At 47.9% G+C, this 57671-nt stretch carries 47 protein-coding genes (1 of these 47 cut by a window edge); 10 read left to right on the top strand and 37 right to left on the bottom strand.

Annotated elements, in window-relative coordinates; all coding sequences use genetic code 11:
• Positions 1-143: 143 nt before the first annotated feature.
• The 8 genes from ACFORK_RS20420 to ACFORK_RS20385 all read right to left on the bottom strand — a co-directional run bounded on the left by ACFORK_RS20420 (position 144) and on the right by ACFORK_RS20385 (position 11040).
• Positions 144-968, bottom strand: coding sequence for a carbohydrate ABC transporter permease (locus ACFORK_RS20420; protein ID WP_379202381.1), 825 nt, complete (start codon positions 966-968; stop codon positions 144-146).
• Positions 965-1858, bottom strand: coding sequence for a carbohydrate ABC transporter permease (locus tag ACFORK_RS20415; protein WP_379202379.1), 894 nt, complete (start codon positions 1856-1858; stop codon positions 965-967). Before ACFORK_RS20415 ends, ACFORK_RS20420 begins: the two co-directional genes overlap by 4 nt.
• Before the next feature lie 113 nt (positions 1859-1971).
• A complete protein-coding gene (locus ACFORK_RS20410) occupies positions 1972-3258 on the bottom strand; it encodes an ABC transporter substrate-binding protein (protein WP_379202377.1) in 1287 nt (428 codons plus the stop codon).
• 232 nt (positions 3259-3490) lie between these two features.
• A complete protein-coding gene (locus ACFORK_RS20405) occupies positions 3491-5287 on the bottom strand; it encodes a cache domain-containing sensor histidine kinase (RefSeq protein WP_379202375.1) in 1797 nt (598 codons plus the stop codon).
• Between the two features lie 2 nt (positions 5288-5289).
• Positions 5290-6870 carry a response regulator transcription factor gene (locus tag ACFORK_RS20400; RefSeq protein WP_379202373.1) on the bottom strand — a complete coding sequence of 527 codons (1581 nt, stop codon included), beginning with the start codon at positions 6868-6870 and terminating at the stop codon, positions 5290-5292.
• Between the two features lie 159 nt (positions 6871-7029).
• Positions 7030-7254 (bottom strand): hypothetical protein, encoded by a 225-nt coding sequence (locus ACFORK_RS20395; RefSeq protein ID WP_379202371.1) that lies wholly within the window; start codon positions 7252-7254, stop codon positions 7030-7032.
• Entirely contained in the window at positions 7251-8264 is a 1014-nt protein-coding gene (locus ACFORK_RS20390) for a TIR domain-containing protein (RefSeq protein ID WP_379202369.1), read from the bottom strand. The genes ACFORK_RS20395 and ACFORK_RS20390 overlap by 4 nt, the downstream gene beginning before the upstream one ends.
• A 799-nt stretch (positions 8265-9063) precedes the next feature.
• Positions 9064-11040 carry a GTP-binding protein gene (locus tag ACFORK_RS20385; RefSeq protein WP_379202366.1) on the bottom strand — a complete coding sequence of 659 codons (1977 nt, stop codon included), beginning with the start codon at positions 11038-11040 and terminating at the stop codon, positions 9064-9066.
• A 104-nt stretch (positions 11041-11144) separates the two neighbouring features.
• On the opposite strand from ACFORK_RS20385, the gene ACFORK_RS20380 reads away from it, so the two are divergent.
• The gene (locus ACFORK_RS20380; RefSeq protein ID WP_379202364.1) at positions 11145-12107 is read left to right on the top strand and encodes an S-layer homology domain-containing protein; all 963 of its coding nucleotides are present in this window, start codon (positions 11145-11147) and stop codon (positions 12105-12107) included.
• Positions 12108-12706: 599 nt separating this feature from the next.
• A complete protein-coding gene (locus tag ACFORK_RS20375) occupies positions 12707-13066 on the top strand; it encodes an MmcQ/YjbR family DNA-binding protein (protein ID WP_379202362.1) in 360 nt (119 codons plus the stop codon).
• A gap of 139 nt (positions 13067-13205) precedes the next feature.
• On the opposite strand, the gene ACFORK_RS20370 is transcribed toward ACFORK_RS20375, so the two are convergent.
• The 4 genes from ACFORK_RS20370 to ACFORK_RS20355 all read right to left on the bottom strand — a co-directional run bounded on the left by ACFORK_RS20370 (position 13206) and on the right by ACFORK_RS20355 (position 15815).
• A complete protein-coding gene (locus ACFORK_RS20370) occupies positions 13206-13979 on the bottom strand; it encodes a Cof-type HAD-IIB family hydrolase (RefSeq protein ID WP_379202360.1) in 774 nt (257 codons plus the stop codon).
• A gap of 192 nt (positions 13980-14171) precedes the next feature.
• The gene (locus ACFORK_RS20365; protein ID WP_379202358.1) at positions 14172-14636 is read right to left on the bottom strand and encodes a GNAT family N-acetyltransferase; all 465 of its coding nucleotides are present in this window, start codon (positions 14634-14636) and stop codon (positions 14172-14174) included.
• Positions 14637-14672: 36 nt separating this feature from the next.
• Positions 14673-15128: a MarR family winged helix-turn-helix transcriptional regulator gene (locus tag ACFORK_RS20360; RefSeq protein WP_379202356.1), complete on the bottom strand. Its 456-nt coding sequence runs from the start codon at positions 15126-15128 to the stop codon at positions 14673-14675.
• 99 nt (positions 15129-15227) lie between these two features.
• A complete protein-coding gene (locus ACFORK_RS20355) occupies positions 15228-15815 on the bottom strand; it encodes an NAD(P)H-dependent oxidoreductase (RefSeq protein WP_379202354.1) in 588 nt (195 codons plus the stop codon).
• A 133-nt stretch (positions 15816-15948) separates the two neighbouring features.
• On the opposite strand from ACFORK_RS20355, the gene ACFORK_RS20350 reads away from it, so the two are divergent.
• Positions 15949-16371 carry a MarR family winged helix-turn-helix transcriptional regulator gene (locus ACFORK_RS20350; RefSeq protein ID WP_379202351.1) on the top strand — a complete coding sequence of 141 codons (423 nt, stop codon included), beginning with the start codon at positions 15949-15951 and terminating at the stop codon, positions 16369-16371.
• Between the two features lie 123 nt (positions 16372-16494).
• Here ACFORK_RS20350 and ACFORK_RS20345 read toward each other — a convergent pair whose 3' ends face one another.
• From ACFORK_RS20345 to ACFORK_RS20255, 19 genes are all read right to left on the bottom strand, one after another.
• Entirely contained in the window at positions 16495-17091 is a 597-nt protein-coding gene (locus tag ACFORK_RS20345; protein ID WP_379202349.1) for a histidine phosphatase family protein, read from the bottom strand.
• A gap of 87 nt (positions 17092-17178) precedes the next feature.
• A complete protein-coding gene (locus ACFORK_RS20340; protein ID WP_379202347.1) occupies positions 17179-17754 on the bottom strand; it encodes a VanZ family protein in 576 nt (191 codons plus the stop codon).
• Between the two features lie 32 nt (positions 17755-17786).
• Positions 17787-18632, bottom strand: coding sequence for a M15 family metallopeptidase (locus ACFORK_RS20335; protein ID WP_379202345.1), 846 nt, complete (start codon positions 18630-18632; stop codon positions 17787-17789).
• Between the two features lie 124 nt (positions 18633-18756).
• On the bottom strand, positions 18757-19857 hold the full coding sequence (locus tag ACFORK_RS20330) for a HAMP domain-containing sensor histidine kinase (RefSeq protein ID WP_379202343.1): 1101 nt from the start codon (positions 19855-19857) through the stop codon (positions 18757-18759).
• Positions 19850-20545, bottom strand: coding sequence for a response regulator transcription factor (locus ACFORK_RS20325; RefSeq protein WP_379202341.1), 696 nt, complete (start codon positions 20543-20545; stop codon positions 19850-19852). The genes ACFORK_RS20330 and ACFORK_RS20325 overlap by 8 nt, the downstream gene beginning before the upstream one ends.
• A gap of 144 nt (positions 20546-20689) precedes the next feature.
• Positions 20690-22891, bottom strand: coding sequence for a Tex family protein (locus ACFORK_RS20320; protein ID WP_379202432.1), 2202 nt, complete (start codon positions 22889-22891; stop codon positions 20690-20692).
• 165 nt (positions 22892-23056) lie between these two features.
• On the bottom strand, positions 23057-24256 hold the full coding sequence (locus tag ACFORK_RS20315; RefSeq protein ID WP_379202339.1) for an MFS transporter: 1200 nt from the start codon (positions 24254-24256) through the stop codon (positions 23057-23059).
• A gap of 184 nt (positions 24257-24440) precedes the next feature.
• Positions 24441-25043, bottom strand: coding sequence for a TetR/AcrR family transcriptional regulator (locus ACFORK_RS20310; protein ID WP_379202337.1), 603 nt, complete (start codon positions 25041-25043; stop codon positions 24441-24443).
• Positions 25044-25233: 190 nt separating this feature from the next.
• On the bottom strand, positions 25234-25584 hold the full coding sequence (locus ACFORK_RS20305) for a type II toxin-antitoxin system PemK/MazF family toxin (protein WP_066367250.1): 351 nt from the start codon (positions 25582-25584) through the stop codon (positions 25234-25236).
• A gap of 3 nt (positions 25585-25587) precedes the next feature.
• Positions 25588-25869 carry a CopG family ribbon-helix-helix protein gene (locus ACFORK_RS20300; RefSeq protein ID WP_066367449.1) on the bottom strand — a complete coding sequence of 94 codons (282 nt, stop codon included), beginning with the start codon at positions 25867-25869 and terminating at the stop codon, positions 25588-25590.
• A gap of 214 nt (positions 25870-26083) precedes the next feature.
• Positions 26084-27265 (bottom strand): alanine racemase, encoded by a 1182-nt coding sequence (alr, locus tag ACFORK_RS20295; RefSeq protein ID WP_379202334.1) that lies wholly within the window; start codon positions 27263-27265, stop codon positions 26084-26086.
• 215 nt (positions 27266-27480) lie between these two features.
• Positions 27481-28566, bottom strand: coding sequence for a LolA family protein (locus ACFORK_RS20290; protein ID WP_379202332.1), 1086 nt, complete (start codon positions 28564-28566; stop codon positions 27481-27483).
• A gap of 789 nt (positions 28567-29355) precedes the next feature.
• Complete coding sequence (locus ACFORK_RS20285; RefSeq protein WP_379202330.1) at positions 29356-30318, bottom strand: DUF4367 domain-containing protein; 963 nt, start codon at positions 30316-30318, stop codon at positions 29356-29358.
• Entirely contained in the window at positions 30315-30887 is a 573-nt protein-coding gene (locus tag ACFORK_RS20280; RefSeq protein ID WP_379202328.1) for a sigma-70 family RNA polymerase sigma factor, read from the bottom strand. The genes ACFORK_RS20285 and ACFORK_RS20280 overlap by 4 nt, the downstream gene beginning before the upstream one ends.
• A 268-nt stretch (positions 30888-31155) precedes the next feature.
• Positions 31156-31608, bottom strand: a complete 453-nt coding sequence (locus ACFORK_RS20275) for a hypothetical protein (RefSeq protein ID WP_379202326.1) — start codon at positions 31606-31608, stop codon at positions 31156-31158.
• A gap of 138 nt (positions 31609-31746) precedes the next feature.
• Entirely contained in the window at positions 31747-32100 is a 354-nt protein-coding gene (locus ACFORK_RS20270) for a hypothetical protein (RefSeq protein WP_379202324.1), read from the bottom strand.
• Between the two features lie 318 nt (positions 32101-32418).
• The gene (locus ACFORK_RS20265) at positions 32419-32964 is read right to left on the bottom strand and encodes a hypothetical protein (protein ID WP_379202322.1); all 546 of its coding nucleotides are present in this window, start codon (positions 32962-32964) and stop codon (positions 32419-32421) included.
• A gap of 176 nt (positions 32965-33140) precedes the next feature.
• Positions 33141-33983, bottom strand: a complete 843-nt coding sequence (locus tag ACFORK_RS20260) for a protease complex subunit PrcB family protein (protein ID WP_379202320.1) — start codon at positions 33981-33983, stop codon at positions 33141-33143.
• Positions 33984-34145: 162 nt separating this feature from the next.
• Entirely contained in the window at positions 34146-34562 is a 417-nt protein-coding gene (locus ACFORK_RS20255) for a MarR family winged helix-turn-helix transcriptional regulator (protein ID WP_379202318.1), read from the bottom strand.
• A gap of 246 nt (positions 34563-34808) precedes the next feature.
• Here ACFORK_RS20255 and ACFORK_RS20250 point away from each other — a divergent pair, with 246 nt between their 5' ends.
• Entirely contained in the window at positions 34809-35342 is a 534-nt protein-coding gene (locus tag ACFORK_RS20250) for a DoxX family protein (RefSeq protein WP_379202316.1), read from the top strand.
• A gap of 88 nt (positions 35343-35430) precedes the next feature.
• Here ACFORK_RS20250 and ACFORK_RS20245 read toward each other — a convergent pair whose 3' ends face one another.
• The gene (locus ACFORK_RS20245; RefSeq protein ID WP_379202314.1) at positions 35431-36801 is read right to left on the bottom strand and encodes an aromatic amino acid lyase; all 1371 of its coding nucleotides are present in this window, start codon (positions 36799-36801) and stop codon (positions 35431-35433) included.
• 11 nt (positions 36802-36812) lie between these two features.
• Positions 36813-38273 (bottom strand): aromatic amino acid lyase, encoded by a 1461-nt coding sequence (locus ACFORK_RS20240; protein WP_379202312.1) that lies wholly within the window; start codon positions 38271-38273, stop codon positions 36813-36815.
• A 297-nt stretch (positions 38274-38570) separates the two neighbouring features.
• Between ACFORK_RS20240 and ACFORK_RS20235 the strand changes: the two genes are divergently transcribed.
• Positions 38571-39470 (top strand): ABC transporter substrate-binding protein, encoded by a 900-nt coding sequence (locus ACFORK_RS20235; RefSeq protein WP_379202309.1) that lies wholly within the window; start codon positions 38571-38573, stop codon positions 39468-39470.
• 954 nt (positions 39471-40424) lie between these two features.
• On the opposite strand, the gene ACFORK_RS20230 is transcribed toward ACFORK_RS20235, so the two are convergent.
• Positions 40425-41096 carry an O-methyltransferase gene (locus ACFORK_RS20230; RefSeq protein ID WP_379202306.1) on the bottom strand — a complete coding sequence of 224 codons (672 nt, stop codon included), beginning with the start codon at positions 41094-41096 and terminating at the stop codon, positions 40425-40427.
• Positions 41097-41235: 139 nt separating this feature from the next.
• Between ACFORK_RS20230 and ACFORK_RS20225 the strand changes: the two genes are divergently transcribed.
• The 4 genes from ACFORK_RS20225 to ACFORK_RS20210 all read left to right on the top strand — a co-directional run bounded on the left by ACFORK_RS20225 (position 41236) and on the right by ACFORK_RS20210 (position 43856).
• Entirely contained in the window at positions 41236-42132 is an 897-nt protein-coding gene (locus ACFORK_RS20225; protein WP_379202304.1) for a LysR family transcriptional regulator, read from the top strand.
• An 81-nt stretch (positions 42133-42213) separates the two neighbouring features.
• Positions 42214-42633, top strand: coding sequence for a MarR family winged helix-turn-helix transcriptional regulator (locus ACFORK_RS20220; RefSeq protein WP_379202302.1), 420 nt, complete (start codon positions 42214-42216; stop codon positions 42631-42633).
• A 261-nt stretch (positions 42634-42894) separates the two neighbouring features.
• Entirely contained in the window at positions 42895-43548 is a 654-nt protein-coding gene (locus tag ACFORK_RS20215) for a hypothetical protein (protein WP_379202300.1), read from the top strand.
• Entirely contained in the window at positions 43548-43856 is a 309-nt protein-coding gene (locus tag ACFORK_RS20210; RefSeq protein WP_379202298.1) for a hypothetical protein, read from the top strand. Before ACFORK_RS20215 ends, ACFORK_RS20210 begins: the two co-directional genes overlap by 1 nt.
• Before the next feature lie 74 nt (positions 43857-43930).
• Here ACFORK_RS20210 and ACFORK_RS20205 read toward each other — a convergent pair whose 3' ends face one another.
• Positions 43931-53485: a hemoblobin-interacting domain-containing protein gene (locus ACFORK_RS20205; protein ID WP_379202295.1), complete on the bottom strand. Its 9555-nt coding sequence runs from the start codon at positions 53483-53485 to the stop codon at positions 43931-43933.
• A 260-nt stretch (positions 53486-53745) separates the two neighbouring features.
• On the bottom strand, positions 53746-54510 hold the full coding sequence (locus tag ACFORK_RS20200; protein ID WP_379202293.1) for a helix-turn-helix transcriptional regulator: 765 nt from the start codon (positions 54508-54510) through the stop codon (positions 53746-53748).
• A 111-nt stretch (positions 54511-54621) separates the two neighbouring features.
• Here ACFORK_RS20200 and ACFORK_RS20195 point away from each other — a divergent pair, with 111 nt between their 5' ends.
• A complete protein-coding gene (locus tag ACFORK_RS20195) occupies positions 54622-56910 on the top strand; it encodes a glycoside hydrolase family 65 protein (RefSeq protein ID WP_379202290.1) in 2289 nt (762 codons plus the stop codon).
• A 666-nt stretch (positions 56911-57576) separates the two neighbouring features.
• On the opposite strand, the gene ACFORK_RS20190 is transcribed toward ACFORK_RS20195, so the two are convergent.
• On the bottom strand, positions 57577-57671 hold the end of the coding sequence (locus tag ACFORK_RS20190; RefSeq protein WP_379202288.1) for a winged helix-turn-helix transcriptional regulator. The gene runs 280 nt beyond the window's last position; only the last 95 of its 375 coding nucleotides appear in the window; the start codon falls outside the window, past its right edge — the gene reads right to left on this strand; it ends in the stop codon at positions 57577-57579.

Genomic DNA, 57671 nt, shown 5'->3' with positions numbered 1-57671 from the left:
TAACAAGAGTTATTTCCTTTATACTATTTCTTTTTCAATCTATAGATTTCCTCTTTCTACCTAAAAACTCCCAACACAAAAACAGCCCCCCACTCCCGTGGGGGGCCGTCCTCATCACTTCACTTGCTCTAATCGCAAACTACTTATTTCACCGATCCCGTCATTCCCGCTACGAAATGCTTCTGCATCACGAAGAATACGATGGCTGTTGGCAAGGTGGCGATGACGATTGCCACCATGATCAAGCCGTAGTCCGGCGCATAACCTGATCCCAGGGTGGAGATCAGCAGTGGAATGGTCTTTTGGTTCGGTGATTGCAAGACAATCAACGGCCACAGGTAACTGTTCCAGCTCGACATGAAGGTGATAATACCTGCTGCCGCATAGGTTGTTTTCATGGTAGGCATGAAGATTTTGAAGAAGATACCCAGCTCCGTCAGACCATCAATACGTCCGGCCTCCAGCATGTCCTTAGGGAACATCTTGGAGTTCTGGCGGAAGAAGAAGATCAGGAATGCCGTCGTAATGGTCGGTAGCATTACAGACGCCACAGTATCGATACCAATCCCAGGGATGGTATTAGAGATGCCCGCGAACATCTGGTACAGTGGAATCATCAGGGCGGCAAATGGAATCATCATCGACAGCAGCAAGATGTTAAATACGACATCCTTCGCTTTACTACGGAACATTTCGAAGCCGTAACCAGCGAGTGATGCAATGATAATCGACAGGACTGTAGTCAAGACAGAGATTCTCGCCGAGTTCCAGAGTGCTGTCCAGAGATCGGTCGTTTCGATCAGCTTCGATAAGTTCTCGAATAGATAGTTACCCGGCAGAAGTCTGCCTTTGGTCACATCTACGGATTTATTCGTTGCACTGATGATCATCCACAGGAACGGAAATACCGAAATAAATGTAGCAATGCTCAGGAACACATAGGTGAATATACGTTTTGGATTTCTCATTTCTTATCACCTGCCACTTTAAATTGAAGGAACGACAGCAGAACAATAAGAATGACGATCACATAGGATACTGTCGCTGCATATCCAAAGTCAGCCGTATATTTAAACGACAGGTTATAGATATAGTTCGAGATGGACATTGTTGAGTTACCCGGTCCGCCTTTGGTAATGTTCACGATCTCATCGAAAATTTGCAGTGTACCAATCGTCGATGTAACAGAAGTGAACAGGATCACCGGTTTAAGAAGCGGCACTGTAATTTGGGTGAATTGTTTAAAGGAAGACGCACCGTCAATACGTGCAGCTTCATAAATGGAGCCATCGATATTTTGCAGGGCTGACAAATAGAAAATCATGTTATATCCGGTCCAGCGCCATGTAATGGCGATAATAATCGTAATTTTGGCCCAGAACGGGTCTGTAATCCACTCCACGGGAGCAGAAATAATCGACAGCTTCAGCAGCATCGCATTAATCAGGCCATCGGATCCAAACAAATATTTGAACACAACAGAGTATGCGACGAGAGAAGTTACAGCCGGCAAAAAGATCGCCGTACGGAAGAACCCGCGGAATTTCAGCTTGGAGTCATTCAACAGCACGGAGATGAACATTGCCAGCAGAATCATTAAAGGTACCTGAACAATTAGGTAGATAAAGGTGTTAAATAGCGCTGTTCGGAAGGTCGTATCCGAGAACAAGCGCGTGTAGTTGGAAAACCCTGTATAGGTGAGGTTGGTGCCTGTTCCTGTTTTAAAAGACAAGAAAAGCGCCTGAATCATTGGATAAAAATAGAATGAGGCAATCATAACTACAGAAATCAGGACAAAGCTCCATCCTGTCAAATTATACTTAGCGGTCATGCTTAGCCCACGTTTCTTAGCATTCATCGTAGCAAGGTCTCCTCTCTGGCTGCAAAATAACCCGCCGGACGCTTTGGATCTCAAGATACCGCAGCGCCCAAGGGTTACATAATGCTCATATGCTCAATTACTTACGTGTTTTACTTGATTTGTGTCTCTGCCTGAGCCTGAGCATCCTTCATGACTTGATCCAGGCTCTTGCCATTGAGATAGTTGTTCATTTCGACTACCAGGATATCTTCGATGGCATAGGTAGACACACCATAGTTCACGTTAGGAATTTGCGCTGTCCATTCGGAGAAATCTTTTACAATTTGCTGCCCGCCAAAGAACTCATCTGTTTTCTTGTAGGCTTCGCTTTCTGCCGCTGCTTTCAACGTACCAATAGCTCCGATTTTGTTAAGCAATTCTTCGTACATCCCAACATCAGAACCAAACGTTTCAGCCAAGAAGTCTTCAGCTACTTCAGCACCAGGAACATTCATGACATACCACGAGCTTCCGCCCAGGTTGGAGGCATGTGTTGCATTCGGTGTGTTAGGCAATTTTGGCAAAGGAAGTACGGCCCATTTACCAGATTGAGAAACTTCAGCTTTCACGGATGGCGTTAACCAGTTCCCCGAAGGTACAGTGACCACATCACCATTGTTGATGAAGGAGATGAATTGACTCCAGTCTGCATTGATCTTCACGATCTTGGAATCCAGCATTTCTTTGTACAGAGTAAAAGCTTCTTTCAATGTACTGTTGTCGGCCAAATCAGGCGTTTTGCCATCTTCTTTCATATACCAGGAATGTCCGGATTGAATCATGACACGAACGAAGCCCAGATCACTTGGAGAGAAGGTAATCATATCTTTGCCTGTTTTTTCTTTGACCACTTTACCAATTTCAATATATCTGTTCCAATCGATGTCTTTCAGATCGTCAAGAGTGAATCCGGCTTGCTCGATAATATCTTTACGAACATACAGGCCGGTTACACCGGAGTCAAAAGGAACGCCGTATTGCTTACCGTCCATGCTGGTCGGTCCAATTTTGTAATCCGCATAATCTGCGCCCTTGATCTTGTTGCTCAAATCATAGAAGGATTCAGGATACGATTGCAGGAAACCTTTGGAACGATAGTCTTCGATCAATACGATGTTAGGAAGACCTTTGGTAGTTCCCGAGTTAAGTCCTGTATTCATTTTCTGAATAATGTCGCCTTGCGCGTATTCAACAATGTTAATTTTAACTTCCGGGTGTTTCTTGTTGTAAGTCTCTTTGGCAATATTCAATGCTGCGATGTTAAAGGCAGGGTCCCATGCCCAGATTGTAATTTCTTTCTGGCCGTCCCCGGATGCAGCTTCTTTATTAGATCCACCGGAAGAGCAACCCACCAGCAATACCATACAAGCCAATACTAAAAGTAGTGCTTTTTTCATTTGTCCCGCCCCTTTGACTGATTATGATGTAAGACCGCTTTAAAGCGATTTCATGAAAATTACTGAAAACGCTTACTAGGCATGAATTAATGATATCACCGGGCAACAATACAACGTTAGAACATCCTTTATATAGATTTGTTCTTTTGTTGCCCGAATGCACATTACTCTTAACAACGACATGTATTATTTTTGGATTATAGTAATTTCATTAGATTTTGTACCGCTTACATCACTGATTTTCCGTCTTTTCGATTAAAGGAAGCGTTATCTTCACTCTGGTCCCTTCACCAACAGTGCTTGTAATGTTCACTTGGAACTCTTCCCCATACAGTAAACTAATCCGATCATTCACATTAGCGACCCCGATGCCTGAGAACAGCTTGCTGGAATGCTTGGGTGCCTTATTCTGAGCTGAGATTAGGAGATTCCCTTCCTCCCCACTCGCTAGTTCCATACCATCACCGTTATCGATCACCTCGCAGACGAGCCGTTGCCCCTCTCTGGCAATCAAGACATGGATAACGCCTTCTGGTTTGCGGTTAAAAGCATGGAAGAATGCATTCTCGATGAATGGCTGAATAATCAGCTTGGGAACCTGATACTGAACACAGTCCGGTGCAACAAAGAAATGAACCCGAATCCGCTCCCCATAACGGATGTGATTAATAAACACATAACTCTTCAGATTCACAAGCTCCTGCTCGACGGACACCGTCTCGTACACGTTACTGATTGTATTTTGCAAAAGCGAAATTAACGAATGAATAGTCTGTACAGCCTTATCATTGCTGCCCTGCTGCACAAGGAAATTAACCGAAGCCAAGGTGTTGTATAGAAAATGGGGATTGATCTGCTGCTGAAGAGCTGCAAGCTCCGCCTTTCTCTGACCTTTTTGCGTCTCCACCAGCCTGTCCACATAATCATTGATCTCATCCAGCATATAATTGTATGCCCGCCCCAGCTCCTGAATCTCATAGCCCCCGGATACCTTGACATAGTTATGAAAATTTCGGCGTGTCACTTTGGACATCTGGCGGGCCAGCAGCGTAATCGACCGGGTCATTCTCCGCGAGATCAGAAAGACAACAACCAGAGCAACAAGCACAATAAAGAGACAGATCAGTACCACACTCCGTGTGTTTACCATCTGCCCGAGCACCTTTTGCTGGTCAAGCATATTCACCAGATAAAAATCATACGAAGGCAAATATTGTACGAGCATCAGCTTATCACGATCCATGATATGGACCTTCTTGGCTTGTTGTCCTTGCTCCTGAACCAACTTCGCTTGATGCAGCAGTTCATCATTCTTCTGTCCTTCAAGGTCAGACAGGTTGCTTGTCACCACCGTGCCATTGCGATCCAGCACAATAAAGTCATTGCCCTCACTGGAGAAATTATTGTAGAACGGCTTAAAGCTGCTCTCATCAATAGCGATATACAACATGCCGTATTGCTGTTCTGTCGTACGCTCTCGCAGCACCTTTGTAGCGACAACGGCATGTTTGCCCCCCTCATCACGATAATATTGATACATTATTCTGCCAGGCTGCTCTGCCGCATGGGTCGTTATAGCACTACGCTGCAGCTCACGCGCCGTCGGCTTATCATAATTCACTACGCCCGTATAATCCCGGCCATTCTTACCGGTTACCGACAGACCCACCGAATAGCTAGTGATCGTGGATTGAATCCGATTCATTTGCTGGGTCATATTGTAATAGGAGTTCATCACACGGTATAGCTCGTCCGATTCCTTCTCTGTCAGAAAGGTCTTTAGCGGGACGCTCTGCTGGGCTTGATTGGCTGCAAGTACAACCGAGTAGTGAAAGGACTCGAAGTTATTTTGAATCTGATTCAGCACTTTAGAGTTGGTAATACTGAAGGTTTTCAGAAATAGCTGCTGCGTCATACGCAGATTAGTCCATACCACGGATACAGCAATTGCAATAATACAAACCACCATGACCAAAAATATTTTTATAAATAACCCCTGAAATCGCAGTCGTTCAAATCGCTCCTTCATCCCTACTCCTTCTCCACTCGTGAATAATATTGTCGTCTGTATTGACTCGGAGATATGCCAGTGTTCTTCTTAAAGACTTTGCAGAAATAACTATGATCCGCGTAGCCGACCATACCGCCGATCTCAGAGATCGAGTGGTCACTGCTCCGTAATAAATCAGCAGCCTTATCTATGCGGACTCGATTCAAATGCTCTTTGAAGCCCTCATGATGATGGGCAGCGAAGAAGCTGGATAAATACGAAGGATTGAAATGAAATTGCTTAGCCATCTCCGTTAAGGTGATAGGCTCTGTATAATTTTTATCAATATAATCAAGCAGCAGCTTCATATTGGGGTTGCCATCGTGGAAAGAGGACGTAGCCTCATGAATACTGCGATCCAGCTGTGTCCGGAACTGCTCCAAGAGCGTAACAATATCTGTGACATGGCCAGCTTCTTCAATGGATTTGAAGTAACTATATTTAGCCTCGTTCAGCGTGTCTGAGCTCATGTTCATCGTGCCCAGCAATTGAATGACGTTAAAGACCAGATTACCGATTAAGGATTTGAATTCAAAGACATCCGTATTATACGACTCAGATTGCTGCGCAATGAATTGATAGAGCACCCCGAAGCCTTCCTCCAGCTGCAATCTACGAATATGCTCCATTAAAGCGTGCAACGCGGTGTCATTTAAGGACGCTGATGTTTTGGTAACCTTTTCAAAGTGTAGCAGCTCAGACGGTGCAAGTACCACCGGCACAGGCAGGAAAAAGCGATAGGATAGTAATGGCAGGAAGCTGTGATGAAAACTGTCCCCCAGCTGATCCAAAGAATGAAAAGGCCCACTAAGTGCCCAGACGAAATCTCCACTATCTGTAACGGAAGAAGGATTTAACCGCTTCAGCTTGGATAAAAGAACAGCCTCTGCCTCACCATCTTGGCCGATATTCACCACATAAGCTCTCAGTTCTGGATGCCTTGGCACGGAATTTACCGGCAATGGATAGATTTTCAGCTTCGAAATAAGCGCTTGCAAAGATTCCAGCAGTTGATCTCCCTCATGTACAGTAGCGCCCATTATGTAATAGTTCTGATAAGGGAACCATTCTGCCAACATCGTCGGATCTACGTCCACCTCATAACGGTTAACGAGCTTCTCCAACACTTGGTTCAATGTGACGGTGTAATCGGCTTGCGGTTTCCTTTTCAGTCCGGCAGGAAGTCTCTCTACCGTCCTCTCCAGTACTCCCAGCAGCATCTTCGTCTCCAGATGTGGCTTGAGAATATAATCAGACACCCCGCTTTGGAAGGTGGAGCGAACATAATCAAATTCACTGAAGCTGCTAAGTACGATCACTTCAATATCCGGCCAGCTATGCTTAATAAGACGAGTCAACTCTTCGCCGTCCATCACCGGCATGACGACATCGGTAAGCACGATATGCGGAGCCAGCTCCCCTATCATTTCCAAAGCTTCTTTGCCATTGGAGGCCTCACCCACAATACAGAAGCCATGCTGTTCCCAATTCAGTATATGTTTGACGCCTTGTCTAACCAACAGTTCATCATCAACAACCAACACTCTGTATAGCTCACTCATGCTGTTCACCCCTTATTGGCACCCCATGCTCACTAATCACGAATACTATACTAAATTATCTTATAACCTTTTAAAAAACAACCAATTCCCTACTATAACAAAAAAAGCAAGCTGATCTCGGTACCCCAAGATCCTCCTGCTTTCGGCTATCTTCATATGTTATCGTGCAAAAAATGGCTTCTCATAATTAGCATCCATTTGGTACACCAATATATAGTTCACATCGTTATCGCTACTTACGGAAGGTCCCTTGACGACTCTGTCCGACTCGTTACTCAGAGCTATTGTTCTTAGCCTGTCCCGATTCCTCCGGGAGCTCGATGAGACTTTATAAGCCTGCCCTGCCTTCTCGAGGCTGCCCTCATTGCCGCGCGGTTTGCTCATTTCAAATCCCCTCCGAACAAATAGTTGAGTACGTTCATAAATTCCTTGTTATCCTCGGAGAGCTGCTCGAAGTGCTTCGCTGTCAGTTCCAGAGGGCCAATCAAATGGATCGTAATTACCAATTCCTTACCTAGAGGATAACACACAATATATTCAGCGGCAACATGCACCCGGTACAGAAAAAATTGAACCGTCCCCTGCAAAAAAGCATCCAGCACCAAAATACGATCTTTGCCGTTCCGCCCGTCGTTGTCCTCGAACGCGTAGAAGCGGTCTTTGCCGACATTTCCAGCCACCTGCCGGATTCCGTCATTACCTTCTGCACGCCAGATAGCCGCTCCCCGGATCCGGAACTGCTCCAGTGACGAGATATCATAGCTGACTCTGACAGCCTCATATAATTTATCATATTCTCCGCCAGCCGAGAGGTTCGAGGGCCGGACATAATTGATGAAGAACAACAGCAGCATATCCTTCATGCGAATGTCCCGCTCCAGGTTCTGAATCTTAGCATAAGGATCGGCAAAATGCTGCTTTTCCTGAATATGCCGCGTGATCTTCCCACAAGCCACACTAACCGCGGCCGTATAATTGTTATCATCACGCAGTTCATAGTAGAGCAACGTAAGTCCCAGCAGATCGGAAGGCAGACGGAAGCCCTCGATCCCTTGCCCCTCTACTTCTTGGGGAACTGATCGCGGTAATATGAAAAAGACCCGTTCACGCTTCAATTTGCCCCAGAACATCCCCAGCTCAAAAATCGTGTTATCCCGTGGTGCCAGATACACTTTTCCGCGCAGAGAAACAAGGTCATCCGGGGCTAGCACAAAAACAGCAAAGCTGCTCTGGGTAAGCTGCTCATCCAGATCCTCCATCGTGAAACGGTTTTCATTAAAAACGCCAGCGGTCCACGGCGTCACCGTAGCCACATAGCTTAAATTTTCGTTGATGGCATCCACATAATGCTTCGCCTCAAGGGATGATCCTATAAATACTTTGGGTTTGTTCACGACAATGACCCTCTCTTTGTTATTTAATAGGATGACTAAGCTGAACAGTTCACTCTACATAACAAAAGATTGCTGGCCTTTGGTGCTTGAAAATCATCTTATTATGGCAAATAACTAGAATTATATCACGCTTATATTTACATATATATACTTTTAATAAAAGAAGATTCCATATGCTCATATTATTTTTAAGCATTATCAATAAATGTGGTTATAAATGTGGTTATAAATGTAATTAGAACAGTTGTTTATTCCATTCCTCAATTGCTTCATTGGGCCATTCGAAGAACCCTTGATGAACGATATCCTAGCATCAGTGGATTCTAAGACTAAAGAGTTATTTAACAGGAAAATATACCGTTAATCATGACTTTTACCGCCTCATCTCCAGAATAAAGGGAATTTCTCCCGTTAATTCTTCCAGATCATACACAAGCAGAGGTAATCAGCCAAATTAACAGGAGTTTTTCCAGTTATTTTAGAGCGAACCTGCAATTCCGCCTAATTAACGCCCAATTTTCCAGTTATTCAACTGGTGCGATTACAACTATGTTCACACCTACAACCGTACGTACAACTACAGCTTGAATTTGCATATATACCTACTCTGACACTCACATCTACTTTTACATCTACAACTATCCTTATATTCACACCTAACTTTTACATCTACGACTACTCTTACATTCACAGCTACACATGCATCCACACTTAACTTGCATTTACACCCATACTTTGCATCTAAATCTATACCCTCAAACTCCCTCACTACACACCAGCTCTGGGATACTTCCCTTCCCTACCCCTGCAGCGCCTTCCGCACACTAAGAATATACTTCGCCTGATCCAGCGGGTTCACACCCCGGCGGGTGCGCTCGGCGGTAACGTCGGGCGGGCATTCTTCGTATCCGGCAAAAAAAGAAGTGAATGTGCTCCGCCCCTTCGTGAAGGAGCTTAGCGTGACCGGATAATCGAGCGACGTCGCCAGCGGCAGACGGCCTTCGATGATCATCCGGTCGCCCAGCAGCACCGGCGGCTCGAAGGTGCCGCGCATCTGCACAAGATCGTTCATGACGCGCCCTCCATTCTCCTCGGGCACTACAATCCGCACCTGAAGCACCGGCTCCAGCAGCTTGGTGCCAACACGGGCGAGCCCGTCCATAATACCCATTGGCGTCGCCACGGCAAAATCCAGCGGATGGGTATGCCACACATGGTGCTGCCCCTCAATTAGCGTCACCTTCAGGTCGGTGACCTCCCAGCCGTTCAGTCCCTGCTGCAAGGCCTCCGGCACTCGCCGGGCCGTCTCATTCTGGTACTGCGGCAGCAGGTCGGAGCTGCGCACGACCGAATCGTAAACCAGGCCGCTGCCCGGCGGCCCCGGTTCAATCTGGAACCGCAAGATCGCCCAGCATGGCTTAGGCATTGTATAGGCGATGAAGCCTTCGCCCGCACGGGCTGGCGTCTCTTTATAGATCACTGACGGCTGGCCGAAGGTGACGGCAAGACCGTACCGGCTATCCAGCACGCTGCCGAGTATTTCGAGCTGAATCGGCCCCATCACCTTGATGTGCAGCTCCCGCTCTTCTGGGAGCCACTGCGCATCAAGCAGCGGGTCTTCATCCGCCAGCTCCTGCATGGCGGCAATCACTTTATGATCGTCCGCCGCTTCGTCCCAATGCACCCGCACCGTTAGCAGTGGCACGGCGAGCTTGGCCTCCTGCGGAATCGCATCCGGCCGGCCCAACACATCGCCGATTCGCACGCCGGATAGGCCGTACACCACACCGATATCTCCGGCTTCAAGTTCCCCTACATCTTCAGTACGGCCACCCTCAACCTTGCGGATTTGGGTAATCTTGCCCTGGATATTCTGCGAGTAGTTCTGCACAGCGTCACGGTTGCGAATCGTCCCTTCGTACAATCGCACAAAGGCCATCCGGCCCATACTCTTGTCCCGCTGAATGTTGTATACAATACCGGAGACGGGAAGCTCTGCATCGCCGCCCGCCCTTGGGAAATACTGAATCATAGCGTCCAGCAGCGCAGGAATGCCCATACCCTTGGCAGCAGCGCCATAGACCAGCGGGAACAGCTCTGCGGCAGCCGCACGATCTGCAAGATGGTTCTGCCATACTGCAAGGTCAAGTGGACCGCCTGCCATATAGGTCTCCAGCAAAGCCTCATCCCGCTCGGCCAAAGCTTCCAACAGCTCAGTCTGAGCAGCGGAATCAGCGCCATTTTCCCATAGATCCGCAGTACCGGCATAATCCTGCTCCCTGCCAAGAGGTTGCTGAATCGGGATAATATCCCCGGATAGATAAGTATGAGCCTGAGCCAGCACCGCTTCCGGGTTAGCTCCGGTCCGATCCATTTTATTCATAAAGATCAGGGTAGGAATCCTCAGCTTGCGCAGTGCGCTCCAGATCATCTCACTTTGCGCCTGCACGCCCTCCACTGCGGAGAGAATCAGCACCGCGCAGTCCATCACGCGAAGCGAGCGCTCTACCTCTGAGAGAAAATCAACGTGACCGGGGGTATCTACCAGATTTACCTGTACCCCTTTCCAATCGAAGGAAGCCAGCGCCGCCCGTACCGAAATCCCCCGCTGACGTTCCACGTCTAGCGAATCGGTCAGCGCCGTGCCGGTATCGACGCTGCCCAGCGAACGAATGCGACCACTCTCATATAAAATATGCTCCGTTGTTGTCGTCTTTCCGGCATCAACATGGGCAAAAATTCCGACATTAATCCGTTCCATTCTCTGCTGCCCCATATCTATAGGTCTCCTGTCACTCAGTTAAAATTTATAAGTTTATTATAAGTTCCTGCAACATTTTGAGACAATCCCCCATCTAAGAGGATAAGAGGTGAGGCACAATGAAGAAAATGACATTCATCCATAGCGCTAAAAAAATAACCATAGCGTGCAGTATTCTGGCAGCAAGTGTATCCTTTGGGGCATCGGCATTTGCCTTCTCTGATCTGAAGGGAGATCCGGGAGAGAGCAAAATCAACGCTCTGCACAACGCCGGCATCATCAATGGAGTGACCAGTGACAAGTTCGCGCCCAAGAGCAGTGTAAGCTTCGCTCAAGGCATTCAGTTTATCGTCAGCGGGTTAAAGCTGTCTCCTAAGCCATCCAGCGGTGTGAGCAGTGACTTTTTCACCAATGTGAACAACAAGGCCTGGTATGCATCGGCCTTTCTGACCGCCAAGCAGAATGGATTGCCGATCGACAAAAATGTGAACCCGAATGCAGCGATGAGCCGGGCACAGTTTGCTCATCTGCTAGCGGAAGCGCTCAAGACAAAAGGCAACTTCCCTGTAACGTTGATGTATTTTGACATCAAGGACGGCAGCAAACTCCCAAGTGAAGTTGTGAATAACCTGCAAATGCTGCTCAACACCCGTCTGATTGCACTGGACAAAAATAACAACTTCCATCCTAATCAGGCTATAACCCGCTCGGAAGCTGCAATATGGCTCCATGATACTGCCGAATTCGCCAAAGGCATCGAGCCACCTGACAAGGGCACTACAGCTCCGGAGTACACTTACGAGACCGACCTTCAGGTGAGCAAAGCCGGTGAGGGCGTCAACAAAGTTACGCTGACCGTGAACAATCTGCCTAATCCGGGCTACGGTCTTGTGATTGAGAAGATTGAATTCGGCAAAGACAAGAAAGCAACGATCTACTTCAATGTAACAACACCGGACCCAAGCGGTTTCTATCCGCAAGTAATTTCCAAAGGCTCGGCTGTGACCTACCTTCCGGATGGTTACACACCTGTAGCAAAAGCTGTATCTGGCGCAAGTGTATCGGGTTCTTCCAATAAATAATACTTCACACGATCCTAATCCGAAGAAAGGGTTGTCTCATCCGTGGATTTTCCACGACAGGGACAGCCCTTTTTCTCTCTTGTGAACAAGTCCCCGTACCAGAAGGTCAAGCGCTTGGGAAATAGATGCAAATCTGCACCTTAATATGTATAAATATATTGAAAAACAGCAATTAAGTGCAAAAATGCACCTTAATTCCCCCACTTAGCCTGAAAAGTAGCTTCACCCGTGGATTTAGAGTGCATTTTCGCACTTATTTACCTTATATATTAATTATTTCTTTAATTAAGGTGCAAAATTGCCATTATTTACAGCGACGAGCGACAAACTACGGGCATGAGCGATGATCCACGAACTGCCAGCCATAAATTACGATCCACGAACTACGAGCCACGAAATACGAGCCACGAAATACGAGCCACGAAATACGAGCCACGAACTGCGAGCCATAAACTACAATCCGCGAACTGCCAGCCATAAACTACGATCCGCGAACTACGTGCCATAACCACCAGCAACTTGACATCAACCGGACAACACCTTACCATTTCCTTGAATAAGGCGAAGCATGTAATCACAGTACCGGAGGGCTACAGGATATGAATGAGAATAACATTGTGCAATACTGTTCTAAGAAAAAAGGAGCCACCCAGGAATATCCCTTCGGCCCCGAACCCTTGGTGATGAAGGTCGCAGATAAAATGTTTGCTCTTTTTTCCGATAAAGGGGATTACTTCGAGATTAGTCTGAAGTGTGATCCGGTGATTGCCGAGAACTTGAGAGAGCAGCATGAGAATGTCCGGCCAGGGTACCACATGAACAAGAAGCATTGGAATACCGTTACCATCGATGGTTCAATGCTGGAATCGGATATCTTTGACATGATTGATCATTCCTATGACTTAGTGTTCAAAAAACTGCCCAAGAGCGTAAGAGAAGAGTTATCGGAGATGAAGTAGATAGGCCAAGCCACCAACAGTTGCCGCTAGTATGATTTAAGATTTTGCTAACGAGGAACCGTTCAACACTATGTATGTCTCTACATTCCGTTCTTCGTTAGCCGAATACTTTCGCTAAAATAATCTTCAAACCGTCTCTCTAAATCACACCATATCGTCTTAATGCATAACCGATTCCGTCCTCACCCGAAGCCTTGGTTACAAAATCCGCAGCCTGCTTCAGCCTGTCTCCCCCATTGCCCATGGCAATTCCCAGACCAACCAGTTCCAGCATATCAATATCATTCTCGCCATCCCCGAAGGCAATCGCCTCTGCTGCATCCAGACCGAAGTATTCCAGTACTTTCAGGATTGCTGCCGATTTACAGACCTCATCCTGCAATACGTTCAGCACATAAGGATGCCATCTTCTGAAGGTTAAGTGTGGAAACTTATCTTGGTAGCCCTCCAGCATACTGTCATTAGCAAACAGGCACATCAAGTAGACCTCCTGCTCACAAATCAGGGGATTGAATACTGGATACTCCTCCATGAAAAATGTTTCTTGCAGCGCCTGCATGATGGTCGTGTCCTGAATCCCGTTCATACAGAACTCCTCGGTATAAAAGGACATGCCATGCTGCTGGCTGACGGCGTAATCATACACCTCGCGGAGATTCTTCGGTTCCACCGGTACCTTATGTATCACTTGCTCCCCATGCTTCACATGCCCGCCATTAGCCGTAATAAAGGTATCTATACCCAGTTCTCTTACAACCCCACACATCGATAATGGCCTGCCGGTTGCAGCAACTACTTTCAGCCCCTTGTGTTGCAACGCTTGTATAGCCAATTTGGTACTCTCCGGGATCTTCCCATCCTTATGGCTGGTAAGCGTTCCATCCACATCGAAAAAGACAATTTTATAATCCATCCTGATCACCTACCCTGAAGCATTATGATCTACCAATGATAATTGTAACAAAATCCCAACATTCTACAATAAACGATTACGCAATAAAATTCATTGATAATGATCGGCATTAAAAAAACTGCTGATGCAATAAACATCAACAGTCTTCGGTAGAGCATTGGTTCAACGATCGTTTCTATTACGAAACGATGATTAACTTAAGCGAAGCTCCATTCGCATGTCAGACTCCAGATACTTATTATCAACAATAGGGACATCTACAAAGTCGTATTTTCTGTACAGGGCAATTGCCGAGACAAGTTTGTGGTTGGTGTACAAAATTATTTTCGCTGACTGTTCCTGTCTCGCAACCTTTAAGCAATGATCCATCAAACGTCTTGCGATCCCCAGCCCCTGGTATTGTTCGGTTACTGCGAACTTGGCTAGCTCAAATACAATCTCATCTACCTTGATCAAGGATACAGTTCCTACCACTTCACCTCTGTACACGGCCAGAAAAATATAACCACCCTTATCCAAAATAATCTCTTGCGGATTCGCTAAAATCCTCTCATCCTCTGGCTCCACCGAGACGTACTTCTCCAGCCATTCATAAGACAGTCGTCTAAAATCTTCATGGTACTGTTTCTCATAATTAATGATTTCTATCGCAATCATATCGCATGTCTCTCCTTATCGGTGTATCACCTTCAATCAAGTGTAGTCGCGTTTACCGCCTTTTTTAACCAATTCCCAATCCGTCTCTATGTTAGTTCGAATCCTATGCAGCAGCTCTAAGGCAGCTTCCAGTTCTGCTTCGGAAAAGCCCTGCAGGGCTACAGCATTGGAGTACTCCTCTTCTCTTTTTAAAAATTGATAGATTCTCTTTCCTTCTTCTGTTGGATACAGCTTCAATATCTTCTTGTTATCTGGATCATTTTGCTTCTCGATCAGTCCACCCGAGACAAGATTTTTAATGGAACGCGAAGCCGTTGTCCGATCCACCTTCAGCATATCTGCAACCCGCTCCTGAATAATGCCAGGATTCTCGCAGATCCGTACAAGATATAAATATTGCCCCTTCGCAAGGTGAAGTTCTTTAAATTCGATATTGCTTATAGATTCAAAACATCTGGCAATCATTCCGACTTCTCTCAGTATTTCTGTCATAGTGGTAGCTCCTAGCAGGTAATGGCAGTTATTATTTTTGTTGCATTTACAACATTATCTTACTTTAAAATTGTTGCAAACGCAATAAAAAATCCGACATTACCGTCCCACCGCTTGAAAATAACGATAAATCTTATTCAGCTTCTCCTTATGCCGTCCACGTGGACTCTCCATGCTGCCGAACTCGAAGAACTTCACCTTCTTGATACCGACATAATTGAGTAATCCTTTGCGCATTAAAGCCTTGTGCGCGTTGTTTAGGAACAAAAGCGGGTAGTTGGCAGGCCCTTGCATGACCGAGATACAGACGGCCGATTTTCCCTTTAGCAGCCCCTCCGGCAGCAGCTTGCCTGTATCCTTATAAGCAAATCCCGAGGCGAACATTTGGTCAATATAGCCCATCAGCATCGCCGGCGGCCGTCCCCACCAGATCGGATATATGAATACAATCTTGTCGGCCCATAGAAGCTGTTCCCGGTACTTGGCAAGCGCGGGTTCTTTGTGCATATCCCGTCTGCGTTTGTGCTCATTGAACACCAGGACGGGATCAAAGCCTTCTTCGTAAAGATCCAGCACCTTTATTTCACTGATGCTGCTATTCTCCTGGCTGCCTCTAAGAACCTCCTCAAGAAAGGCATGACTTAAGCTTTGATGATTAGGATGCGTATAGATAACGAGCATGTTCATAATGTGAACCCCTTTACTTATCATTTGATAACAAAATGGTATCATGACCGCAAAATAGTTGTCAATTGATAATATTCATTTGATAATTGTTTTTTGATAATTAATTTGCTATGTTGTCAAAGGAGGGGATTCTGTGGATACAGTTTTTCAAAAATTTCTGGCTTTTACAGCCGCTGTGCATCAAATCTCGAATGATTTGACCAAAGACGTCAGACCGGGTGATATTACCGCCGTTCAATATAAGATCCTGGAATACATTGCTGTCAGTCAGCCATCAACACTCAGTAATATCAGTGAGTGCATGCATATGTCCATGCCGAATACGAGCCGGGAAATCAAGAAGCTCAGCGAAAAGCAGTTCTGTGAGAAGGTTACTGATCGGGAGGACCGTCGCAAACAATACATTCGTTTGTCGGCCAAAGGCGAGGCGCTGATGAATGAGGTGTTCAGCCGGATTGAAGCCCAGTTCAACGACCGCATACAGCACATTTCTGAAGACGAGCTGAGGGAGTTAGAGAAGGCAATTGATCTGCTGCATACGAAAGTGTTTTATTGATTCATTAACAGCTAACCCGATTTTTCAGCAGTCTGCACAGGTAAGCATGAACAACATAGCTGTCGAAATTCTAAATAGTTTGTTCAAAATAAAAATGACCCTCTTCGGGGTCATTTTTGCTATCTATTCTTCGTAATGGCTGATGTCCCCGTGCAACACAATTTCCGGATCGCCATCAGTAATATCAATACGGCAAAGGCTTGTCGGATGGATCTCGGGTAAACCCCAAAGCTCCGTCATTGCTTTTCCTTCGAAGTAAGCCATCAGAAGCTTAATCGTAATAGTATGCGTGACAATAAGTACTGACTGTCCCTCATGCTTCTCCAGGATTTCCTGCAGTTTATGAAGTGCTCTTGTCCGTACCTGTCCATAGGTCTCACTTCCCTCAAGCTCGAACTTCTCAGGGTCCTTCCAGAAGTTGTGCCATTGCTCAGGGTAGCGAGGCGCTACCTCAGAATGCAGGGAACCTTCCCATAGGCCGAAGCCCATCTCCATGAACGCTGCTGACGTCTCCAGCGGAATGCTGCGCTCGCCGCGTACAAGCTCCGCGGTCCGCACCGCCCGGGGACTAGGGCTTGCGTAGATGGCATCCAGCGGTACGGAGTGCATTCCCTTTCTAAGCCATTCCGCCTGTTGCAGACCTCGCGGAGTTAGGGGCGAATCCTCTGATCCCTGCATCCGATGTACCAGATTCCATTCTGTCTCTCCATGCCGTGTCAAATATAATATTGCACTTTATCCAGTGGGCGTCCAAATTCGTAGAATCTTACACAGCCGGCTTCCATGGTAACAACCACTCCAATTTTTTCATTTATCCAGAAATAAATACTCCGGTGCACTTAGGCGCTGCTGAGACCTCAGCCTCTCTCCTTCCTGGTCTGCCTCACTGTCTGGCTTGCGGCGGGCAGGCCCGGAGAACATTGTATACAGAATATAACCTGCTAACCCGCCGAGTGTATTCAGGAGCAGATCATCCACGTCGAAGGTTCCGATTGTCAGCAGAAGCTGGATAGACTCGAAACTCAGGCTGAGCAGCAACGAACACACCAACACCTTGGTTACCGACCATGTAATGTTCCGAAAGACGTTCGGTAAGAGAACACCAAACGGGATGAACGCCAGCACGTTGCCAGTCAGATTAATATTCAGAAAAGGGTTCGATAACGACAGGTGATGCAGGTCTCTCTTGATCTCCTTAAAGGGTACCAGATTGTAGGAGCGATGAAAAATCCTCCCCGGGTCCTGTAACGTAAGCTGGAATTGCTGCAGCAGAATATGTATGTCTACATGCCCGCCTTTGAACAGAATAACCTTGACCAATAGATACAAATATGCGGTGAATGATATGAGCGTTAGCATACCGGGTGATTTGGAATCCTTCATGTTGTCCTCGCCTCTCTCATCTCAGGTTGTTGTCACTTCTCGGTCGTCACGATGATACCGTCCACGTTATTGCCCGATATTTCGTAACGCTGATTCACTGGGATTCGGATCATCACATTCTCCGTGACCGGGTAATAGGATATCTCGTAAGACCGACCTTCGGCTTCAGCAGTAAAGCTTTTTTGCTCCCGAAGATAATCCAGATACTGCTCCAGCACCATATCCTTCTCCTGCATAATTGCACTGTGCGGCAAGCCCACATAACGAAAATGCCAGGGCTCGTACTGAATTCCGGTAATCGCCGTCTTGTCCTCCGGGTAGCGAAGCACAAAACCGTACTTCCAGGCATTTTTCTTCAGCCATTTCCCCTCCGGCGCCCTTTTCATCTCCGCTTGGGAAGATCCGATGTCCAGCGACAAGCCCAGATTATGTTCACTTCGGCCTGGCGGGAGCGCAATCTGCGATCCTTTTTCCCGGTATAGCGCCTCCTGTTCTGTAAAGTCATGGTAGCCACTACTGATCAGAAAACGATTGACCCCGTCCTGCGCCGCAGCCTGAACCATCTCCACAAAGGCCTGAGCTACCGACCTCGACAGACGGAGCTTCGTGTCCATCAATACATATCCTTGCGTAAGATCTGGGTGCTCGGATAGCCTAACAATATCGGATTTGACGCTTGTCTCATGCAGCGGATTATCCTTATTGACGAGCAGCAGCTCCCCCTGATAAATCTGGGATACCGCAACCATTTGGAACGCATTACTACCCGGCTGGGTATCCTTGGACTCCCCCTCTTCGGTAAGGCCTTTCGAAACATATTTAATGGCTATCCCGCCCAGCATAAGTACAACAACTACAAAAAAGCCCCACTTTTTCATGTACAATAACCTCCCTGATTGCTCTTACCTTCAGAATAGAGACCACTGTTTAAAAAAAAGCGGGGCAAAATATAAAGTTTTCCTTAAATTAGAAAGGTTGAACTTCTCATTTCTTCAGAGTTCGTTAAGCCTGATCCTTCTCCTGCGGCAATCTCACTTCAAAGCAGGTACGGACCACGTTGCTCTCTACGGTGATGGTGCCCTGATGCTGCTCGACGATATTTTTGGCAATAAACAGACCCAGACCTGTTCCACCTTCGTGTTGACTGCGTGACTGATCGCTGGTGTAATACATCTCGAAGATATGCGGCAATTTGTCGGGTGTGATATATCCGCCGTAATTCAACACCTGAATGACGATCTCGCCGCTTTCCGGGAAGCTGTTGATATCAACGAACTGTCCATCTTTTCCATACCGGGCTGCATTGCTGAGCAGATTCTCAAAAACACGGGCCAGTAGCTCTCCATCACCCTGAATCTCCAGCTTAGGCACGATGTTCAGTCTGGCACTGAGATGGTTCTTTTCGAAGACCGGATACATTTCCTCGCTTAGCTGCATCAACAGACCACTGAGATCCAGTTGATTCTTCTGCAGGGGCAGCATCCCATAGTTCATTCGGGTAATCTCGAACAGCTCATCAATAAGCTTCTCCAGCCGCTGGGATTTGGTATAAGCAATCTCGGTAAAATGTCTGATCTGCTCTTCCGTCAGTTCGTTTCCCTTCAGAATCCAGTCCAGGTAACCCAGAACCGATGTAAGCGGTGTGCGCAGATCATGGGCCAAATTCACGATGAGCTGATCCTTGCTGCTCTCCGCAAAATCCCCCCGTTCCACTGCCTTCTGCAGCTTCTCACTGGCCAGATTCAGTTCCCTGGCAATCTCCCGAAACTCATCCCTGGAGGAGATATTGACCCGATGCTCGAAATGGCCGCTCGCCAGATGGTGAATGCCTTTGGTGATTTCATTAAAGTAGGAAGCATACGGCTTCGTGAAGAGGTAGAAGAAGAAGATCGCGAGCGGAATAAAGATCAGCAGGAAAAAGTAAATATCCCCAATGCTAGACATGATATGGCGGTAATGGGCCAAGGTATCTTCACGTTTCACTCCGGAATAATACATCTGAAGAAGCCTGTAAATGACATAAGTAATGCTGCCGGACAGAAGCATGCTGAGTCCCAGGAACATGATCATTCTCGTCCGAAAACTGCGTAGCCCTCTATCCATTGAACGTGTACCCCACGCCCCAGATCGTCTTAATAAATTTGCTCTTGTTCATGTCCTCGCCGAGCTTCTTGCGCAGCGTACGGATATGAACCATCACCGTATTGGCGCCTTCGTAATACGCTTCCCCCCATACCTGCTGAAAAATATTTTCCGAGCTGAACACTTGCTTCGGATGGCTGGCCAGCAAATACAGGATATCGAACTCCTTCGGCGTGAGATCGATGGCTTGTCCGTACAGCATCACCGTATGCTGGTCGGCATTAATGCTAAGTCCTCCCGCTTCCAGAATCGTGCTGGCCGCAGCTGCCGGCTGGCTGAACTGCATGGACCGGCGCAGCTGTGAATTCACACGGGCCACCAGTTCCATCGGATTGAACGGTTTTGTCATATAATCATCTGCCCCGATAACCAGTCCTGTAATTTTATCGAGATCAGAGGTCTTGGCACTCAGAAAAATAATCGGCATATGGTGCTTCTCTCGGATCTGCCGGGTGACCTCATAGCCATCCATCTCCGGCATCATAATATCCAGAATCGCCAGGTCCACCGTCTGGGTCTGAACAGCCTGCACCGCCTCCCTGCCATTAAAAGCTTTGATAATATGGTATCCCTCTTTGGTCAGGTGCAGTTCGACCAGATCGGCGATTTCTGCTTCATCATCCGCGATCAGTATCGTAATTCGTTTCACTGTATTCACTCCCACTCGTGTTCACTGCTCCTAGCTGTTGTTGCTGTCAAGAACCGTCTCTGATTGTATACCTCATTATACAAAAAAAAGCTACCTGCAAGTTGTAACCATGCAGATAGCTTTACTGTATTCATTATGTCATGCCTAGTTTTCTGTACGCGGGGGGCGCATCGTCAGGCTAACCCGGCCTTTCTTAAGGTCCACACCCATGACCCAGACCGTCACGTTATCCCCGACGGACACTACGTCCATAGGATGCTTCACGAAGCTGCCGCTGAGCTGGGAAATATGGACCAGCCCGTCGTTCTTGATCCCGATGTCGACGAAAGCGCCGAAATCGATAACGTTGCGGACGGTGCCCTGCATTTCCATGCCGGGCGCCAGGTCCTCGATCTTCAGCACATCGGTGCGGAAGATCGGCAGTGGCAGCTCCTCGCGCGGGTCACGACCCGGACGCTGGAGACTCTCCAGGATGTCACGTAGGGTCGGCACGCCGACATCAAGCTTGACAGCCAGCTCCTCCGGCTGCTGGGCCGCCAGCTCAGCAGCCACTTCCTTGCTGCCGAGACTTGCTACATCCAGTCCGAGCGTCTTGAACAATCGATCCACCACTGCGTAGGACTCGGGGTGGATCGGTGTCCGGTCAAGGGTGTTGTCCCCGCCCGGAATCCGCAGGAATCCGATGCACTGCTCATAGGATTTCGCGCCGAGGCGCGGCACCTTCTGCAGCTGCTTCCGCGCAGTGAACTTGCCGTTCTCCTCGCGGTACTTGACGATGTTCTTCGCAATCGTCGCATTGACGCCGGAGACGTAGGACAATAGCGACGGCGACGCTGTATTCACGTCAACGCCGACATGGTTAACGGCCGATTCCACGACGGCCTTGAGGCTCTCTTCCAGATGCTTCTGCGAGACATCATGCTGGTATTGCCCGACCCCGATCGCCTTGGGGTCGATCTTGACCAGCTCCGCGAGCGGGTCCTGCACGCGGCGGGCAATCGATGCGGCGCTGCGCTCCGCCACATCAAGGTCCGGGAACTCCTCCTGCGCCAGCTTGGAGGCGGAGTAGACACTGGCTCCCGCTTCATTGACGATCAGGTAGGCCAGGTCGGGATTGCCGATCTCGGCAATGACCTCGGCCGTGAACTGCTCCGTCTCGCGGGAGCCGGTCCCGTTGCCGATCACGATGAGCTGGATGCCATACTTGGCGATTAGCTCCTTGAACTTGGCAGCGGCTTCGCGCTTTTTGTTGTTCGGCGGTGTCGGATAGGTCACCGCCACTTCCAGCAGCTTGCCGGTGTCGTCCACGACGGCCAGCTTGCAGCCAGTGCGGTAGGCGGGGTCCACGCCGAGAACACAGCGGCCCTTGACCGGCGGCTGTAGCAGCAGGCTCCGCAGATTGCCAGAGAAGATCGAGATCGCCTGATTCTCCCCCTTCTCGGTCATTTCCCCGCGCACCTCACGCTCTACAGATGGAGCAATCAGACGCTTATAAGCATCTTCGATAACCGTCTCCAGCAGTTCCTTGACCGGAGAGGGTCCCTTGATGACCTTGCGTCCGATGAAGGTATGGATCTTGTCTGCCACAACCTCAATGCCCACCTTGAGCACACTCTCCCGCTCCCCGCGGTTGATGGCGAGAATACGGTGCGGCGGCATCTTATGTACCGGCTCACGATAGCTGTAGTAGTTCTCATACACAGATTCCTGCTCGGCATCCTTGGCTTCCGAGACCAGAATTCCCTGGCTGGCCGTATACTGGCGCACCCAGGAGCGAATAGCCGGATCATCGGCGATATTCTCGGCGATGATATCCATCGCGCCCTGCAGCGCTGCCTCAGCCGTCTCTACGCCCTTCTCGGCATCGATGTAGCGGGCTGCTTCTGCCTCAGGGCTGCCTTGTCTCGGCTGCCCGAAGATCCATTCTGCCAGCGGCTCCAGTCCCTTCTCCTTGGCCACGCTGGCCCGGGTCTTCCGCTTCTGGCGGAAGGGGCGGTACAGATCCTCCACCTCCTGAAGCTTAACCGCCTTAGCGATTTGCTCCCGCAGCTCCGGGGTTAGCTTTCCTTGCTCATCAATGCTACGGAGCACATCTTTCTTCCGATCGCTCAAGTTACGCAAATAACCGAGACGCTCCTCGATGTCGCGCAGCGCGTTCTCGTCCAGCTCTCCCGTCATTTCCTTCCGGTATCTTGCAATAAAGGGAATCGTGTTGCCCTCATCCAATAATCCTACTGTGGTCCGCACTTGCTTGGGCGCAATGCTCAGTTCCTTGGCAATCGCCAGAATAATCGTTTCCTGCTCGCGCTGGGCAGCCGCTTCATCTGCTACGGCTTCAGCATTCATGTTCTCTGCAGTCAATACAATCCCTCTTTCCGCCTCGCAATTCTGTACAACCTTCTTGTTAAAATAGTATCACAGATTCGTCCTGGTACCCAAATGCCCACGCCGGACACGGCTCCGAGATACATGGAGCGGTGCCAGCGTGGGCATCATGACAAGAAAATTATATTACGTCTGCTGACGTCCGATGCCCCGTTTACTGGAGCCAACGGACAGGATAAAGGATACGGCGAGCACAAGTGCTGCCACAGCGTATGGAAAGTTAATGTTAATATCAAACAGATAACCGGCTACGATCGGTCCGGCGATATTTCCGAGACTGGTATATGCCGAGTTCATACCGGCGACAAACCCTTGTGAATCCCCGGCCATCTTGGACAATTGCGTGCTGACCGCAGGTCGCAGGATATCCATGGCCAAGAATACGATAAAGGTAACTGTAATAATCGCCCAGTAGCTGTTCACAAATACCGTCAACAGTATAAATACGGCCGAGGCCAAAAGACAAATAGCGATAACTCTGTTCTCTCCGAAGCGATTCAGAATCCAGCCAAAGGCCGATACCTGAACCACTGCACCGGCAATGGAACCAAAAGTAATGACAAAAGCAATATCCTTTGGCGTAAATCCGAACTTATGATCCACGAACAGTCCGAATACAGTCTCATAATTGGCGAGGCCGAAAGCGAGTACGAATACAATAACCAGACTGAAGAAATAAGGCTGGCGATAAGACTGCACAAGCTGGATGAACAGGTTTTCCTGGTTTGCTCCAGAAGCTTTAGCTTCTTTGCGTTGCTCCACCGAAAGGGATTCCGGCAGCACTGCGAACGTCACCACAGCAATAAGTCCTGCCGCGATGGCAGCCACGAAGAACGGCGCGCGGATGCCGAACTCGGCAAGATAACCGCCAATCCCCGGTCCAATAATAAAACCAGTGGAGATAGCTGCATTGATCAGGCCCATTCCTCTGGCCCGTTCCTCTAAGGAAGTTGTATCTGCAACATAAGCCATAACTGCAGGCATGATCAGGGCCGCTCCCGCTCCGCCCAGCATTCTGGAGATGAACAGCATCCAGGACATATTTGCCAGACCAAACACTAGCTCTGACACGGCAAAGACGATCAGCCCGACCACGATTATATTCTTCCGGCCCATTGTATCGGAGAGCCTTCCTGCGATCGGAGATAGCAGTAGTTGGCTAAGTGAGAACGCCGCTACCAGTAGTCCAACTGTACTTCCGCTAATATTGAGTTCATTCATAAAAGTAGGCATAATAGGGACGACAAGACCGATTCCGGTAAAAGTCAGAAAAATCGTCAACATAACCAGCAGTATAGCTCCCCGGTTTCTAAGCAGTAATGACATGGTTTACCTCCGTGTGCTCCCTGCACAGTTTCGAATAATATGACTAGGCTTTCATTGAAGCCTAATTTTCTCTGTTCTAAATATCTGCTGGTACGGGCAATCCCATACCATAAAAATAAACGACCGACTAATAGAGACCGACCACCCGGTCTAATTCAAGACATGAGAAAGCTTACGCTTCTCACTAGATACGTATTCCCTGAAGCAACAGTCTGAGCGATTTTCGATAATATTCTTTAATTTCCTCCAGCCCCATCGGCAAGCGCGAAATGTCCGACACCTTTCCGACACCTTCCAGCAGGCCACTGAGAATAACGACAATATCCTCAGGATTATCTGCCTTGAGGTAATGCGTATCTATCCCTTCCTTCACCAGTTCACGGCAAGCCCGCAATGAATAGTCATACATATGCCACAGCCGTTTCTCGATTTCAGCAGTATGATCTTTGATTCTTGCATATTCCTCCAGTGCCCGGATCAGCGGGTTCTGGAAGTCATTGGCACAATGCTCGGCATAGGCATAGAAGCGTTCTTCAAGATCTGCGATCCCGGCCCGCTTGATATCCCAATTCTGGAGCCATAACTCGGTATCCTCTTCCACCACGTACAGGAATAATTCATCCTTGCTGGGAAAATGATGATACAGGCTGCCCTTGCTGACGCCTGCCGCCACACATACCTCATTCATGGTTACCGCGCCGTAGCCCTTCTGGACAAACAACTTGGCCGCGTTCTGTACAATCCGTTTCTTCGTTTCTTCTCCATCTGAACGTCCTTTGATTACCAATCCCTCCTAAACCGACTGTCCGGTCCAATTATAACAGATTTAAAATTTAAAGAGAACCCCGCTGCCGCAAGTTCCATTTTCCCCTGCCGGAGAAAGTCCCATTCCCCCCTTGCCGCCAAGACTAAAAAGGCGCCCGGGAGTTATCCCGTGCGCCTTTGTTCTCAAATACAGTTAATATCCCTTACTCTGCTTAGAAATCAATCAGGCCAAGGCTGATTTGCAGCGAATCATCCACCTTTTTCATCGTATCATCATCCAGGTGGGTGATCTTATCCGTTAAGCGTTGTTTGTCAATCGTCCGAACCTGCTCTAGCAGAATGACCGAATCGCGGTCAAAGCCATGAGCAGACGCATCAATCTCCACATGCGTCGGCAATTTCGCTTTCTGAATTTGTGCTGTAATCGCCGCCACAATTACTGTGGGGCTGAAGCGATTGCCAATATCGTTCTGAATGATCAAAACCGGCCGAACTCCGCCCTGTTCGGAACCTACTACAGGCGAAAGATCGGCAAAAAAAACGTCGCCGCGTTTCACGATCAATGTCTACACCCCGCTTACTAAGCGGCCAAGAGTGCTGTCTGCATCTTCCTCCGCGAGGAACGCCTCGCATGCCATGGTCAAGTTAATCTTGGCCATTTCCATGTAGCCACGCTGCATGGACTCCCGGATGGCACGTTTTCTCCGTTCACTCAGGTACAGTTTCATGGCCTGCCTGATCAATTCACTCCGGTTGGAATTCTCAAGTTGAGCGATTCCATCCACTTCCTGCAAGAGATGATCGGGCAAGCTGATCATGATTCTTTTGGTGTTCTGCAAATTGGCCACCTTCTCTTCCACCCCCACAAACCTTCTGCCCTTGTCTTTCAGTTTAGCAATATACAAGGAATTTTATACAAGGAATATATGCTGTCAGTATATCAAGTATGCTGCATCCCATTATAAACTAGAAATGGTGGTTCGTATAGACTATACAAGACATAGTTGTTTACGATTTAATCCATTTCCATCATTTTCCTTTATATTGTCACCTTTTAGGGCATTATGGCTGCAGCAAAGCATTCACCAGGTATGGAGTGCTACCTTCGCGTATATACACGCGTGGTACACGGTGTGCCAGCATGCAAACAACTTCATAGTGAATGGTTCCCAGGTGGAGCGCCAGCTCGTCTGCCGTGATCGACACGCCAGCCTGCCGGCCGATGAGGACAACTTCCTCGCCTGCTTTGATTTGTTCCGCTTCTTCAGCGAAAGATTTCAGTGATACCATACACTGGTCCATGCAGATTGTTCCGACGACTGGGACCCGACGGCCGCGTATTAGCACCTCCGCTTTGCCGGTAAGCATGCGGGAATATCCATCTGCGTACCCCACAGGCAGTGTTGCGATGACCTCTTCGCTGTCTGTGACGTAACGGGTGCCGTAGCTGATGCCCCAGTAGGGCGGCAGGCTTTTTACATAAACTACCTGCGTCTTCAGCGTCATAATCGGGTGCAGATCGATCAGCTGCCGGTTCACCTCGGTTGATGGATAGAAGCCGTACAAACTGATGCCTACACGCACCATGCTCGTGGATAAATAAGGTGTATCAATGGCCGTAGCACTGTTGCCCGTATGTATGATCGGGATATCAATTTCTTGTTCCCGAAGCGTTTCCGCCACGTCCGTGAATCGTCGGTACTGCTCCATTGTATAGCTTTTGTCTTCTTCATCCGCTTTGGCAAAATGGGTAAACATGCCTTCCAGCTCCGCTTGCGCCACAAGCTGCACTTCTGCGATAAAAGCAGGTACATCAGGCGGCAGTAACCCTAGCCTGCCCATCCCGCTATCCATCTTGATGTGTACTTTCAGCCGATGTTCCGGATCTACAGGAAGCTGTCCTATAGCCTCCAGTACCTCTTTCGTGAACAGCGTCACGGTTATGTTATTCTCCCAGGCAGCAGCGATTCCATCCGGAGGCGTATAGCCAAGCACCAGAATAGGAAGCTTTATCCCTGCTTGACGCAACTGAAGCGCCTCGTCTAAAAAGGCTACACTGACATAATCCGCACCCAGTGTCTCCAGCTCCCGAGTGATTTCCACTGCTCCATGGCCGTACGCATTGGCTTTGACACAGCCCATAAACTTGGTCTCCGGCGGCAAAGCCGTACGGAAAGCTTCGTAATTGGCGCGCAAAGCGTCCAGATTGATCTCGGCTGCTGTTGGTCGATAGCTTGCTTGCACTTCAAAGTCACCTTCTTACGTTGTAGTAAAACGTTATCTGTTAAGTAATGTCTTACTGGTAATGGTAATGCTAACGGAAGGTGACTGTCAATGTAACACAAGCGAGCTTGGCGGCTTAAAAATAATATACCCAAATTAACCAGCGAATAAAGAAAAAACGGATACTGCGCTGTAGAGGAATGGTTCCCACAATACGCAATATCCGCCTACTCCTATTACTTACCCGATTGTTCCTGCATAGAAGCGGCAACTTTAACCATTTCATCAACAGGCAGATTTGCGCTTGTAATCCGGTACTCGATTCCGTCATTCATCCAGGTTAGCGTCTGCAAATCGTCACCACTCAGGACACCAAATGTGAAGCCCATATCCCATAATCTACCGGGGGTGAGGGCTACCGCACGATCCAGCGGACGAGCCTCCATAATCGTATATTGATAAATGCCGTCGTAGCGGAGCAGTACCGACTGATCCTTGCTGCCTTCGATTTTATTGGAATCCTTCAGGCTCACACCCTCAGGAACGTAGTCCGGCTGCACAATACCGAAGCTGCCAAGCTCTGCAGCCACCGGTGTCTGGGTATCCTCTCCATTTTCCGGTGCCGATACCGGATTACCGTTCTCATCCACCTCCGCCACCGTACTCTTGGCTGGCGTTCCGCTGGACATATTCTTTTGCATATCGAAAGAATCCTTCGTGAAGTCCGTATTAAAGGTAAAGCTGTCGAACTTCACATCCACAACAACCTTGGCTTCCGAGTCAGACACTTGCACCTGCTTCGGTGCATATGACTTCTTATCCAGCCAGATCTTCTGGCGCACCAGTGCGCTGCTTTGATAATTCGCCGCCACCTCAAACACGAAGTTATCTCCATCGGCTACGAATTGACGGTTGTTATCGGAGACAATGCCCCGCACCAGCGTTTGGTACAGGTAGACCTGCCCCTGATTATCCGGCCAGTCGCTTTGGAAGCGGAAGCTCTTGTTCAGGCTTGGCGTCAATACGAATACGCCCTCATCATTGCGCAGCACAATCTGTGTGATATCCTTCTGGACATTGGACAAGCTGATCCGGTAATAGGACGGATTCTTGTACCAGACCTCCACCTTGTATTCCTGCGGCTGCTCGCCGGTATACAGCGTCATCGTGCCCGAGCCTTGATAGGTTCCCTGCTTACTCTCCAACTTATCAGCTACATCGTTCAAATCCTTGACTACGGACGCAGCATCCTTCTTCCCGCACCCTGTGAGCACCAGGGCCACGCTCATAATGATTGCGAGTACCCATGTTAACCGGCGCATGACATCATCCCCTTAACCTGTTTTGAATGCATTGATTAGTACATGTCTATGAGGGACTTGACCACAATATGCAGACGGGCATGACAAGCGTGGGTTTAGGAAGGTGATGCTATATAGAGCGAATAAAAGATTCAAACATAAGATTCGGTATCACCTCAGCGTGATTGGGGCTTCTTGCCCTGTGGTCCCAAATTTCTTAAAGATGATAAATGGCGGACTATTCCCAATTAAGAGCATTTTTGCACCTTATATTTTTCTTTTTGAGGATAAAAAGGGAATTAAGATCATTATTGCACCTTATTTCTTGTGAAAAGTAGTGATGGACATGGAAACTGAAGATTTAACATACAAAATTGCCCTTAATCTACGTCATTCCTCAGTTTTATCCGATTTAACGTACAAAATTGCCCTTATTTACATTGGAGTTTTGTCTGAATCAAACTATCAAAGTAGACACGGTAAATCCAACCCAAGATAATAGAATAAACTCTAGAAAAGGTGGTAACCGTGACAGAACGGAAACCCAAGCATTCCACAGTGAAATGACAGATCCATGCGGTTGGATCTTAAGTTCGTCTTATCTATTACATCCCTAAAAGGGATTCTTATCTCCACTTCTTGATTCTATCTAATCCACTTAGTCGAAATAGTTATGTTTCTATGTTATGCCAATTAATATGGATAGATCGATATATCTATTAAGCTTTACAATTCCTCACTACTTATAACCCCCAACGAAAAAAAGACCTCCACATGGGAGATCTTCTCATTCGTACTATTAGCACATGGTCAACGAATAGAATCAGCGATTTTCAGCACCTCAGCCCGGTCTAGCCCCTTGGTTGAGAGGCTATATAATACCCCATCTGCTTCCCAGTCAAGACTTCTATCGTCCCACATCACGGCGTCAACACCGCTTACGCTGACCTTCTCCAGCTTGGCTGTGCTTGATCGTTCGTATGCCGTCTCCTCATCGGAGAAACGCTGCTGCATCCAGATCCTCTGTCCCTTCTTCTCACTGGTAAAGATCAAATCAAGGTATTTCCCGTTAACACCATGTTCATCCTTGGAAAATTCTCCATGGTCAAAAGCGAAGCCTTCCGGCAAATATTTCGGGAGCTTTACTGTGAAAAGCGCGTATTGATTCAGTTCAGCCGGGTCCTTCACCACCACTAATCTGGCCGCTTGTTCCTTATCCCGCTGTTCCTGCTGACTCTTCGTAATCAGCTCATCACCATCAAAGCCTACGATAAGCTCACCCTCAGCGGTATAGACCTCGTCCAACTTCTCTGTATACGATTCTATCTTATTTCCATCCTTGTCAAAAAGCTTACCCTTCAGCTTCTCTGGAAATGGCGGCTCCTGAGCCGGATCATATTGACTGGCAACAATGTTGCCAAGATTGATCTTTTGCAGAACTCTGTCCAGCAGCTCCTGGGCAAAGGATGGCTTAACAAAGCTTACGCTAAGGGCACCTGCAACCAGAATGGAAGCCATGATTATCGCTGGGCGTCTGATGCTATTTTTCACCTTCATCTTTCGATCTGCCTCCTTCATCTTAATTCGGTTCTGTACCATGTCAAAAACATCTGACTTATCGGAAGTTTCACTGAAATCCTGTCCAGCCAGCGCCTTGCTTAAGTCCAGCAGCTCAAGATACTCCGGAGAACCGTTCCACTCAGCGGATTCTTTATGATGCAGACCCTCATCGATGTCTCTGGAGAACCTCTGTACCGTATCCTTGGTATTCACAGCTGTTCCACGCTCCCTATCTCCGATTTCAATTTCCGCATACTGCGGTACAGGATCACGCCGATATTGCTCTCGGACATTCCTGTGATGCTGGCAATTTCCTTATTCTTCAGATTCGCTCCGAATTTAAGGGCTACGATATTCCGCTCCTTGGCCGCCAGCGTATCCAGCGCACGGTTCAGTCCGCTGCTGCGTTCTCCTTCCAGCATGCGCTCATCCGGGGCTTGTCTGGTTGATACCAGTTCACGGATGGCATCGAGTGAGAAGAAGCGGTTCCGCTTTTGACTTCTGTAGTAATCGTTTACTACGTTTCTGGCAATGGCAAACAGCCATACTTCGAACGGTGCTTTTTCCCCGGAGTAGCTATGCAGCTTGGACAATGTCTTCTCGAAGATTTGACTGGTCAAATCCTCGGCCGTATACCGGCAGTTGACGCGATAAGCAGTATAGTTGAATATCCTGGAATAGTAGGTTTCAAAAATCGTTGTGAATAACCTGTCTTTATCTATAGCTGTATCGTTTTCTTGCTTAATTTGACTAAAAGATTGTAGCAATGCGCGCTCTTGCATCCCTCTGCTCTCTCCTTTCCAGCAGTATTCACCCGGCCAAGTGATTTACAGAAGCTAATACGCTGGCAATCTCAATCCATTACATGAATTAGGAAAATTTAACGGATACTACAATGAGAACTCCTCTTAACTTCTTCAGTATCGTGGCTGGTTCCTGTGCTGTATGCGGAATATGTCGCAGCCCTTCTGTCTGAGGGTAGTAATGGAATAGCAAAAAGCCCGCGTTAACCGCAGGCTCTGGATGTGATTTATTCTTTTTGCAGAACGTCTACCAATTCCAATTGAACAGGGACAAGTCACGGATCAACAATCCGCTTTGCTCTAGTCTCACCAGTTCTTCTTCCACATCAGTATCTATAAAACTTTGCTCTTCATGCGCAGTATTCGTTAGCCACGGCTTCCCATCTCTCAGAAAACAAAGGTCATCAGGCAACTTAGGCTGAACCCAAGAGTATAGACCAGTGGTATAAGAAAGAAGAATCTCTGTAGCTTCATCACAACACTGAAAATAATAAATATCCGCATAATGACCAAATAGCCGCGTACCTGGCCAATGATCGTCTCTTCTTTGCTCTTTGAAAAAAGGCTTTAACCGCTCCAGAAGTTCAATCCCGCTTGGATCAAGTGACATCTGATCGCGCTTCACCAGGATGAACTCATCGCACACTTCCATGGAAATTTGTAGGACAGCTTCATAAGCTTTACCGGTTGGCTCTTGCAAAATAGTATAGATAAGTAGGCCTCCCTATGTTCTTAAATGTTCGAATATATTTCCAATTATAGCATGTAAAACGAACCACAAAACAAAAACAGCCCACATCTGTAAAGATGTGAGCTGTTCTTTATGATCCCAATGAGATTATTTGCTCAGGTAAGCATCCGCTTCCTCAACGGTTTCGAAGTACTCTACGAAGTCACCGAAGATACGTCTCATTTGCATTTTGTAAATGGAAGAACCTGTTACATAAGCCCATTTCCGGTCAGTAGCTACGCCTTTTTGAGTTGCCAGATCACTGGTAGGTGCCAGTTCTTTAGCTACTTCTTGAGACAATACTTTAGCGCCAGTCAGGATTGTAACACCAGTGAAGCCTGGTTTTACTTTTTTAAGAATCTCGGTGAACTCATCAATGTATTGCTGTGCATTGTCCAATGTAACCTCTTGAGCGGTAACGACAACTCTGTTTTTTGCTGCATTATATTCGATTGTGAACATTTGTGCATTCCTCCATCATGTATGATCATCTGATGTAATAAATTAAGAAAAGATGCATTACATATTATTTCCTATTCCATTACACATAACTGAATCTTAAATAAAATTTTGTAAATAGTAAAGGTATTAAATAAGAAAATTGTATTTATTTGTCGAATTACGCGGTTTTTTAATAAGAAATATTACCTACATGTTACCAATGGACGCAAAAAAGACCAACATCTTCTTTATAAGAGTTGGTCCTCTATCTCAATCATCGCCTTTGGGTGCAAAGACTCATTGGGATAACTGAACGTAGAAATGGATATCAGGACTGCTCTATTCTTCCGCATTCAACAAATTAATCAACTCTACCAAATCGCCCGCTGAAGCCGCAGAAAAACTATGCTCCGTCGTATTAGCCGTCAATTCCTGCAAAATATCCTTGATCGCTATCAGCTTCACGCCCTCACCGCTGATTTGCTCCAGTTCATTCTGATCCTTCACTCTTCCGTGTACGAACCAATATTGCCATTTGTCGGTATCCATCACGGAGCTGCGCAGCTTCTTCTTTTTGTCAGAGGTATACTTGATCTCTACCCAGGCTTTTACGCTATCCTTTAGACTTTCAGAATTGCGCAGTTTGGCACTTGTCTTCGACTTTACGCCTAGCTTCTCCATCTGCTGCTTGGTCAGCTTGCTGATATAGGCCACAGGTCGCATACTAACCTGAACTTCACAATGGACATACTCCCACTCGCCTTCGTCACTTCTCCGTACCGCGAGGAAATCAATCTCATTCAGCTTCTCCTTGATGCCTCTTATCGTAAAATACCCGTTCTTGTTCAGCCATTCTTCCACAAGAGCTTCTGCCTGAAGAGCCATAATGATATCCTCCTTAGCTAATCATTCATATATCCCTTATATATTCGAGGGTTTATTACAGAATCCTCCATATTCGCTTCTTTAATTTTCATTCCCCTCACCATTTATACAAAAACAACGGATGGCTCCTATTGAGTCCATCCGTTGCTAATAAAGCTTTTATGCGATTATCCGTATTATTTATTGGCCTGAAGTACAGGTTTGTATGTCGAAGGAATGTAAGTTACAGCTTTAATTTCGGTGATGACTTGGGCACTCATGCTGCCCGGGTCCGGCTTCACCAGTTTGTATTTGATCAATGCCTGATCTTTCGTGAATTGAATGCTCGTGATTTCAAGTCCATAACCGCCTGTTGGCGCCGTAGCGGAAAGTGTAACCTTAGTGACAGCATCCGTCTCTTTGCCCGTGGTTAATGTAACATCGATTGGAGCAGGTGTAGGCACTGGTTTGTTGTTGTTAATGAATTTCACCGTTTTGCTGATCATATTGGTTGCTTCGTCACGGCTAATGCTGTTCTTCGGATAAAATTTTTGTTTGCTGTCGAGCGTAACGATCTTGGCGATCAGCAGTTTCTGAATGCTATTCATGTATTCTTTTTTGATTTGATTTCCGTCTGCTACCTTTTGGAATGTTTGAATCCAGACAAACTCACCTTTATGGCTCAGAGCCTGGTACAAAAGCTCAGCAAAGTACTCCTTGGAGATTTTGGCGGAAGGATTGATGTCCTTAGGAAGCTGCACGCCATTGTAATAAGCATTGATGAAATCCTTGGCATATGGAGCGTTATCCTTAACCTTTGTATAGTGGTCGCTTGCCACAGGCATTTTGATAAAATCGATGGCATTCAGGTTCAGGTCTAGTCCTTTTACGATCATACTTACTGCAGTTGCAATATCTATGCCGTTCTGAGGGGGATTCTTGGACCCGCCACTCTTGGCAAAGGCCGCACCCGTAACGTTTAAACTAAAAATTGCGATCATCATCATTAAAAGCAGTGGTTTAAAAAGTCGTTTCTTCATCTTCATTCCTCCGTGAATTGTGTTGGGTTGCTGGTTGTGTTGTCATGATTTATTTCCCAATTGGTACACTCTAGACGGCGATTCTCGAAAAAGGTTGCGGGGTTCGGAAAAATTTATATACTAAAAACAGCCCGGCTTCCCACCAGGCTGTCTTAGTCATTTTCACATATTAATCTTCCCGAGCAATCGAAGCAACTGCTCCTTCTCTTCCGGGGCAAAATCCTCATACACAGCAGCCAGTAATGAATCGGATACCGCTTCAAAAATCGGCTTCAGCGCTCTTCCCTTATCTGTAACGGATAAGCGGAAAACACGACCGTCCTGCGTATCCTGTTCCTTCTTCACATATTCCAGACGCACTAACTTCTCGATCAATGCTGTAGTCGTAGACTTGTCCTTGTCGATCAGGCAGGATAGCTGGTTCATTGTAATGGACTCCTGTCCATACAGATGAAACAGAATGTCCCCATGTGATGGAGCAATGCCGTGAATATTATGCTTCTTCAATTCTTTTTCGATAAATCTATTACTTCTGCGATGGATTCGGCCTATAACGGCTACGATAGCTTTTTCATTCATATCTGTATGTTAATTTTATGCAAAAACTCTGTCAAGAACCATTTGAAAGCGGTAACGATCCCTCGCTTATATCCCCTTCGACACATTTCAAAACAAAATAGTCACAATTTTAGTTTGATATCAAATTTTCTTCGAACTTTGTGATATTTATCACACATATTGTGAAATAAATCACTTATTATAAAGCTATCGAAGATGATCATCCGATACAGACAAGAAAGCACACACTAAAAGGAGTGAAGACATATGTTTAACAACTGGTTCAGAACGAATAAAGCTGCAATGCTGCTGCTCACTATAGTACGGGTATATTTGGGATATGAATGGCTTACTGCCGGATGGCACAAGCTTACCGGGGGATTCGATGCTTCGGGATTTATCAAGGGGGCTATTGCCAAGAGTGCCGGCGAGGGCGCAACCGTCCAAGCTTGGTGGGGAAGTTTCCTCCAGCATGCTGCTCTACCTGGCGTGAACTTCTTTAACTTCCTGGTACCAGCTGGTGAATTCTTGGTTGGTTTGGGACTGATTCTGGGAACATTCACTACATTCGCTGCTCTCATGGGTCTGGTTATGAACGCTGCTTACCTGCTCTCGGGCACCGTCAGCACGAATGTGCAATTGCTGCTCATGGAAGTGATCATTATCGTATCGGCCGCCAATGCTGGTAAAATCGGCCTTGATTACTTCGTCCTTCCGTTCCTGCGCAAGCTGTTCCATAGAAAAGATACTAACACGAACGTCATCCGGCCTGCCGCTACGCCACTGAAACGTACTGTATAACATGAATGCATACTATAACCCGTAAGGAACGGACAGAACCACTCTCGTTCCTTACGGGTTATTTGTATCTAGAACGATATCACTTTTATTAAATCGCCTTTTCGGCAGAAGCTAAGCTTCGATCTCCATCCGTCTTTAAAATCAATGAAACCAGATCGAATTTTTCAGCCAAATAACGATTGATGTCAGCAGCCAGATTGGCAGAGGAACCCGTCTTATTCACATTCAGATCAGGGAATACCTCCAGCACCTTACTAGCGTCCTTACGAACCGCATCTGTCTTGATAGCCGCACCAAGCAGATATGACAAGAGTGATTGGTAGGCATTCAATGCTTTAAGAGCCTTTCTTGCAGCCCCAAAACTAAATTCGACATGATCCTCCTGGTTAGCCTTGGTAGAGATCGAATCAGCGCTAGCAGGGAGGCTTAAGGATTGAATAAGTCTGACTCGTGCTGAAGCAGCTTCGCGGGTTGCACTCAGCCTTCCGCCTTCTTCCAAGTCCAGCCTGTTTATGAATTCCAAAATATAGTTCGCTTTATCGGCAATGAGAAAATTAAGCAGATCCATCACATATCCTACTTGTGTGTTACTGCAATTGCATCCCATTACAGCTTCGTAGCCATCCTCTACTTCGAATAGAAGCGGATTGTCACAGGTAATGTTATTCTCGAAGTTTACAGTGTTCAGAATAATGTCGAAGGCTTGCTCAACAGCCCTATCCACCCGTTCTTTCGAATCGATAATGATACGCCTGTCGTGATTCAGAATAGCTTCGATCTTTGTTTCAACCTCTAGCAATTGCTGCATATTGTGACAGGCAAAGATAGCGATCGCTTGTGTCATGGTCGAACCATTCATTTGCGATAGCACTTCTTTACATTCCAAAGGGAACACGTCCGCCATGTCCAGTTCTTGAAAACAAGCCTGAGCAGCCATGTGTCTGCCTTTATAGAACACCTCTGCTTCTTCCAATCCGCCAACGACCATAGCATTGTGAGCTAACGGGCCAAGATCACTTAAGCCTGTAGAGCCTAGCTCGCGAATCGCTGGAGCAATTCCATGGTTAAAGATCTCCAGCATTCTCTCAATCAATTGGGGTCTTACTCCAGAGTAACCCCTGCTCAGCACATTGGCACGAATGAGCATAGATGCTCTAGTTATGACGGGATTCAGATACTCCCCAACACCTACAGCGTGTGGATAGGGGATCGTTTTATTCCAATCCAGATGCTCTTCCGGCGACAATGCCGTATCCTTCAGATTGCCGAGTCCCGTATTCACACCATAAACAACAGGAGCATCCGATCCAAGCCAGCGAGATACTTGCGCCCTGCTGCTCTCACATCTTACCTTTGCTTCTGCCTTAAGGCGTACACTTTCCCATTCTCCACGCACAGCTTGAATAATATGCTCTACAGTTAAGCTATAACCATCGATATATAAGTTTGCATCCTTCATAGGCTCACACCTTACTTTAAATTTCCGACTATATCTTCTACTGCCTGAAGCACGATGCCATCTGTGACGACTTTCTCCGCAGCAACCATATCCGGAGAAGCAAAACGGTTCACTTTTACCGTCTGCACAAAGTTTCTGAATACATGAAGCGCTTCTTTCGATCCCACTCCGAACTCGAAGTCCACCAGCTTACCCTTAGCAAGATCCATCCCTTGAGCAGACATGTACATCTCGATCCCCAAAATCTTGTTCAGCAGCGATATTGCATCGAGCATCTTCAGCGAAGATTCCAGCGTCGTACATACATATTTTTTGGTGCTGTGATCGATCTTTGAAAAAGCAGTATTCGGCAGGGCCAGCAATTTCATTTCAGCCAATATAGCTGTAGCCGCAGCCTGGATGACCGGGAATCCATGATTGAAACCTGGGTTTTCTCCAACAAGATTCATCGGCAGCCCATATGACATTTTGCTGTCCAAAAGTCTGAAGCTTCTTCTTTCACTAATATTGCCGAGATCTATTAAGCCGACGATGATCAGATCCAGCAAGTACCCTAACAATGGATTCGACTGCTCCGCGATATCATTGATATCCTTGTCAAGCTGCCCCTTCAGCCACTTAACCGTATCTCTGACTCCCCCATGCGTTTGCGGCACAGCCCGGATACTGATGGCATCTTGACAGCGTGGGCCATTGTCCCCACCATATGCTTCACGGCCTCGTTCAGTGGTAAATTCACTATCTGCAATAATTCTTCGTACGTTCTCTGCGACTTCGATCTGGCTAATATACGGTCTGCCAAGTTCATGCAAGCGCCGATCAAAGGCTCCAGTCTCCCCGCGTATGGCTTCAAGGTGCATGGCAACATTAATATCTGCCGTTTTCGTCAACCTGGAGGCCTCAGCTACGGCGTAAATAGACATCGCTGTAGACACACAGCACAGGTTGCTAATCAACTCTATCTCTTCCTGCGTTAATTGAAGCTTGGACAGCTTCATCTCCCGGAATAGTGACCCCACCGCTTTGAATTGTCCCTGATGATAACAGACCAATTCCTCTTCCCCATTAAGGATCAGGATCAGCTCACTCATCACAGAGAATTCAGTTCTGTTTTCTTTATGTAAGCAAGGCTCAATCCGCTGATTCACGAAAAACAGAACTCTTTCCAGCAATCCATCACTTAGCACATCACTATGCTTAACTGAATGATTCAATAGAAGATATAAACTCAAGAGACCTACTTCTTTTGGCAATAACTCGCCGTCGGATTGTACCCAGTCCCTTAATGAATCTAAGAAACTCTCTTCCTGTTCTCTATACGACTCTGTTGGGATATCTGACTGCAGGAATGAGCGCTCTGAGGTTTGACGGTCTTGTTTAACTATGTTCACTTCGAAAATCTTCCCCGCCAATACTGCAGCTATATCCTCCATCTTCAAGTTTGATCCGTTTAATTGTAATGAGGCACTCATGTTCATACTCCTCACAAAGTATTTGTTGAAGTTCATTATTACAAAATGATAACAATTTATTAAATAGATAGTAAGTGGCATCGTTTTGATTGTCAATAAATATTCAGTATTCTTATAGGGATTAATCAGCAGTGTTATGCAGCTTAAAATTCACGATAAAAAATCCAATCCCAAGTAAACGAATGTGATTGACTTGATTTGTAAGTAGTGTTATTATTGGCCCTATAGAGTAATAATACATTATTACTAAATGATAATAATCAATAAAGCCTAATAATGATTGCAGGGGGAATTGAGATGAAAAAGAAATCAAGTTTGTTGCTGCTCACACTAATCATTGCTTTAACGAGTATTGTTGCCGGTTGCGGGGACGGGTCCTCCAAGAAGAAGGTTGTGGTGGGTTCCAAGAACTTTACCGAATCGCTCATACTGGGCGAAATGTATGCATTAGTACTTGAGAATGCCGGCATCAAAGTGGATCGCAAGCTTAACCTTGGCGGGACGTTGATCGCGCATGAAGCACTCAAAAAAGGCGATATCGATGTATATCCAGAGTACACAGGCACAGCCCTGCAGAACATCTTGAATGAAAAGCCGCTCACAGATCCTAAGCAGGTGTTCGATCTTGTCTCAGACTATTATAAGAAGGAATTTAACCTGGTCTGGTTAGCGCCATCCCAAGCCAATAACACTCAGGCAATAGCCATATCTCGCTCCGCCTCCGAGAAATACGGAATCACAACTCTCTCAGAACTGCAAGCCAAAGCAGGCGAGATTAACTTCGCCGGTGTACCTGAGTTCGAGGAACGTGAGGATGGATTGCTTGGAATGAATCGTGTATATGGTGATTTCAAATTCAAGAGCCTTAAGCTTTTCGATTATGGTGTCAAATATCGTGTAGTATTGAATGATGAAGCTCAAGCTACTATGGCCTTTGGAACAGACGGCGAACTGCTTAACCCGGATTTGGTGGTTCTAAAGGATGATAAACATTTATGGCCTCCATATAATGTTGCCCCGGTTATCCGTCAAGAAACTTTAGATCAGGATAAAGAAATTAGCACGTTGCTGGATGCAATATCCGCGAAGCTGGATGATAAAACCATGCAGAAATTGAATGGCGAAGTAGATATTAATAAGCAGGAATACAAAGATGTAGCCAAGCAGTTCCTTAAAGATTCTGGGCTGATTAAATAAAACAAAAAACAGCAGCTTTCCCCGGAGTGCAAGTAGCGGGATGAGCTGCTGTTTTTTAGTTATATATGCCAGTCACATAAGCAAGTTATATATGCCAGTTATATATGCCGAACAAAAGAAATTAACAAAAAGCTAGGATGAGCGAACGGGAAGTTTGGAACTGTAGGCGCAAAGCGCTCGCCTGAAAACTTTCTATAGGAAATATAAGTTGGAAGCCTTCTTTACTTCCATGTGGATTTCTTTGGACGGCAATCTTTGATGTTTGGCGGCAATCTTTGATGTTTGGCGGCAATCTTTGATGATTTCAACGAAAAAAGCTAGCAACGGAACATAGACTGTCAACAGATTCCAACCTATGGCGGTATATCCCCCTTCACCAGTTGTCTTAACAGTGAAAAAGAGCGGCCACCTCCTCAACTAAGTGCAATTTTGCACCTTATTTTTCTTAAATATCGTTAAATGATACAAATAAGTGCAATTCTGCACCTTATTTTTCGAAAAATCTCGCTTAAACGGGTATTCTGGAAGATTTAAGGTACAATATTGCACTTAATCTCCATTAATCCTTAGCTGCAGAGAATTTAAGGTGCAAAAATGCCCTTAATTACACTTCGAGACTTCTTATATAAACAAGCTTTCTTTTTTCTTGGCTACGTTTGTTATTTAATGCGTTCTATAAAGCTTGTTTGTTAGCCCGTTGGTTAGTTTGTTAGTTTGTTAGTTTGTTGCTCGTTGCTCGTTGCTCGTTGCTCGTTGCTCGTTGCTCGTTGCTCGTTGCTCGTTGCTTGTTGCTCGTTACTTGTTACTTGTTGCTTGTTGCTTGTTGCTTGTTGCTTATTGCGTGTTGCTTATTGCTCGTTGCTCGTTGCTCGTTGCTCGTTGCTTGTTGCTTGTTGCTTATTGCTTGTTGCTTATTGCTTGTTACTTGTTGCTTGTGAGTTTAAGCGACTTCGTTTAGCTCTTTACCACACCGAGGATAAATCCATCATATCCCTTGCTGCCTACGGTCTGTAGTGCAGTCGCATCGATTCGTGGTTCGGCGGACAATAAATCTACGAATTGGCGAATCCCTTGCACACGATCATCCACGCTGTCTCCGTTCACAACTTCACCCTCACGAACCACATTATCGGCAATGATAACCGCGCCCGGGCTTGCCAACTGCAACGCCCACTGCAAGTAATGGGGATTGTTTGGCTTGTCAGCATCTATGAAAATAAAATCAAATGGCTCTACGCCTTGAGCCTCCAATGCAGCCAAGGATTCCAGTGCAGGTCCTTCGATAACCTGTACCTTGTCAGCCAATCCTGCCGCCCGCAGGTTATCCTCAGCGACTTGCACATGCAGATGTTCAAACTCCAGTGACACCAGCTTTCCCTCAGCAGGTAACGCCCGAGCCAGCCAGATGGTGCTGTAACCGCCCAACGTTCCGATCTCCAAAATGCGTTTAGCCCCCTTCATGCGGGCCAGTAGATGCAGCAGTTTCCCCTGATTCGGCGCCACATCAATGGCCGGTAGACCGGCTCCTGAGTTGGCAGACAGCACGGCATCAAGCACGTGATCTGCAGCCAGCAGCTTGCTGTTGAAATACTCATCCACTTCGCTCCATCTCTGTGTTCTTCCCATTGTTTTATTCCTCCTCATAATTATTGAATCACGTATTTGTCTTGTTTCTGATTACAGTTTATGATGAATGAAATCATAATTCTAATATATGTTTTTAACCCATTCATAATTTCTAGTTATATAAGGAGTGGCAGACAGGATGAATATACATGCGCTCAGGCTGTTCTACTATGTCGCAGAGACTGGCAGTGTGACAAAGGCAGCGGCCAAACTCAGAATCAGCCAACCTGCGGTTACAAGCCAGATCAAGAAGTTCGAGAAGGATCTCGGACTTCCCCTGTTCACGCCGAGCGGGCGAGGCGTATCCTTGACTCCCTTTGGCATGGAGCTGGCGAAGCAGGCCGGGAATTTTTTTACGTATGAGGAACAGATTGATAAATTTATTGAGGATTACAGGCAGGGGCGAATCGGCAAAATCCGTATTGCGGCTACGTATCTTCCGGCAAACTTCCTGATTCCCGGCTGGGCCGCCCGCTTCAAAGCCCGTTATAACCAGATTGAGGTCGTCATCACAACCACGAACTCGCGGCAAGCTTTTGAACAGTTGAACCGGCACGAGGCAGATGTAGCCATTTATGGGGGCGGCTTGGAGGGCAGGCCGGAGAATATGGACTGGGTGGAGCTTTTTGAAGATGAGCTATGGTTTGTCGTGTCTCCTTCCCATCCCTTTGCCAATCGTTCGGTGACCCTGGCTGAGATGATGAAGGAACCGTTTATCATGCGTGAAGAAGGAAGTTCAACGCGGGAGCGGTTATTTTCCCTGTGCAGGACCTATGATCTGAAGCCACCGCAGGTGGCGCTGCAATTCAACGGTCTCAACGAGGCGATCCGATCGGTGATGGCGGGTTACGGGGCGAACTTTGTCTCCTCATTGGTCGTTCGTGAGTACGTCGAGCGCGGGCTACTGGCCAGGGTATGGGTGGAAGACATTCATCTCACTAACAATCTCGCGATCTGTACCCGCAGTAATGAGCAACAACCGGCGATTGTTCAGCAGTTCATAGAAATCTGCAAGCAGTATCCTACGGAAGTTTAGATTTACAATGGCTTGACAACAAAGTTATAGCTTCTATATATTTTAGTAACTATAAGAATATGGCCGAATTGGAGTGGGCTTATGAGTGCTAAAACAAACAAGGACCAAGCCATCCATGCTGTTATGGATACCATGGCTAGCGTGCAGCGGAGTTCCCAGGCTTTTATTGAAAAAATAACCTCACCAGAATCGCTGACACAAAATCAAATCATGCTGCTATTTCAGCTTCAACTGACCGGGAGCCTGAATATTACGGATATAGCAGAACGCTTCATTATCACACCCGGAGCGGCTTCCTTCATGTGCAATAAGCTAGAAGATGATGGCCTGATTGAAAGAGTTCGTACCAAGGAAGACCGCAGAGTGGTCCATATTGTGATTACGACTCAGGGAGAGCAGCGAGTCCGGCAACTTTTTGACAGGTTCGATAAGGAAGAACTAGATCGAATCGCCTTAACGCTGCAGAAGGTCCATGAGCTGATGAAAGGCATTGTAGATTAGTTCTCTAACCTTGCTCAGATTCCTCCGGTTGCTATTCTGCTCGGGATAAGCAGCCCGGAGGTTTTCTTTTTTAGAGAATGATCATAGAAGATGTCAAGATATTAGGTACAGCAAAAGCACTGCACTGTGTGGATTTAAGGCACGCGGCAGTGCTTTTTTTGGCATGCCTATGATCAAAATAACATTATATTGAATATATATTATAATTGTTATATATTTTAATAATTAAAATAAATTATCGCATAGGTGGTGAAGCATAAGATGCACGATGACATACCGTCTGAACCTGCATTTAGTCAGCCCCCACTAAAGGTGAAGGGATCACTCCTGCAAAGAGACGATATTGTGGCTGCCTCGGTGGAAGTGCTGGGAGCCCTGACTGCCCGAGGGAGCATTACAACAGCAAGGTTGAAGGTCTCTGGCGAATGCTCCGTTGCGAATGCCTGCGTTGCACATCAAGTCAAGAACCTTGGAAGTTTACGGGTGCGCAGTCTTCAATCTGAGGAGATTAGTTCATCCGGTTATTTGTCCGTAACACAGGAGACGACAACGGGATCTCTTTATGCCGAAGGTGCAGTGCGGATGAAGTCGTTAACAGCCAGATATTCCATAGAAATCCGTCTGGGGAATACATGTTCAATTGATACGATGAGCGCAGACGGAGAAATATCGATCCTTCTATCATCCACCCCATTCAGCTTCCTGATGGGACCATTGCGTAAAATGAACTGCGGCACCATTACAGGAACCACGATCAGGTTGGAGCGAACCACGGCTGATCTGGTCTTTGGCGAGGACGTCTCTATTGGGCCGGGCTGCGTTATTCAGGAACTTCATTACAGCAAGAGGCTGACGGTAGATTCTAAATCAGAAGTTAAAAAGGTAGTATTCCTACCTGACAGGGAGGCGACGTGATGAGCAGCAGTACCTATTCCAAAGCTAGCCTGTTAAAACTTACGATCAAAAGTTTCTTGGTCCTCTTCTGTGTTCCCATTCTCAGTGTTTGGACGGTGGGGAGCCTACTATGTGCAGCAATCGCCATGGTCGCTGCCCTGCTGGGGCTTTTTGGCTGGAACGGTATCGCGATGAACATCTACCCCGGGTATGCCTTGCCTGGAATTCTTGGCTTTCCAGTCGGCCTGCTACTCGCTTTCCTGCTGATTTTGTCTTTCTACTACACTCGACGATTCTTGAAAAGGTCCATACAGTTTATTAAATCCTGAGCATCGGATCTCTCAGCGGCCTTAAAAAAGGCCAACCAGCAAAATCGCTGATTGGCCTTCTTCTGTAAAGATACTTAGTGTTGTGGAACACCATACACTGCAAATTCCCATAATGAATATCCGTAAGGCAGAGCACGCTTCGTACCTACCAAGCGTACATGCCGAGCCTGAACGTCTTGAAGTGGAAGTTTCTCCACACCGCCAGGTCCATTGTCTGTAGAATATACGGTTTGCCAGTCTCCATCCCCTGGCTGTGCCGCAGTGGAGACTTCAATACGGTAACCTTTGGCGTATGCTCCTTCCCAGTTCAGTTCAATCCCGCTCAGGAGATAGATTGCCTCCAGGTCCACGGCGATCCAGTGATCGTCAGAATGTTCCGATTCCCAGCGCGTACCCGTGTTACCGTCAAAAGCTAAAGCTGCAGGAGTAAGTGCTGCAGATGAACTCGCCGTTTTGTGAAGCGCTACGTTCACGGCAGTTGAAGGTTGTGCCTTGAGCGTCTGAACGACACTTGCATCTGTATAACCCGCCGCTGATACTGTGATCGTATAATCCTTGGCTTGGGTAAATACAGTAGGCTCAAATGAAAGAGTACCTGCTGCAACCGTATACCCTTGTGTCAAAGCGACTCCGTCTATTTTCACCGATGATATGGCTCCCCGCCAAGCAACATTATCTGCAAAACTCACCGTAATGTGCTGACCGACAATATTGTCAGAGGCATTCGCCGTCAGAACCGGAGCCGTCTTCACTTCCGGCTGACCGGGGCCTTCCGGTCCTTCAGGTTCTCCGCCTCCCTCTCGGGTGCCATACACCTCAAATTCCCATAAAGAATATCCGTACGGTGTCCCGCGTGTAGTTCCAAACAGTCTGACATGACGCGCTTCCACACCGTTCAATGTGATTTCTTCCTGACCTCCGATACCGTTCTCCTTGGTGTATACATCTTTCCAGTCCCCTTCACCGGGAACCGCCACCGTAGAAGTTTGAATCCGGTAAGCCTTGCCGAATGCGCCTTCCCAGCTCAGTACAATACTCTCCAGTTTGGAGACAGCACCAAGATCAACGGCGATCCATTGCGGGTCCGTAGCATCGGACTCCCAGCGGGACTGAGCATTGCCGTCAAAAGCGTTACCTGCCGGCTGCTTCGCACTGGAGGCTGTGGCTTGTTTATGGAGTGCCAAATTCTCCGCGTTGGTCTTGATTTTCTGTATCACAGTGGCATCAGCATAGCTTGTAGCCGAGACTGAAATTGTATAGCTGCCCGCGCTAGGGAACAGTCCAGCATTTAGCACTATTGCCCCCGCACTAACAGTGTACTGATCCTTGGCAACAACAACATTATTGATCTTCACCTGCCGGATGGCCTCCCGCCATACCGCGTTGTCCGCAAAACGGAGTGTAATCGGAGTGCCAACCTTGTTATCTGTTGTATTTTCCGCGATTACCGGCGAAGCCTTCACTTCCCTGATCGCCACATCGTCGATAAAAATACTATGCTCCTTACCGTTTGTCGTGCCATCCACATTACCAAGCAGATAAATCAGCTTCAGCGTCGTTGCGCTACCCGGATTAATCGCAGCCTTATACACGGCTTCACGATCTCCGTTGATCTTGTAAGTGAGCTTATTGTTACCTGCATAGCCGTTCAGTTCAACAACGATTGGACGATCTAGCGTAGACCACGCTTTGAAGCTAAGTTCATATGCCTTTCCGCCTTCCAGCTTGATGCCTTCCTGTATCAGCTGGGTTGACCAGCTAAAAGGAACTTTCCATTCGTTGTCGTTGCCGCCGTCATAATGGATATCAATCTTGGAGACTCCGTCTACAACGTTCCAGTCAGACCAATCGGCAGCACCCTTCCAGACATCCCAATGTTCTTTCCCATTAGACATGGAACCATTGTAGACGAGGTTGCCATCACCGCTGAATAAGGCCTGTTTAACAGTAGCTGGAGCGTAGCCATCCGCTTCTACCGTAATCGTGTAATTGCCGTCTGTCTCAAAAAGCTCCGCTGCCAGCGTCAAACGATCGCCAGAGGCCGTATACTTACTTGCCGGAACGACTCTCTCTCCAATCTTCACAGCTTGGATAGCCTGGCTCCAGGCTTCCGCTCCCGTATAAGCAATTACCACCGGTGCGCCCACAACATTGCCCGTCCGGCTCGGTACCAGTGTCGGTGGACGTTTGACTGGCGCGTCCTTGATCTCGAACACAACGTTACTAATCACAATATCGTGAATAGCAGATGGGCTGGACGTGGTCTTGCCCAGAATGAACTTCAACGCAACCAGATCATCTGATCCAGCTCTGAAGGTATATGCAAAATGCTTCGTTTCCGGAGTCAGATCAATCAGTCCGGTCTCAAAGCGCCGGGTGTAGCTTCCATTCTCCAGCGACGCTTCGATATTTCGGGCAACCGAGGAACTGGCGTCAAAGGACAGCACATATTCGAGGCCCTTCGACAGCGGCAAGCCGGATTGGTTCAACATCACATTCCAGGCTTCGCCTCCGGGATTGGATACTGTGATCTTGGCCTTTCCACCTTCACCAGAGAACGTCGCTGCACCGCCTTGAACGAATGGTTCCCAGCCTTCCAGACCTAGCGCGAAGTCACCGTTAACCAGCGGGAACAGCTTCACGCCCGAGTAGTCCACATTATTATTGGTCGTACGGATGAGGCGGACATTGTCGAGTGTGACATTTTCCAGCTCCCCGCCAAGGCCGAAAGCCAGCATCGCTTCTATATCTGTTGTTCCAGCAGGCATCGTGAATTCAAGCGTATAGGTCTTGATATCCGGTGTCAGATCATAGCTTTGCTCCGCATAGACCTTACCGCCGTCCTTACTAAGCAATGAAGTCTTCAAGCTTCTGTCCGCTACTGCTTTGGCATCGAATGTCAGCTTATAGCTATCCCGCTGCAACAGATTGATCCCCTTCTGTGTAAGCTGGATATCGTCTGGCTTCGAACCCGGACTGCTTATCGAGACTTCCAGTTCTTTGGCTACAGGGTCTACCGACGCCTGAGCGGACGCGCCATTCTTCGCTGCAAAATCCCAGAAAATCATCCGGTCCATCTTTCCAAGCTCAAATCCGCCATTGTATACATGATCACCGTTATCCAGCGGCGTCTTGGGCGCATTCAGGTCAACCAGCATTTCTGTCTCTTCCACCTTGACGTTGCCAATCCATACTGGAAGCGTGCTTTGGCCCATATTGAATTCCAGTCGCGCCCCAAGATCAGTATTCTCCGTCATTTGGAAAATAAAGCTGTAATTCTCCGGCTGTTCCTTCAGTGCCGCAGAGAACACATCAGAGTATGCCGCCCATGCTCTGTCAGCTCCGCCGGACAGCTTGACGTTCAGGTTCCGGGCTGCGCCCGCCTTCGCATCAAAGCTCACTTTGTAATAGTGGCCGGAGACCAGAGAGACCTTCTGGATCATCTGCACCGAGTAATCGTTATTGCCTCCGGCGGTGATGTTCATCTTGGCATAAGGTGTCCCATTGATAGACTCGACACTCGCTGTTGCCGCCCCTCCTGTTCCAGTTACTGCGTTCCAATATAAAGGATCAAGAGTACCGTCAGGGGTAATCGCATTGAACCCCTTCGTGTAGGCAGTATCGTATACATAGTTTCCATCAATTGCTTTCTTGGCATTGTCCGGAATAGGCTCCTTGATCAGTTCAGGCTCCACTGGAGTCTTGTAATCCCGACCTGTCAGCTCATAGACACGAACATAGTCCACTAGCATTTGTGCAGGCAGCTTTGAGGAAGGCGGTTCCACACCACCATCATAGTTGCCGCCAACAGCCAAATTGAGAATCATGTAAAACGGCTCGTCGAACGGTGCCGGATAAGCATTTTTCTCCGGTTGTCCTGAGCTCCAGCTGTACCAGTTACTTTCCTTGAAGAAAAGAACACCATCTACATACCAGCGGATTTCTCCCGGCTCCCATTCAACCGCATAGGTGTGGAAATCCGTGAAGGATTCCCCCGCCGGGAAAGTATAATGTCCCCCGCTAGCCTTGTTGTTGGGACTGCTCTTTCCATAGTGAATTGTGCCGTCCACGACATTCGGAACCCGGCCGCGCGCTTCCATAATATCGATCTCGCCGGAAGACGCCCAAGTGCCGTACGCCTGATCCTTTGGCATCATCCAGAAGGCCGGCCACAGTCCCTGGCCTTCCGGAAGTTTGATCCGGGCCTCGAATTTTCCATAAGCCTTCGCAAAGGTAGGATTGGTCCACAACCGGCCCGAGGTATAAGGCTTACCGCCAACATTCTGCTCCTTCGCCTCGATGATCAAATGACCATCCTTCACCTTAATGTTGTCCTTTTGATAATACTGCTTCTCATTGTTACCCCAGCCGTCGAGACCGAACTCTTGGCCAGTTCCGTTCTGATAAGCCCATTTGCTCAAATCCACGCCGTTAGTGTCCAGCTGCGTACCGGTGCCGGAGAATTCATCATTCCAGACCAGGGTCCACTCGCTTTCTCCCACAATACTCTGAGTCACGGACACAGGCTCAAAGCCTGCTGCCTTGACTGTCACTGTATATTCTCCTGTATGCTCGAAAACAGTCGCATTCAGTGTCAGCACTCCTGCTGCCAACGTGTATGCGGAATCCGGCAGACGGACATTGTTCACCAATACCTCGGTGACAGCCGTTCTCCAGGCAGCGAGATCAGCAAAAGTAAGCTGAATTGGCACTCCTGGTTGATTGGCTGATGCATCCGGGGACAGCACAGGTCCTTTAGGCAAGGAAATATCATTACCTTCTTGCGCTTTCTCTCCCGTTGCAGCCTTCGCCCCTTTCACCTCAAGGCGAACCGTATCCAAATAAACTTTATGCGCTGCAAGTTCTTCTCCGTTAACCTTTCCAAGAAGGAACTTGAGGGCTCCTATACTGTTGCCCTTCATTGTGAACTCCAGGCTATAATGCTGAGTGGATGCATCCAGTGCCACCTTCTCATTGAGGAAACGGACATTGTCTGCACTCTCGACTACTGCTTCAATACTCCGCGGCAGCGTCGATCTCGCGAAGAAGGACAACACATAGGTTTTGCCTTTCTCCAGAGGTTTGTCACCCTGCATCAGCATAATGTCCCATGGATTGGCCCCCGTCTTGTCAACGGTGATTGTGGCTGCATGCCCGCTGCCGTCAAAGTCGGCTACGGAAGTGCCAGGTTCATACTTGCCCTGCCAGTGGGTATCCCATCCGTTCAATCCATCGGTGAATTCGCCGTTGTTCAGCAGGAAGGCCTTGGCCCGTGCTCCCTTAAGCTCCACCCGAACATTGTCAACGAAGACATCATGCTCGCCAGACGCAGCCAGACCCTCTACCTTCCCTAACAGCATTTTGAAAGAAGCTATCAGATCCGTGGTAACCGGAAGCTCATAAGTAAAGGTCTGCTTTTCCGGAGTCAACCGCACCTTCTGGCTAATATAACGTTCATTGGACGCGTCAACTACGATTTCAACATCCCGGCTCTTAGTCGATCTTGCATCTACCGAGACCGTATAGGTGTTGCCTTTACGCAGCGGGAAATCATTCTGCATCAGCATGACATCCCAAGGGTTATTGCCTTGGCCTGCGATATGGAATTTCAATTCTCCACCTTCCACGGAGAACTTCGTGACCTTATCCCAACCGTCATAACGTCCTTGCACATGCTCGCTCCAGCTTACTGTACCATTGGAGAAATCGCCGTTCTTAAGCGGGAACTGTTCTTCCAAAGGCAGCTCGCCCATGTTGTTATTGGTCAGGCGAAGCATAGAGATATCATCCAGCACAATCGTACCGCTATTGCCGCCGAGCAAGAAAATCAGCTGTCCTTCAAGATCAGTGATGTCCGGCATGTCGAAGGTTACTGTCTTCTCTGCCATCGTTTCCGTCAGAGAGACCGTCCCGGCTTCCAAATAATTTCTCAATCCATCCTTACTGCGAACAGCCACCTTGATCTCACGCGGCACATCCGCTCTTCCTTTAAATGTGATCTGGTATTTGTTATCTGCAATGAGATTCATACCCGACTGGCTTAGCGTTACCGCTTCCGGTTGAACGCCTCCGCCCTTAATGGCTACAGCCAACTCACGGGCCACAGTATCTACTGATGCCGTAGCTACGTTCTTGTCAGCATTAAAGTGCCAGTAAGTCATACGATCCATACGTCCCAGATCAAAGGAACCGTTGTACACATGATTGCCATCGGCCAGCGGCTCTTTGGCCTGATCAGGATAGGCTTCAGGTGCTTCTGTCTCCACCAGCTTCACGTTACCGATCCAGACTGTGGACGGGCTGAGACCCATATTCAATTCCAGACGTGCCAACGGATCTGAATCCTTATCCATCTGGAAAGTCATCTCATAAGACTGTACATCTGTGCCTAATTGAGCCTCTAATACTCTGGAGTAACTACTCCAGCCTCTGTCTGCCCCACCGCTAAGCTTGGCGCTCAAAGTACGGCTGGAAGCAGCTTTGGCATCAAAACTCAGCTTATACCATCTGCCTTTGCCCAGCGTGACATTCTGAATGAGCTGAACTGCATGCACGGCATTACCAGGCTTAGAAATCTCGATTTTGCCAAACTTGCTGCCATTTACAGTATCGGCGCTTATGACACCGTCACCGGCAAAGGTATCCATATGAACGAAATTCCAATACCGGGTATCCAGCTCTACCGAAGAATCCGGCACATTCGTAAACCCTTGCTCATAGCCGGGGTCATACACGTAGCTACCATTGATGGCAGGCTTCGTACCTTCCGGCAGCGCTTCCAAGGAAATGCTCGGTTCAACAGGAGTCTTATACGGTCTTCCGGTCATATCGTACGCACGAACATAATCGACTACCATTTCCGCAGGAAGCTGAGAAGCATCCGGCTCCCGATTACCATCATACGTTCCGCCTACCGCCAGATTCATAATCATATAGAAATCCTGATCAAACGGGGCTGGGAAGGCGTACTTGGCTGGCATATTCTTGCCCCAACTGTCCCAATTGTTGAGAATCTGGTAGACCTCTCCGTCTACATACCAGCGGATCTCACCCGGCTCCCATTCCACGGAATACGTGTGGAAATCCGAAATGTCGGTTCCTTCTGGAAAATGATAGGCTGTTCCTGTGGCCCGGTTGTTCGGCCAACCCTCACCAAAGTGAATTGTACCGTCAACCTCACCTGGTAGACGTCCTCTCACTTCCATGATGTCGAGCTCACCGGAGGAAGCCCACGTGCCATATTTGCTCTCGGTCGGTACCATCCAGAATGCCGGCCATAGTCCCTGGCCTTTGGGAAGCTTGATTCTCGCTTCAAATTTACCATAAGTCTTATTAAAGGTAGGCTCGGTATACAGTCTAGCTGAAGTATACGGCTTGCCTTCGAAGTTTTCCTTCCGAGCTTGAATCACCAGTTTGCCATCTGCTACTTTGACGTTCTCTTTACGGTAATATTGCTGCTCGTTATTGCCCCAATCCGTTAACCCGTATTGAGAACCTGTACCAGTCTGGTATGCCCATTTATCCAAATTCACTCCATTGGTATCCAGATTGGTGCCCTTGCTGTCAAATTCATCACTCCAGGCCAGCGTCCAATCCGTCTTCTCAGATGGATTCTTCAACACTTCCTGCACAACGCTGCTGTCTCTGTATCCGGCAGCTGACACAATAATTTGGTTCTCACCAATACTAAAGGTATCGCCCTTGAATGCGATGCTACCTGCAGCTACTTTGTAGCGTCCGGCATCGAGGGACACGCCATTGACAGTTATTCCGCTGATCGCACTGCGCCATGCGGCTGAATCTACAAAGTTCAGTTCAATGGTCTGGCTAACAAAATTAAACGTCGTATCCGGTGCCAGTACAGGTGGTGCCGTTGTCGGCTGACTTGTTGGCGCTGATGTCGGCGTCGGCTGACTCGATGGCGCTGTCGTCGGTTGACTCGATGGCGCTGCCGTCGGTTGACTTGTCGGCGCCGTCGTCGGCTGACTTGTTGGCGCTGGTGTCGGCGTCGGCTCACTTGTTGGCGCTGTCGTCGGTTGACTCGATGGCGCTGCCGTCGGTTGACTTGTCGGCGCCGTCGTCGGCTGACTTGTTGGTGCTGCCGTCGGCTGACTTGTTGGTGCTGCCGTCGGCTGACTTGTTGGCGCTGTCGTCGGCTGATTTGTTGGTGCTGCCGTCGGCTGATTTGTTGGTGCTGCCGTCGGCTGACTTGTTGGCGCTGTCGTCGGCTGATTTGTTGGTGCTGCCGTCGGCTGACTTGTTGGCGCTGCCGTCGGCTCACTTGTTGGCGCTGTCGTCGGCTGATTTGTTGGTGCTGCCGTCGGCTGACTTGTTGGCGCTGCCGTCGGCTCACTCGTTGGAGCTGCCGTCGGCTGACTGCTTGGCGTTGCGGTCGGTTGACTCGTCGGGGCCGTGGTCGGCTGACTTACCGGCCCCGAAGTCGACTGGCTTGTCGGTGCCGTACTCGGTACGACATTGCCGCGAATGACCGGAGGCTGCGAAGGAGCGCTGCTGCTCTGGGCTGCCTCGCCTAACACACCTTGATCTACTTTTACTCCGCTCTCAATGGGTAACGCTGTATTATTGAGGGTAACAGCTGGAGCCGCGTTACTGATCTCCAGGATCGTACCTTGTGCGTCTATCTCGGTGTTAGCCGCAGAAGAAGTAATGTTTAGTGACTCAATGACAGCATCTTGCCCGACTTCAAGTAGATTTCCAGGCGTAAGAATGTCTATGTCTCCTACCCGGCTGCCATCAGAGATGACAACGCGTACAGGACTCTTTTTCTCAATGAATACTTTCCCTAGCTTAGAATTCTTCAAATAGACACTGAACTGTCCACCACCATTAATATGCACACTGCCCTTTACGGTGGAATGATCCAGGATCAGATCGCCTTCCCCTACACCAGGGGCCACATACAGATCCCCGGCAATATCGGCTCCGGTCAGAGTCACGCCCGGCACATTTACTACAACATTTCCGGTGCTCTTGATTCCAGATACCTTCGTATCCTGTTTGTTCACGATCTGACCCGCCAAGCGGTCCAGCAGTGTCACTGCCTCTGCACGGGTAATTACACTCTGGGGCCGCAGCGTATGATCACCGTATCCGCTTACATAACCGCCAGCCAATAGTCCATCCATGGCTTCACGTGCGTAAGCGCTGACTGCTGCGCCATCCCCAAATCCGGCCAGTGCAGACTCGCCGCTGTGTGGAAGCTGAAATACCCCAGCTAGCATCCGGGCAAATTGCTCCCGGTTCACCTTCTGCTCCGGCTTGAAGCTTCCGTCCGGATAGCCTGAGATATAACCTGCCGCTTTGGCTGCAGATACCGTATTTGCATACCAGGCGTTCTCTTTCACATCACTGAAGCTCCCGGCCGAAGGCACCGTAATGCCAAACAGCTTGTTAACGAGCGACGCAGCCTCTGCCCGAGTTAAAGCTTCATCCGGTCGCAAGGTGCCGTCTGGGTATCCGTGGATCAACCCTTTTTCTACCCATGAGGCCAGCGTTCCCTCGGCCCAATGAGCTACGGAAGCGGTTTCGTTTTTGGCCGCAAAAGCAGCCGGAAGATTGCTGAACAACATCAGAAAACATAACACCAGTGAGATTCCTTTTTTACTCAATTCCTGTAAACCTCCTTTTGTCTTAACATGATACCGCTTTCAATGTCTGCTAAACCAGACTGCACAGATTCTTTCCTCCGCGCTCTCGTCTCGCACTGCTGCGCCCGATCCAAGCGGCTGAATAACTCTATGCTAGCGTATACAGCACCAGACTTCCATTACACAAAATAACGAAAGCTATACAATATTAACGGTTTTAGATATTATCATCCGCAAAAAAACCTGCAGTCCCCTATTATAAGAGAAGGCAGGTTAGTATCCTACTTATGATCCCCTTGCAGTTTGTGGAATTCCCCACTTCTTCGGAACGCCTTGGGCGTCAGGCCAGTGTACTTCCGGAACAGCTGGGTATAATAGCTTTGGCTACAGAATTTGAACATGAATGAAATCTCGGAAATTGACTGATTACTATGGGCCAAAATGGACTTGGACTCTTCGATTTTACGACGATTGATAAATTCTGTGATCCCCATCCCGGTCTCCCGCTTGAAGCGGTCCGACAAGTAACTTGGATGCACACCCACATGACGAGCGATCATCCCCAGTGTCAGGTCTTGGAAGAGATGCTCACGGATAAAGTACACGGACAGATTCACAATATGAGAATAATGAAGGGTTTCTTTTTCCCTTTTCATAACGGCAATGAACTGTAAGACCATCTCGTATTCAAAACGCAGCAACCACTCAATCTCTGTTGCCATCTCAATGTCGCGGATCAGCGTATCACTTAGTTGAAAAGCAGTCTCCGGGTCCACATTCCCACGAATAATTGCTCTCGTGAACAAAGTACATGAAGCGATCATGGCATTCTTCTTCGAACGCAGCGGATAGCGGGCCAGCTTGGCCGCTTCCAGCGCATTAATCTTTCGCAGCGCCTCCAGCGCCCCGTTCTCATTCCCGACGCGGATGGCTTCCAGCAGCTCATGCTCATAATCCAGCGGAGGATGAACAAAACCTTGGTTAAGGTTCTCAGAACGGGTGGACAAATAGGACGGCAAAGGGATTGCTTTATCCTGTTGGGTCATACTTCTGCCCCCACCTTAAAATTTTGATAAAAAGTTAAATATATTAGTATAATCTTAGACTTTCCCGCCTTAAAATTCAATCCATAACCACCAAGGGAGGACTTAAAAAGCATGAGCTGGAGCATTTCCAATAAGGGATTAACGACAGAGACACTGCTAAATTTAGAAAGTATTTTCGCGCTGGGTAACGGGTATCTTGGAGTCCGCGGGAATTTTGAGGAAGGGTATGCCGACACTGGAATTCAGAGCATTCGTGGCACATACCTGAACGCCTTCCATGATGTTATTGATATTCCATATGGCGAGAAGTTGTACGCTTTTCCGGGCACGCAGCAGAAGCTAGTGAACATTATAGATGCACAGGGCATCAACATATATATCGGTGACGAGGAAGAACCTTTCGCACTGACTGAAGGCAGCATCGTAAGTTATGAACGCAGCCTGCATATGGACAAAGGCTATTCAGAGCGCAAAGTCCACTTCAGAACACCTTCTGGCAAAGAACTGAAGCTTCATTTCCGCAGACTGGTCTCCTTCACACACAAGGAACTATTCGCGATCAACCTCACGCTGGAACCAGTGAACTTCACAGGAGCAATCAAGATTGTATCCCGAGTGAACGGGGATGTCAGTAACTACAGTAACCCTAACGATCCACGGGTCGCTGCCGGACACAGCAAACGTTTGTCTGTAGTCGGCTGCGGTATTCAGGATGAGTATGTGCATGTCGAGAATGCCACTATGACTTCCGGTCTGCGGACCGCTTGCGTCACCCGGCACGAATGGGACGGAGCATGGACTGTTGAAGCACAGGCCAACGATCTGGCAGGCGAAGTAACAGCCACTGCTCAGCTCACAGGTCCACTGCAACTGACCAAATGGAATGTATATACCGATACCCTTCGTCATTCGGACGCTCTTGTTGAGACTGGAATTGCGCTGCAAGAAGGCCTCAAAGCCCTTACGTTTGCGAATCTGCTGGAACAGCAGGGTCAATATTTGCAAGACTTCTGGAAAACTTCTGATATTGTGATTGAGAACGACGCCCAGCTTCAGGAAGGTATTCGCTTCAACTTGTATCAGCTTCTGCAATCGGCGGGACGCGATCCGCACAGTAATATTTCTGCCAAAGGTCTATCCGGTGAAGGATACGAGGGCCACTATTTCTGGGATACAGAAATCTACATGCTGCCTGTCTTCCTGATGACTTCTCCTGACCTGGCTCGTCAACTGCTGCTGTACCGTTATTCCAAGCTGGAGCAAGCTCGGGAACGGGCGAAGGAAATGGGGCACTCCAAGGGTGCATTGTTCCCATGGCGGACGATTTCCGGTACAGAATGCTCGTCGTTCTTCCCGTCCGGCACCGCTCAGTATCATATCAGCGCCGACGTTGCCTACAGCTACATCCAGTATTATCTGGCTGAACAGGATAACGCCTTCCTGTTGGAATACGGAGCCGAAGTATTGTTCGAAACCGCCCGCTTGTGGATGGAAATTGGCCACTACCATGAAGGCAAATTCCACCTCGACGAAGTTACTGGACCGGATGAATACACCTGTCTTGTGAACAATAACTATTACACTAACGTGATGGCTAAGCATAACTTGAAATGGGCGGCTACCAGCTTCGAGACTTTAAAATCATACGATGAGCAAGGCTTCCGCGCGCTGACTGAGCGTCTTGGCGTGACAGCTGAAGAAGTTGCGGAATGGAGCCAAGCTGCGGAAGCTATGTTGCTGCCGTTCGATGAGAAGCTGGGGATCAACCCGCAGGACGACACGTTCTTGCGCAAGGCCGTTTGGGATTTCGAAAATACACCAAAAGAGAAGCATCCGCTGCTGCTGCACTACCATCCGCTCACGCTGTATCGCTATCAGGTGTGTAAGCAGGCCGATACTGTTCTGGCCCACTTCTTGCTGGAGGATGAGCAAAGCGAAGAAACGATCCGTCGTTCTTATGATTACTACGAGAAAATCACAACCCATGATTCCTCGTTGTCATCCTGTATTTTCAGCATCATGGCCTCCAAAATCGGCTATCATGACAAGGCTTATGAATACTTCATCGAGACTGCGCGACTTGATCTTGATAATACGCACGGCAATACCAAAGACGGTCTGCATCTCGCCAACATGGGCGGCACCTGGATGGCGATTGTCTATGGCTTTGCTGGCACTCGCTTAAAAGAAAGCGGCTTGTCGCTCGCACCTTCCATCCCGTCCGGATGGGAAAAATATGCGTTCCGCTTGACCTTCCGTGGACGTCTGATTGCAGTAACCATCACTACCGGAAATGTGGAGTTGGAGCTGCTTGAGGGCGAAGCGCTGACGTTGAGCCTGTACGGACAGCCAGTAGAGCTGGACAGCTCGAAGCCGGTGGTACAAGCGCTTAAGGGGTAATCATGCTATATTCTCCTCTGTAGCGATGTAGGCACCACTGCATTGCCTAAGAGGCTGACCCAAAATAAGGCATGATCCTCGATAAGGCTCCACCTATATAAAAATCATGCAAAAACCACGAAATGGCGGTGTTCAGGAGGATTCCTGAACCCGCCATTTCTTATTTTTCTCCTATGACCGCCTTCTTGAACAAATAATGAGCAAGCAATAGACGCCCAGCCATCAGGCGTGTGGTCGTAATTGAACAACTGGAAAACTCAGACTGTCGAGAAACACCATTCTCTACAATTGTTCATGGGCAATAGCCCTGCAAATCAGGCTCAACTCCCTCATCAATGCTTGCTAAAACCAGGGCTTCAGAAGGTTGAAACTCCTGCCTGGCGGCTAACGGACCCTATCGACGTTATTCGTACATCAAGCTGCTTCTGGAGCATGTAACGGACTCAGATGCCGCTATTCCTTCCAAACCGTAGATTTCGCACAGAAATTCTACTCATAACGTCTCTGGAGTCCGCTATTTTTTGAAACGGGTGGTAGTTAGAAAATAACGGCACTGGGGTCCGTTAGCAGCATATAGGGCAGAATTAACGGTCAATTGGAGCCGCTAAAGCATGCATTTTTATGATGTTCGTCCCTGTGTTATTCAGTGAAAAACCAACCGCTCATTTAATGTGTATCAGATACCTCTTCTTCCACTCCTGCATGAACCTCCTTCGCCCGCTCCTCGTATAGGTCTCCCCATTCTTTCATCAGCAGGATCA

Origin of the sequence: Paenibacillus sp. GCM10012306 (assembly GCF_042649265.1) — a bacterium.
Lineage (GTDB): Bacteria > Bacillota > Bacilli > Paenibacillales > Paenibacillaceae > Paenibacillus_AQ.
This window is presented reverse-complemented; position numbering and strand designations above follow the sequence as displayed.

Coding starts and splice junctions, on each gene's coding strand:
- ACFORK_RS20420 (WP_379202381.1), bottom strand. CDS start 968: ATGAGAAATCCAAAACGTATATTCACCTATGTGTTCCTGAGCATTGCT.
- ACFORK_RS20415 (WP_379202379.1), bottom strand. CDS start 1,858: ATGAATGCTAAGAAACGTGGGCTAAGCATGACCGCTAAGTATAATTTG.
- ACFORK_RS20410 (WP_379202377.1), bottom strand. CDS start 3,258: ATGAAAAAAGCACTACTTTTAGTATTGGCTTGTATGGTATTGCTGGTG.
- ACFORK_RS20405 (WP_379202375.1), bottom strand. CDS start 5,287: ATGAAGGAGCGATTTGAACGACTGCGATTTCAGGGGTTATTTATAAAA.
- ACFORK_RS20400 (WP_379202373.1), bottom strand. CDS start 6,870: ATGAGTGAGCTATACAGAGTGTTGGTTGTTGATGATGAACTGTTGGTT.
- ACFORK_RS20395 (WP_379202371.1), bottom strand. CDS start 7,254: ATGAGCAAACCGCGCGGCAATGAGGGCAGCCTCGAGAAGGCAGGGCAG.
- ACFORK_RS20385 (WP_379202366.1), bottom strand. CDS start 11,040: ATGGGGCAGCAGAGAATGGAACGGATTAATGTCGGAATTTTTGCCCAT.
- ACFORK_RS20380 (WP_379202364.1), top strand. CDS start 11,145: ATGAAGAAAATGACATTCATCCATAGCGCTAAAAAAATAACCATAGCG.
- ACFORK_RS20375 (WP_379202362.1), top strand. CDS start 12,707: ATGAATGAGAATAACATTGTGCAATACTGTTCTAAGAAAAAAGGAGCC.
- ACFORK_RS20370 (WP_379202360.1), bottom strand. CDS start 13,979: ATGGATTATAAAATTGTCTTTTTCGATGTGGATGGAACGCTTACCAGC.
- ACFORK_RS20365 (WP_379202358.1), bottom strand. CDS start 14,636: ATGATTGCGATAGAAATCATTAATTATGAGAAACAGTACCATGAAGAT.
- ACFORK_RS20360 (WP_379202356.1), bottom strand. CDS start 15,128: ATGACAGAAATACTGAGAGAAGTCGGAATGATTGCCAGATGTTTTGAA.
- ACFORK_RS20355 (WP_379202354.1), bottom strand. CDS start 15,815: ATGAACATGCTCGTTATCTATACGCATCCTAATCATCAAAGCTTAAGT.
- ACFORK_RS20340 (WP_379202347.1), bottom strand. CDS start 17,754: ATGAAGGATTCCAAATCACCCGGTATGCTAACGCTCATATCATTCACC.
- ACFORK_RS20335 (WP_379202345.1), bottom strand. CDS start 18,632: ATGAAAAAGTGGGGCTTTTTTGTAGTTGTTGTACTTATGCTGGGCGGG.
- ACFORK_RS20330 (WP_379202343.1), bottom strand. CDS start 19,857: ATGGATAGAGGGCTACGCAGTTTTCGGACGAGAATGATCATGTTCCTG.
- ACFORK_RS20320 (WP_379202432.1), bottom strand. CDS start 22,891: ATGAATGCTGAAGCCGTAGCAGATGAAGCGGCTGCCCAGCGCGAGCAG.
- ACFORK_RS20315 (WP_379202339.1), bottom strand. CDS start 24,256: ATGTCATTACTGCTTAGAAACCGGGGAGCTATACTGCTGGTTATGTTG.
- ACFORK_RS20290 (WP_379202332.1), bottom strand. CDS start 28,566: ATGCGCCGGTTAACATGGGTACTCGCAATCATTATGAGCGTGGCCCTG.
- ACFORK_RS20280 (WP_379202328.1), bottom strand. CDS start 30,887: ATGCAAGAGCGCGCATTGCTACAATCTTTTAGTCAAATTAAGCAAGAA.
- ACFORK_RS20270 (WP_379202324.1), bottom strand. CDS start 32,100: ATGTTCACAATCGAATATAATGCAGCAAAAAACAGAGTTGTCGTTACC.
- ACFORK_RS20265 (WP_379202322.1), bottom strand. CDS start 32,964: ATGGCTCTTCAGGCAGAAGCTCTTGTGGAAGAATGGCTGAACAAGAAC.
- ACFORK_RS20260 (WP_379202320.1), bottom strand. CDS start 33,983: ATGAAGAAACGACTTTTTAAACCACTGCTTTTAATGATGATGATCGCA.
- ACFORK_RS20255 (WP_379202318.1), bottom strand. CDS start 34,562: ATGAATGAAAAAGCTATCGTAGCCGTTATAGGCCGAATCCATCGCAGA.
- ACFORK_RS20250 (WP_379202316.1), top strand. CDS start 34,809: ATGTTTAACAACTGGTTCAGAACGAATAAAGCTGCAATGCTGCTGCTC.
- ACFORK_RS20245 (WP_379202314.1), bottom strand. CDS start 36,801: ATGAAGGATGCAAACTTATATATCGATGGTTATAGCTTAACTGTAGAG.
- ACFORK_RS20240 (WP_379202312.1), bottom strand. CDS start 38,273: ATGAGTGCCTCATTACAATTAAACGGATCAAACTTGAAGATGGAGGAT.
- ACFORK_RS20235 (WP_379202309.1), top strand. CDS start 38,571: ATGAAAAAGAAATCAAGTTTGTTGCTGCTCACACTAATCATTGCTTTA.
- ACFORK_RS20230 (WP_379202306.1), bottom strand. CDS start 41,096: ATGGGAAGAACACAGAGATGGAGCGAAGTGGATGAGTATTTCAACAGC.
- ACFORK_RS20225 (WP_379202304.1), top strand. CDS start 41,236: ATGAATATACATGCGCTCAGGCTGTTCTACTATGTCGCAGAGACTGGC.
- ACFORK_RS20220 (WP_379202302.1), top strand. CDS start 42,214: ATGAGTGCTAAAACAAACAAGGACCAAGCCATCCATGCTGTTATGGAT.
- ACFORK_RS20215 (WP_379202300.1), top strand. CDS start 42,895: ATGCACGATGACATACCGTCTGAACCTGCATTTAGTCAGCCCCCACTA.
- ACFORK_RS20210 (WP_379202298.1), top strand. CDS start 43,548: ATGAGCAGCAGTACCTATTCCAAAGCTAGCCTGTTAAAACTTACGATC.
- ACFORK_RS20200 (WP_379202293.1), bottom strand. CDS start 54,510: ATGACCCAACAGGATAAAGCAATCCCTTTGCCGTCCTATTTGTCCACC.
- ACFORK_RS20195 (WP_379202290.1), top strand. CDS start 54,622: ATGAGCTGGAGCATTTCCAATAAGGGATTAACGACAGAGACACTGCTA.